54 protein-coding genes and 4 tRNA genes (1 of these 58 cut by a window edge) are annotated in these 56860 nt (G+C 61.9%); 39 read left to right on the top strand and 19 right to left on the bottom strand.

Annotation, left to right across the window (positions count from 1 at the left end; all coding sequences use genetic code 11):
- Positions 1 to 863 carry the 3' portion of an indolepyruvate ferredoxin oxidoreductase family protein gene (locus PO883_RS01645; RefSeq protein ID WP_289308212.1) on the top strand. 2710 nt of this gene lie to the left of the window's left edge, so only the last 863 of its 3573 coding nucleotides appear in the window; its start codon lies off the left edge, out of view; its stop codon occupies positions 861 to 863.
- A gap of 124 nt (positions 864 to 987) precedes the next feature.
- Positions 988 to 1389, top strand: a complete 402-nt coding sequence (locus PO883_RS01640; protein ID WP_289308211.1) for a DUF3224 domain-containing protein — start codon at positions 988 to 990, stop codon at positions 1387 to 1389.
- Positions 1390 to 1683: 294 nt separating this feature from the next.
- Here the strand turns inward: PO883_RS01640 and PO883_RS01635 are convergent, their stop codons facing one another.
- The 5 genes from PO883_RS01635 to PO883_RS01615 form a co-directional block, all read right to left on the bottom strand.
- Positions 1684 to 1923, bottom strand: coding sequence for a hypothetical protein (locus PO883_RS01635; RefSeq protein ID WP_289308210.1), 240 nt, complete (start codon positions 1921 to 1923; stop codon positions 1684 to 1686).
- Positions 1920 to 3101, bottom strand: a complete 1182-nt coding sequence (locus tag PO883_RS01630) for an IS91 family transposase (protein WP_289308209.1) — start codon at positions 3099 to 3101, stop codon at positions 1920 to 1922. The genes PO883_RS01635 and PO883_RS01630 overlap by 4 nt, the downstream gene beginning before the upstream one ends.
- An 8-nt stretch (positions 3102 to 3109) precedes the next feature.
- Positions 3110 to 3976 (bottom strand): site-specific integrase, encoded by an 867-nt coding sequence (locus PO883_RS01625; RefSeq protein ID WP_289308208.1) that lies wholly within the window; start codon positions 3974 to 3976, stop codon positions 3110 to 3112.
- Positions 3977 to 4146: 170 nt separating this feature from the next.
- Entirely contained in the window at positions 4147 to 4563 is a 417-nt protein-coding gene (locus tag PO883_RS01620; RefSeq protein ID WP_289308207.1) for a hypothetical protein, read from the bottom strand.
- 374 nt (positions 4564 to 4937) lie between these two features.
- A complete protein-coding gene (locus PO883_RS01615) occupies positions 4938 to 5333 on the bottom strand; it encodes an MAPEG family protein (RefSeq protein ID WP_289308206.1) in 396 nt (131 codons plus the stop codon).
- A 161-nt stretch (positions 5334 to 5494) separates the two neighbouring features.
- On the opposite strand from PO883_RS01615, the gene PO883_RS01610 reads away from it, so the two are divergent.
- The gene (locus tag PO883_RS01610; RefSeq protein ID WP_289308205.1) at positions 5495 to 9346 is read left to right on the top strand and encodes a M48 family metallopeptidase; all 3852 of its coding nucleotides are present in this window, start codon (positions 5495 to 5497) and stop codon (positions 9344 to 9346) included.
- Between the two features lie 105 nt (positions 9347 to 9451).
- Positions 9452 to 11212, top strand: a complete 1761-nt coding sequence (locus PO883_RS01605; RefSeq protein ID WP_289308204.1) for a M14 family zinc carboxypeptidase — start codon at positions 9452 to 9454, stop codon at positions 11210 to 11212.
- Positions 11213 to 11257: 45 nt separating this feature from the next.
- Here PO883_RS01605 and PO883_RS01600 read toward each other — a convergent pair whose 3' ends face one another.
- From PO883_RS01600 to PO883_RS01555, 10 genes are all read right to left on the bottom strand, one after another.
- Entirely contained in the window at positions 11258 to 11515 is a 258-nt protein-coding gene (locus PO883_RS01600; RefSeq protein WP_289308203.1) for a Txe/YoeB family addiction module toxin, read from the bottom strand.
- Positions 11490 to 11789 carry a type II toxin-antitoxin system Phd/YefM family antitoxin gene (locus tag PO883_RS01595; RefSeq protein WP_289308202.1) on the bottom strand — a complete coding sequence of 100 codons (300 nt, stop codon included), beginning with the start codon at positions 11787 to 11789 and terminating at the stop codon, positions 11490 to 11492. Before PO883_RS01595 ends, PO883_RS01600 begins: the two co-directional genes overlap by 26 nt.
- 384 nt (positions 11790 to 12173) lie before the next feature.
- Positions 12174 to 13076: a tRNA 2-thiocytidine(32) synthetase TtcA gene (gene ttcA / locus PO883_RS01590; protein WP_289308201.1), complete on the bottom strand. Its 903-nt coding sequence runs from the start codon at positions 13074 to 13076 to the stop codon at positions 12174 to 12176.
- Positions 13073 to 13471, bottom strand: a complete 399-nt coding sequence (locus PO883_RS01585) for a dihydroneopterin aldolase (RefSeq protein ID WP_167084120.1) — start codon at positions 13469 to 13471, stop codon at positions 13073 to 13075. The genes ttcA and PO883_RS01585 overlap by 4 nt, the downstream gene beginning before the upstream one ends.
- 20 nt (positions 13472 to 13491) lie before the next feature.
- Positions 13492 to 14271 (bottom strand): SDR family oxidoreductase, encoded by a 780-nt coding sequence (locus PO883_RS01580; protein ID WP_289308200.1) that lies wholly within the window; start codon positions 14269 to 14271, stop codon positions 13492 to 13494.
- 115 nt (positions 14272 to 14386) lie between these two features.
- On the bottom strand, positions 14387 to 15517 hold the full coding sequence (locus tag PO883_RS01575; protein ID WP_167084115.1) for an ABC transporter ATP-binding protein: 1131 nt from the start codon (positions 15515 to 15517) through the stop codon (positions 14387 to 14389).
- A gap of 33 nt (positions 15518 to 15550) precedes the next feature.
- On the bottom strand, positions 15551 to 16417 hold the full coding sequence (locus PO883_RS01570; RefSeq protein ID WP_289308199.1) for a carbohydrate ABC transporter permease: 867 nt from the start codon (positions 16415 to 16417) through the stop codon (positions 15551 to 15553).
- Positions 16407 to 17261, bottom strand: a complete 855-nt coding sequence (locus PO883_RS01565; protein WP_289308387.1) for a carbohydrate ABC transporter permease — start codon at positions 17259 to 17261, stop codon at positions 16407 to 16409. Before PO883_RS01565 ends, PO883_RS01570 begins: the two co-directional genes overlap by 11 nt.
- A gap of 197 nt (positions 17262 to 17458) precedes the next feature.
- Positions 17459 to 18712: an ABC transporter substrate-binding protein gene (locus PO883_RS01560; RefSeq protein WP_289308198.1), complete on the bottom strand. Its 1254-nt coding sequence runs from the start codon at positions 18710 to 18712 to the stop codon at positions 17459 to 17461.
- A 111-nt stretch (positions 18713 to 18823) separates the two neighbouring features.
- Positions 18824 to 20107, bottom strand: a complete 1284-nt coding sequence (locus PO883_RS01555; protein ID WP_289308197.1) for a carbohydrate porin — start codon at positions 20105 to 20107, stop codon at positions 18824 to 18826.
- Between the two features lie 435 nt (positions 20108 to 20542).
- Here PO883_RS01555 and PO883_RS01550 point away from each other — a divergent pair, with 435 nt between their 5' ends.
- The 6 genes from PO883_RS01550 (at position 20543) to PO883_RS01525 (ending at position 26893) form a co-directional block, all read left to right on the top strand.
- Positions 20543 to 21898, top strand: coding sequence for an ABC transporter substrate-binding protein (locus PO883_RS01550; RefSeq protein ID WP_289308196.1), 1356 nt, complete (start codon positions 20543 to 20545; stop codon positions 21896 to 21898).
- A 12-nt stretch (positions 21899 to 21910) separates the two neighbouring features.
- Entirely contained in the window at positions 21911 to 22621 is a 711-nt protein-coding gene (locus PO883_RS01545) for a response regulator (RefSeq protein WP_167084105.1), read from the top strand.
- The gene (locus PO883_RS01540; RefSeq protein WP_289308195.1) at positions 22614 to 24086 is read left to right on the top strand and encodes an ATP-binding protein; all 1473 of its coding nucleotides are present in this window, start codon (positions 22614 to 22616) and stop codon (positions 24084 to 24086) included. Before PO883_RS01545 ends, PO883_RS01540 begins: the two co-directional genes overlap by 8 nt.
- 40 nt (positions 24087 to 24126) lie before the next feature.
- Positions 24127 to 25275, top strand: coding sequence for a class I SAM-dependent methyltransferase (locus tag PO883_RS01535; protein WP_289308194.1), 1149 nt, complete (start codon positions 24127 to 24129; stop codon positions 25273 to 25275).
- A 119-nt stretch (positions 25276 to 25394) separates the two neighbouring features.
- The gene (locus PO883_RS01530) at positions 25395 to 26369 is read left to right on the top strand and encodes a J domain-containing protein (protein WP_289308193.1); all 975 of its coding nucleotides are present in this window, start codon (positions 25395 to 25397) and stop codon (positions 26367 to 26369) included.
- A gap of 50 nt (positions 26370 to 26419) precedes the next feature.
- On the top strand, positions 26420 to 26893 hold the full coding sequence (locus PO883_RS01525) for a lysozyme inhibitor LprI family protein (RefSeq protein ID WP_289308192.1): 474 nt from the start codon (positions 26420 to 26422) through the stop codon (positions 26891 to 26893).
- Positions 26894 to 26903: 10 nt separating this feature from the next.
- Here PO883_RS01525 and PO883_RS01520 read toward each other — a convergent pair whose 3' ends face one another.
- Positions 26904 to 27089 (bottom strand): hypothetical protein, encoded by a 186-nt coding sequence (locus tag PO883_RS01520; protein ID WP_289308191.1) that lies wholly within the window; start codon positions 27087 to 27089, stop codon positions 26904 to 26906.
- A 122-nt stretch (positions 27090 to 27211) separates the two neighbouring features.
- Between PO883_RS01520 and PO883_RS01515 the strand changes: the two genes are divergently transcribed.
- The gene (locus tag PO883_RS01515) at positions 27212 to 27580 is read left to right on the top strand and encodes a hypothetical protein (RefSeq protein WP_289308190.1); all 369 of its coding nucleotides are present in this window, start codon (positions 27212 to 27214) and stop codon (positions 27578 to 27580) included.
- A gap of 72 nt (positions 27581 to 27652) precedes the next feature.
- Entirely contained in the window at positions 27653 to 28306 is a 654-nt protein-coding gene (locus PO883_RS01510; RefSeq protein ID WP_289308189.1) for a hypothetical protein, read from the top strand.
- A gap of 12 nt (positions 28307 to 28318) precedes the next feature.
- Here the strand turns inward: PO883_RS01510 and PO883_RS01505 are convergent, their stop codons facing one another.
- Positions 28319 to 28825, bottom strand: coding sequence for a chemotaxis protein CheW (locus PO883_RS01505; RefSeq protein WP_099873737.1), 507 nt, complete (start codon positions 28823 to 28825; stop codon positions 28319 to 28321).
- Positions 28826 to 29105: 280 nt separating this feature from the next.
- On the opposite strand from PO883_RS01505, the gene PO883_RS01500 reads away from it, so the two are divergent.
- The 19 genes from PO883_RS01500 (at position 29106) to PO883_RS01410 (ending at position 49917) form a co-directional block, all read left to right on the top strand.
- Positions 29106 to 30698 (top strand): DUF3369 domain-containing protein, encoded by a 1593-nt coding sequence (locus PO883_RS01500; protein ID WP_289308188.1) that lies wholly within the window; start codon positions 29106 to 29108, stop codon positions 30696 to 30698.
- Between the two features lie 164 nt (positions 30699 to 30862).
- Positions 30863 to 32503 (top strand): tetratricopeptide repeat-containing response regulator, encoded by a 1641-nt coding sequence (locus PO883_RS01495; protein ID WP_289308187.1) that lies wholly within the window; start codon positions 30863 to 30865, stop codon positions 32501 to 32503.
- A gap of 9 nt (positions 32504 to 32512) precedes the next feature.
- Positions 32513 to 34069 (top strand): HDOD domain-containing protein, encoded by a 1557-nt coding sequence (locus PO883_RS01490; RefSeq protein ID WP_289308186.1) that lies wholly within the window; start codon positions 32513 to 32515, stop codon positions 34067 to 34069.
- Between the two features lie 293 nt (positions 34070 to 34362).
- Positions 34363 to 34447, top strand: a tRNA-Tyr gene (locus PO883_RS01485).
- A gap of 41 nt (positions 34448 to 34488) precedes the next feature.
- Positions 34489 to 34562 (top strand) — tRNA-Gly (locus tag PO883_RS01480).
- 58 nt (positions 34563 to 34620) lie between these two features.
- Positions 34621 to 34695 (top strand) — tRNA-Thr (locus tag PO883_RS01475).
- Positions 34696 to 34789: 94 nt separating this feature from the next.
- Positions 34790 to 35995, top strand: a complete 1206-nt coding sequence (gene tuf / locus PO883_RS01470; protein WP_054265742.1) for an elongation factor Tu — start codon at positions 34790 to 34792, stop codon at positions 35993 to 35995.
- Between the two features lie 108 nt (positions 35996 to 36103).
- Positions 36104 to 36179: transfer RNA gene (locus PO883_RS01465), tRNA-Trp, on the top strand.
- Between the two features lie 34 nt (positions 36180 to 36213).
- A complete protein-coding gene (gene secE / locus PO883_RS01460) occupies positions 36214 to 36600 on the top strand; it encodes a preprotein translocase subunit SecE (RefSeq protein ID WP_289308185.1) in 387 nt (128 codons plus the stop codon).
- A 1-nt stretch (position 36601) separates the two neighbouring features.
- The gene (gene nusG / locus PO883_RS01455; protein ID WP_289308184.1) at positions 36602 to 37261 is read left to right on the top strand and encodes a transcription termination/antitermination protein NusG; all 660 of its coding nucleotides are present in this window, start codon (positions 36602 to 36604) and stop codon (positions 37259 to 37261) included.
- Between the two features lie 136 nt (positions 37262 to 37397).
- Positions 37398 to 37829 (top strand): 50S ribosomal protein L11, encoded by a 432-nt coding sequence (rplK, locus tag PO883_RS01450; protein WP_054265745.1) that lies wholly within the window; start codon positions 37398 to 37400, stop codon positions 37827 to 37829.
- Positions 37829 to 38524: a 50S ribosomal protein L1 gene (gene rplA, locus PO883_RS01445; protein WP_054265746.1), complete on the top strand. Its 696-nt coding sequence runs from the start codon at positions 37829 to 37831 to the stop codon at positions 38522 to 38524. The genes rplK and rplA overlap by 1 nt, the downstream gene beginning before the upstream one ends.
- A 277-nt stretch (positions 38525 to 38801) precedes the next feature.
- Positions 38802 to 39344: a 50S ribosomal protein L10 gene (rplJ, locus tag PO883_RS01440; protein WP_166880643.1), complete on the top strand. Its 543-nt coding sequence runs from the start codon at positions 38802 to 38804 to the stop codon at positions 39342 to 39344.
- A gap of 108 nt (positions 39345 to 39452) precedes the next feature.
- Complete coding sequence (rplL, locus tag PO883_RS01435; protein WP_289308183.1) at positions 39453 to 39824, top strand: 50S ribosomal protein L7/L12; 372 nt, start codon at positions 39453 to 39455, stop codon at positions 39822 to 39824.
- Between the two features lie 254 nt (positions 39825 to 40078).
- On the top strand, positions 40079 to 44185 hold the full coding sequence (gene rpoB / locus PO883_RS01430) for a DNA-directed RNA polymerase subunit beta (RefSeq protein WP_289308182.1): 4107 nt from the start codon (positions 40079 to 40081) through the stop codon (positions 44183 to 44185).
- A 106-nt stretch (positions 44186 to 44291) separates the two neighbouring features.
- Positions 44292 to 48527 carry a DNA-directed RNA polymerase subunit beta' gene (rpoC, locus tag PO883_RS01425; RefSeq protein WP_289308181.1) on the top strand — a complete coding sequence of 1412 codons (4236 nt, stop codon included), beginning with the start codon at positions 44292 to 44294 and terminating at the stop codon, positions 48525 to 48527.
- A 200-nt stretch (positions 48528 to 48727) separates the two neighbouring features.
- Positions 48728 to 49279, top strand: a complete 552-nt coding sequence (locus PO883_RS01420; RefSeq protein WP_289308180.1) for a hypothetical protein — start codon at positions 48728 to 48730, stop codon at positions 49277 to 49279.
- Positions 49248 to 49667 (top strand): hypothetical protein, encoded by a 420-nt coding sequence (locus PO883_RS01415; RefSeq protein ID WP_289308179.1) that lies wholly within the window; start codon positions 49248 to 49250, stop codon positions 49665 to 49667. The genes PO883_RS01420 and PO883_RS01415 overlap by 32 nt, the downstream gene beginning before the upstream one ends.
- Positions 49645 to 49917 carry a type II toxin-antitoxin system RelE/ParE family toxin gene (locus PO883_RS01410; RefSeq protein WP_289308178.1) on the top strand — a complete coding sequence of 91 codons (273 nt, stop codon included), beginning with the start codon at positions 49645 to 49647 and terminating at the stop codon, positions 49915 to 49917. The genes PO883_RS01415 and PO883_RS01410 overlap by 23 nt, the downstream gene beginning before the upstream one ends.
- Positions 49918 to 49950: 33 nt before the next feature.
- Here the strand turns inward: PO883_RS01410 and PO883_RS01405 are convergent, their stop codons facing one another.
- On the bottom strand, positions 49951 to 50772 hold the full coding sequence (locus tag PO883_RS01405) for a hypothetical protein (protein WP_289308177.1): 822 nt from the start codon (positions 50770 to 50772) through the stop codon (positions 49951 to 49953).
- A 295-nt stretch (positions 50773 to 51067) separates the two neighbouring features.
- On the opposite strand from PO883_RS01405, the gene PO883_RS01400 reads away from it, so the two are divergent.
- The 7 genes from PO883_RS01400 to PO883_RS01370 all read left to right on the top strand — a co-directional run bounded on the left by PO883_RS01400 (position 51068) and on the right by PO883_RS01370 (position 54986).
- The gene (locus PO883_RS01400) at positions 51068 to 52093 is read left to right on the top strand and encodes a DUF1176 domain-containing protein (protein WP_289308176.1); all 1026 of its coding nucleotides are present in this window, start codon (positions 51068 to 51070) and stop codon (positions 52091 to 52093) included.
- A gap of 155 nt (positions 52094 to 52248) precedes the next feature.
- Positions 52249 to 52635, top strand: a complete 387-nt coding sequence (locus PO883_RS01395; protein ID WP_289308175.1) for a DUF3592 domain-containing protein — start codon at positions 52249 to 52251, stop codon at positions 52633 to 52635.
- A 125-nt stretch (positions 52636 to 52760) separates the two neighbouring features.
- Entirely contained in the window at positions 52761 to 53147 is a 387-nt protein-coding gene (locus PO883_RS01390) for a VOC family protein (RefSeq protein WP_289308174.1), read from the top strand.
- On the top strand, positions 53137 to 53313 hold the full coding sequence (locus tag PO883_RS01385; protein ID WP_289308173.1) for a hypothetical protein: 177 nt from the start codon (positions 53137 to 53139) through the stop codon (positions 53311 to 53313). The genes PO883_RS01390 and PO883_RS01385 overlap by 11 nt, the downstream gene beginning before the upstream one ends.
- Positions 53314 to 53322: 9 nt before the next feature.
- Positions 53323 to 53718 (top strand): hypothetical protein, encoded by a 396-nt coding sequence (locus tag PO883_RS01380; RefSeq protein ID WP_167084065.1) that lies wholly within the window; start codon positions 53323 to 53325, stop codon positions 53716 to 53718.
- Between the two features lie 16 nt (positions 53719 to 53734).
- Complete coding sequence (locus PO883_RS01375; protein ID WP_289308386.1) at positions 53735 to 54349, top strand: alpha/beta fold hydrolase; 615 nt, start codon at positions 53735 to 53737, stop codon at positions 54347 to 54349.
- A gap of 85 nt (positions 54350 to 54434) precedes the next feature.
- Positions 54435 to 54986: a murein L,D-transpeptidase family protein gene (locus PO883_RS01370; protein WP_289308172.1), complete on the top strand. Its 552-nt coding sequence runs from the start codon at positions 54435 to 54437 to the stop codon at positions 54984 to 54986.
- Here PO883_RS01370 and PO883_RS01365 read toward each other — a convergent pair.
- The gene (locus PO883_RS01365; protein ID WP_289308171.1) at positions 54983 to 55873 is read right to left on the bottom strand and encodes a LysR family transcriptional regulator; all 891 of its coding nucleotides are present in this window, start codon (positions 55871 to 55873) and stop codon (positions 54983 to 54985) included. The two genes, PO883_RS01370 and PO883_RS01365, sit on opposite strands and share 4 nt — an antisense overlap.
- Before the next feature lie 109 nt (positions 55874 to 55982).
- On the opposite strand from PO883_RS01365, the gene PO883_RS01360 reads away from it, so the two are divergent.
- On the top strand, positions 55983 to 56831 hold the full coding sequence (locus PO883_RS01360) for a pirin family protein (RefSeq protein ID WP_289308170.1): 849 nt from the start codon (positions 55983 to 55985) through the stop codon (positions 56829 to 56831).
- Positions 56832 to 56860: the final 29 nt, after the last annotated feature.

The following is a 56860-nucleotide window of genomic DNA, read 5'->3' as shown; positions in this document are numbered from 1 at the left end:
TGCTCGGCTACGCGTGGCAAAAAGGCCAGGTGCCTTTGAGCGAAGCGTCGATCATGAAGGCGATTGAACTGAACAACGTATCGGTGGGCTTTAACAAGAGCGCCTTTACCTGGGGCCGCACGGCGGCGCACGATTTGCCGTCGCTGGTGAAAATGACCACCCCGGCCAAGGTGATCGAATTCAAGCGCACGCAAAGCCTGGACGAGATCATCAACAAGCGCATCGAACTGCTGACCGCTTACCAGGATGTCGCCTACGCCAACCAGTACAAGGCCTTCGTCGACCAGGTACGCGCCGAGGAAGCGAAGCTGGGCAAGGGCACGCGCCTGAGCGAAGCGGTCGCGCGCTACTTCTACAAGCTGATGGCGTACAAGGACGAGTATGAAGTCGCGCGCCTGTACACCAATGGCGCCTTCCAGGAAAAGATCGCGGGCATGTTCGAGGGCGACATCAAGCTCAAGTTCCACCTGGCGCCGCCGCTGTTCGCCAAGCACGACTCCAAGGGCCAGCTGATCAAGCAGGAATTCGGCCCGTGGATGATGAAGGCGTTCGGCCTGATGGCCAAGATGAAGGGCTTGCGTGGCGGCGCGCTCGACATCTTCGGCTACACGGCGGAGCGCAAGATGGAACGCGCGCTCATTACCGAGTACCGCAACACGGTCGGCGGCCTGCTGCCGAAGCTGAACGCGGAGACCTTGTCGCAAGCGGTGGCCATTGCCAGCATCCCTGAAGATATTCGCGGGTACGGACATGTGAAGGAGCGTCACCTGAAGGCGGCCAAGGAGAAGGAAGCCGCGCTGCTGGCGGCCTTCGGCAAGCCGGCCTCGCCGGACGGCGTGATCCAGATCCATCGGGTCGCGTAAGACCGGGTCGCGTAGACCGGTGGCGTAACACCTGTTAGTGTCAGATGAATGGCCCGCCTCCAAGCGGGCCATTTTTTTATCCGGGGTATCATGGGGGCTTCGCAATTGACGAGGCCAGACGACCATGTTCATCACCGCCAAGGGTACCTTCGAGATCACCATGCAGGCGCCGCCATCCGGGGAGGGAGCGGGCCGCGTGTCGCTCGGCCGCATGCTGATCGATAAATACTACAGCGGCGATTTGATCGGCATCGGCCAGGGCGAGATGCTCTCGGCCGGCAATCCGGCCGCCGGTTCGGCGGGGTATGTGGCGATCGAACACGTGACCGGGACCCTGGACGGCATGAGCGGCAGCTTCGCGTTGCAGCACGCCGGCACCATGCATGCCGGCGCCAGCCATCTATCGATCAGCATCGTGCCCGGGTCGGGAACGGACGGACTGTCCGGCATCCAGGGCAAGTTCAAGCTCGACATCGTCGACAGCAAGCATTACTACGAGCTTGAGTACACGATGGATGTGGTGTGACTCGCTACGTGTAGAGGCTGGCGTTTGACACCAACCATGCCCGCATTCGACGCTGTCGCAATTACCATGTCGAAAACGGGAAAAAAACAACCCTGTTGAGACGAAAGCATCGTCTCGCTCAAGTGATCCGTTTAGGTGTACCTGTACGGTACAATCGTCGACAGTCAACTTCCGCTATCGTTAAGGGTTGTCCGATGCCGGCCGCCGTCACAGACCCAAACTGATGCACGCAAGCGTCTCCGGCCGGCGTTGGGCAAGCCGCGAAGGAGGAAACCGCGGGATGTGTCGTTGTCGTCAAGCTGTGCCACCGGCTATGGCGATTTGAATGGTGCCGGTGATCGGATGGCTGTCGATTGAGGCGGCCGATCGGGTGTCGATGGCGTCGGCGAGGCGTTTAGCGATCGTGATATGAACGCCGGAACCAGGTTCGGTCTCTTGGATGTTAGCTGTTATGGTGCCGAAGGCAAAGCAAACCCACGTCGGCCATGACCGACGACCTGGGCGCTGGCAAATTGGGGGCGCGACGTGGTTCATGGCGGAGCGCCTTGATGTCGTGGTGGTGCTGGAATCGGATGGATCGGCAAGAAGATAGCTGTGATCGCCATCGGCGCGCCACAATGCCGACAGATGAACGTTGGCGCAATTGGCTCGGCAATCTGCGCTGCTGCCACCGGCGTCGGCACATGCAGTAGTGCGCGCGCAAGCGCCAGGTTGGCCTTGCGTCCGGCGTTTGCAAAGATCCCGTAGTGGCGGATCCGGTGGAAACCTGTGGGCAAGACATGCAGCAGGAAGCGGCGCATGAACTCGCCAGCGTCGAGCGTCATCGTCTTGTGCATCGCGTCCTTGGCACGGTAGTCCTTCCAGCGAAACGTCACGCCACGCTCATCCATTGCCACCAGGCGCCGGTTTGAGATGGCGACCCGGTGCGTGTAGCGCGACAGGTAGGCCAGCACTGCCTCGGGCCCGGCGAACGGGCGCTTGGCGTAGACCACCCACTCGCAATGTCGCAGCGGCGCCATCGAGCGCGCGAAGGCATTTGGTTCCGCCAGCGTCGCATACTCCCCGAACAAGCGTATTTGGCCAGCGCGATGGGCTGCGGCCAGCGCATCCAGGAAGCGCCGCCGGAACAAGCGCGAGAGCACCCGCACCGGCAGGAAGAAACCTCGCCTGCAGGCGATCCAGCGTGTGCCGTCCGGCGCCAGGCCGCCGCCGGGGACGATTCCGTGCACATGCGGATGGTGGGTCAGTGCCGAGCCCCATGTGTGCAGCACCAGCGTGGCACCGATGCGGGCACCGAGGTGCTTGGGATCGGCAGCGATGGTGCACAGCGTCTGCGCCGCCGTCTCGAACAACAGGCGGTACATCAATGCCTTGTTGTACCACGCGAGCGCGGCGACCGGTGCCGGGAGGGTGAAGACGACATGGTAGTACTCGACCGGCAGCAACTCGTTCCGGCGCGCTTCGAGCCAGCGGCGCGCGGCATTGGCCTGGCACTTTGGGCAGTGCCGGTTGCGGCAAGAGTTGTAGGCAATGTCGACGTGTTCGCAGGCGTCGCAGCGCAGCGCGTGCCCTCCCAGCGCCGCGCTGCGGCACTGCTCGATGGCCGACATGACCTTCAGCTGGCCCAGGCTCAGGTGGCCGCGTTGCGCTTGCCGCCAAGCCGGGCCGTGGGCGCGGAAGATGTCCGCGACCTCCAGGTCGGGGCGCTCCATGGCACCCCCTATGCCGGCTGCAAGGTGTCGAGCGGACTGATCACTTCGCGCAGCAGATCGGTGGCCACCTGGGCGTATAGCGCGGTGGTATCGAGCCGCTTGTGGCCAAGCAGGGTCTGGATCACTCTGATATCGACCTTCTGTTCGAGCAGATGGGTGGCGAAGCTGTGGCGCAGGATGTGCATGGACACGCGCTTGTCGATCCGTGCCAGGTCGGCGGCCGCGTGGATGGCGCGGTTCAGCTGTCGCGTGCTGAGCGGGTCGATGGGGTTCTGTCCCGGAAACAGCCATCCTCCATGCAGGATCTTGCCTTCGGCGCGTGCCGTCCTCCACCAGGCGCGCAGGCAGTCGAGCAGTACCGGCGACAGCATGGCATAGCGGTCCTTGTGTCCTTTGCCTTGTTCCACGCGCAAGACCATGCGCCCGCTGTCGACGTCGGTTACCTTGAGCCCGATCACTTCACTCGCACGCAGGCCCGCGCCGTAGGCAACCGACAGTGCCGCCCGGTATTTGGGACTGCATGCCGAGGCGATCAGGCGCGCGGCTTCGTCGCGGCTGAGCACCTGGGGGAGCTTGCGGGGAACCGGCACGGGATGCATCCTGGCCATCAGTTCGGGATGGTGAACTGTGACCTCGAAGAAAAATTTCAAACCGGTGATCGTCACATTCAGGGTGGTTGACGTGAAGCCTTGCTCAACCATATGCAACTGAAATCGCCGCAGATCCTCACTTGTAGCGGTGTCGGGTGGGCGGTGCAGGAAGGCGGCCAGGCGCCGGACGTGCATCAGGTATGCAGACTGGGTCTTGGGTGCGAGCTTGCGCATGCGCATGTCGTCGATCATGCGCTGGCGCAACGGGGTAATGGCTTGGGTCATGATACTGCTCCTGTTGGAATGAGGCCGATTGCCTCACTAACCAACATAGGAAACAGCTACAATCTTGCAGCAGAAACCGGGCTGCGGCGGGACCACAGGCTGCATCGAAGTCCGACTACCGCGCGAGCGGTTTAGTCCATCGGCCAGGAGCGGTCATTGGATTCGGCTTGCTACAGCTTGGCACTTTGGTAGGCAATGAAGTGTTTTGCGGCCTCGCGCGCTGCCTCACTGGCATTTTCAGATGCCGCTACTGTATGCAAAAGTTCGATTAACGATTCATGTCCCACATTGGTGATGCCACCGTTCAACATGCGATTTATCATCGTTAGATTGAAGTCACAGGGAGTTCGGCGGACCGATTCCAGCAAAGCTGGTTCGTAACCTTGAGAGTTTTCAATGCAGTGGACGATGGCCCAGAAGACGCCGAATCCGTCGTGGCAAGGAAAACGTTCAAAAACCGATAACAGTTCTTTAAAGTCTGGTTGGGTTGGCCTCAAAAAAGAAAGGCCTTCAACGAGCTCGTCTAGCCGCCGTAGCTGTGCCTCGTCTTCCGGAGAGTCAAACCAGCTCAAATCTAACCTGGCCATAAAATTTTCGATGGGTGGAAAATCCTATTGTAGACGAATGATTGAACGGATCGTCATGCGAGCGGAATGCCAGCAATAGCAATGTCCGGTAAGGGGCGACGGAAGCCGCCTGTCAACGTAGGCGTGATTCATTTGCAGTTAGCGCGAGCACGCCGTCGCCGTCGTCGAATGCGAGCTGACGCCGTGGATTGCGAGCACGTTTGCAGATTGCGTGAGCATGGCACTTCCGTCATTTACACTTAATTTGAGCCTGAAAGGCGTTCAATGAGCATGGCCGTGTTCAAACGCGAGCCGCTACAGCTACGGCGCGTAAGCGCTGAACCATCACCGGCGCCAATGAGGTTCTTGCATATCGTGGCCGTCACGACGGCTTCCTACGGCATCAAGATCGCCACCAAAACCATCCCCAGCCCCACCATCGACACCGTCCACACGATCGAGCGCAGCACCGGGATGCCGGCCGCGTACAGCGGCACGTACACCACGCGCGCGACCAGGTAAGCCCAGGCACCCCACAAGGTTAGGGCGCCCTCGCGCCCGCCCACATGCGCAATCAGCACGGCCGCCGCAAACAGCGGCAGCGTCTCGAACAGATTGGCCTGCGCCCGCTGAAGGCGCGCCGTCACCGGCCGCAGCGGCGGCGCCCCGCCATCGCGCGGCCCCATGTTGTACTCCATCCCGGTTTCCTTGTTCCGGAACGCGCTGGTCAGCATGATCTGCACCACCGCCAGCACCAGGGTCCATCCCAGGATCATCAGTTCGGTCGTCATCGTGTATTTCCCTCTGTACGCCAACGGTTGCCGGCAATGTAGTCAGATTAACAAAGTAAACCGCAAGGCCGTGCACGCTTGGCGTTGCATTTTGTGCATAAATATTGCAATTGGGTAAAATCCTCCAGTCTTTGTCCTCTAAAATTGAACGTTTTGCATCTTTGCACCTTCCTCAACGCCAGGAGACTGCCATCAACGCCCCGATCAACGCCCCGTCCCCGGAACTGGCGGCCCGCCTGACCGCCCCGAGCCGCGCCTACAAGAACAGCGCGCGCCTCGCGGTGGCCGGCTTGCTGCTGTTCGTCGCGATGTACTGCGGCCTGGCCGGCTGGTTCATGTACACCCCGTGGCAAGTCTTCGTCGACGGCGCCGGCAGCGACCTGGGCATTTTCGCCTACATCATGGCTGCCTGTTCGCTGTTCATCGGCGTGCTGATGCTCAAGGCGATCTTCTCGGTGCGTAACGCCAAGTTCGAGGGCTTGCATGAAGTCACGGCGCAAGACCAGCCGCGCCTGTTCGCCTATCTGTTCGAGCTGGCCGACGCCGCCGGCGCGCCGCGTCCGCACAAGGTGTTCCTGTCGGCGCAGGTGAACGCCGCGGTGTTCTACGACCTGTCGCTGTTCAACCTGATTTTCCCGTCCAAGAAGAATCTGGAAATCGGCCTGCCGCTGGTGAACACGCTCTCGCGCGGCGAACTGCGCGCCGTGCTGGCGCACGAATTCGGCCATTTCGCGCAGCGTTCGATGGCGGTCGGGCCCTGGGTCTACGTGGCCCAGCAGATCGCCGGCCACATGGTCACGCGGCGCGACAAGTTCGATGAGTTCCTGGCCGGCGTGGGCAGGATCGACTTCCGCCTGGCCATGGCGGTCGGCGTGCTGCAGGTGATCATCTGGTCGATCCGTTCGCTGGTCGACTCCGTGTTCCGGGTGGTGGTGGTGCAGCGCGCCCTGTCGCGCGAGATGGAAATGCAGGCTGACCTGGTGGCTGTGTCGCTCACCGGCAGCGACGCCCTGATCCACGCGCTGCACCGCACCCGTGGCGCGGACGACGTCTGGGCGCGCGCGCTGTCGTTCATCCACCGTGAACACGCCACCGGGCGCACCACGCGCGACGCGTTCACGGTCCAGACTCACCTGCTGCAGCGCATGAGCAGCATCCTCAACGACCGCACTTACGCCGAGGTGCCGCCGCTGCCCGAGCAAGGCCGCGAAGCGCACCGCGTGTTCAAGGCCGAACTGGCGCAGCCGTCCAAAATGTGGCGGACCCACCCGCTCAATCACGAACGCGAAGCGAACGCCAAGCGCATTTACGTGGCGGCCCCAATCGACCCGGCCAGTGCCTGGACGATCTTCGAGCAGCCATCCGCACTGCGCGAACAGATGACGCGTAGCTTGCTCGGCGACAGCCGGTCCACGCCGGTCGACCTGGAAGAGTCGCTCAAGACGCTGGCGCTTCCGTTCCAGCGCGAACAGTACAACCGCCGCTACTGCGGCGTCTATTTCGGCCGCCCGCTGACCCGCCATGCGTCGGCTTTGTCGCAACTGCGCGACGGGAATTACGCCGCCGCGCCGGACACGCTGGCGAGCCTGTACCCAGCCACGTTGACGGACGACGTGCAGCTGCTGCGCACCCTGCAGGACGAGCGCGGACAGCTCGACGCCCTCATCGCCGGCCACCTGACCGCGCCCGGGGGTGTGGTGCGCCTGCGCGGTGAAGAATTCAGCAAGAAGCAGCTGCCCGCCGCGCTGGAGCGGGTGCGCGCGGAAATCGAGGAAGTCAACGCGCGCCTGCACCGGCACGACTGGCTGTGCCGCAGCTGGCACCAGAACATGGCACGCCAGTTGGGTGGTGGCTGGGAAGCCTATCTCGACGGCCTGTTAGCGCTGGTGCACTACGCCGAACACCGTCTGGCCGACATGCACGATGCGCAAGGTATGCTCAATAACGCAGCGGCGGTCGTCACGGCGGTGCGCCGTGTGACCGCCGACGGCGTCGCACGCGTGGTCAGGCAGGGTGCCGAGTTGTATAACGTGATGGACCAGATCCACCGCGAATCAGCGTTTGTGCACATCGACCCGCGCTTCGGCCAGCGCCTCGGCCTGAAGACCGACTGGCGCAGGGCCCTGGGCGGCTACTCGATGGCGCCGCCCCACGCGGAGAACATCAACGAATTCATGCGCGACTCCGAAGCCTGGAGTAACGCCCTGTCTGGCTGGCTCGACATGCTGCATGCAGATGCCCTCGAAGAATTGCTGGTCACCGAAACCATGGTCGTGCGCTGTTCGCGCGGCGACGAAGCGATGGTGGCTGCGCCGCTGCCATCGCAGGTGCCGCCCTCGTACCCCTTGCTGCTGGTGGGAGCCGAACGTAAGCGCCAACAGGAACTCGACTGGTGGGCGCGCTTCCAACGGGCCGACGGCGCCGTGCCGGGTGGCGCGCGCCTGCTGGTCGCCGCGTCGATCGTGATCGCGGTCCTGAGCGCCGGCTCGTTCACCAAAGGCGGCGTGTCGGCCTTCGGCAGCGATCCGGTGATCACGGTGTACAACGGCCTCGGTGCGCCGGTCAACGTGAATATCGACGGCAAGCTGATGGGCGTGCCGGCGCATGCGCACCGGGAGCTGAGCGTGCCGATGCTGGGCAAGCACCATGTCGAGACGCGTAGCGCCGACGGGCGCCCGATCGAAATCTTCGATGCCGTTTCACAGCGTGGCGGGCATCCGGTCTACAACGTGGCCTCGGCCGCGCCGCTGGTGCGCTGGGTAGCCACTTACGGCCACGCCAAACCGGTTCCAGAGACCGTACTCGGTGCGCCGCGCTGGATCGACACCGACGTCGACTTCCTGTTCGCCAAGCCACCGCAATCCATCTCCGGCAAGGGCGGCAGGAGTGCGCGCAGCGTGTTGGACGGCATGGCCGACGCGGCCCCGCAAGCGCAGCTTGCGCTGCTCACCGACGAGGCCCAGGCCAAGCACCTCGGCATGATGCACGCGCGCTGGGACGACCTGGCTACGGTGGACGCCGAAACCTGGCTGGCGTATGCGCGCAGGTTCCCGGAGTTTGGCTCCGTTTTGGAGGAACGCCTGAAAAACGCTCCACGCGACGTGCTCCTGCGCCGCATCGACATGGACGAAGCCAGCGCCGCGCGCAAGCCTGCCCTGTGTGCTGAACTGGCTGCGCAATCGGCTGCGCAGCTTGATGATGGCGATCTCAGATACCTCGCGCTGCGCTGCCGCGACAAAGGCGCCAACGTAAAACGCGAGATGGCGCAGGCGCGCGAGCGCTGGCCCGGGAGCGCGTGGCTGGCGCGCTGGAGCGCGTTTGACAAGATGCAGGCCAAGGACTTCGCCGGCGCGGTGCCCGCGCTGGAACAACTGGTGCGCACCGTTCCTGCCATGGCCGACGACGCGGCCATCAACCTGGCGCGCGTGCGGCGCATGCTGGACCCGGGTGCCGATCTGGCCGAACTGGAAAACAAGTCGCGCCGTCTGCAGTACCTGCTGGAGGTCGAGAAGGGAGCGCAGGCGCAAGATTCGCCGTTGCGGGCATACCGGGTGTTGTCAACCGGGCGCCTCAACGAGGCAAGCGATATGCCCGCGCTCGATCCGGCGCGCGCGATGCACATCCTGCGCCTGGCGGCAGCCTCGGACGGCGCCGATGCCGGCTTGATCAAACGCGCCATGGCACTGCCGTTTGGGCAAGGCATGGACGCGGGCACCATCTGGGTCGGACTGGCGCTGGCGACCAGGCATGGCTACGACGCAGGGCCTTACCGTGAAGCGACGCGCACTGTCGCAGGGCCCTACCAGGAGAAAATGCTGGCCTTCTTCGACAGCATCGCCGCCGGCCAGGACCCGCGTGTGGCCGAACGCCGGCTCGAGACCGGCGATCCGGAGGCGCTCGCCCAAGTCTACAGCGCCGGACTGGTGCTGTTGGGCGAGAAGGCGCCAGCCGCATGGCGCGTGGCGGTCAAGCGCCTGCTGTTCATATCGGAGCGGCCGTACTTCAAGGCATAAGCACTGCGGCGGCAGTGCCAATACCGGGGCGCGCAAAGCCGACTATAATTTCCGGTTCGCGCGCACCGTGCGCCCCGTATTGACAACTTTGCCGGAGCTTTACCGATGATTCGTTCTGCGCTGCTGCTTGCCCTGCTGTCCGCCATACCCCTGTCCCACGCCGCCCCCGACCTGAGCACCGTCGCGGAGCGCTCGCAGTTCCAGAAAACCGGCCGCTACGACGAAGTCATCGCGCTGTGCTCCGCGTTCCAGAAAGCCTATCCCAAGCAGGTGCGCTGCATCGAGTTCGGACGCACGCCGGAAGGGCGGCCGATGCAGGCACTGGTGGTCACGCGCACCGGCGCCATGACGGCGCAGGCCGCGGCGGCGCGCGCCATCCCAGTGGTGCTGGTCCAGGGCGGCATCCACGCGGGCGAGATCGATGGCAAGGACGCCGGCTTCCTGGCGCTGCGCGAGGTGCTGGAAAACCGCGCCGCGCCTGGTGCGCTGGACAAGCAGGTGCTGCTGTTCGTCCCGGTCTTTAATGTCGACGGCCACGAGCGCTTCAAGCAGTGGAACCGCCCGAACCAGCGCGGCCCGGTCGAAATGGGCTGGCGCACCACCGGCCAGAACTTCAACCTGAACCGCGATTACGCCAAGGCCGACTCCATCGAAATGCAGGCCATGCTGGCGCTGGTGAACGCCTGGGACCCGCTGGTCTATGTCGACCTGCACGTGACCGACGGCGCCAAGTTCGAGCACGATATTTCGATCCAGGTGGAACCGGTGCATTCGGCCGATGCCGAGTTCCGCAAGGCCGGGCTGGCGCTGCGTAGCGGCGTGCTGGCCGATATTGCCAAGCTGGGCTCCCTGCCGCAGCCGTTCTACATGTCGTTTGCCGAGGATGACAATCCGGCCTCGGGCTTTGCCGACGGCGTCTCGGACCCGCGCTTTTCAACCGGCTATTTTGCCTTGCGCAACCGGATCTGCATGCTGGTCGAGACCCATTCGTGGAAGGACTACCCGACCCGCGTGCGCATCACGCGCAACTCGGTGGTGTCGGTGCTGGACCAGGTGGCGCAGCATGGCAAGGCGTGGCAAACGGTGGCGCGCGAAGCCGATGCGCGCGCGGCGCGGCTGGGCGGCACCGAGCTGCCGCTCACCTACAAGGCCACCGACAAGGTGCGCATGATCGACTTCCGTGGCTACGCGTACACGCGCACGCCGTCGGACGTGTCGGGTGCGCTGATGACGCGCTACGACGAAACCAAACCGCAAATCTGGACCGTGCCGCTGCGCGACGAGATTCTGCCCGACGTGATGGCGACCGCGCCCAAGGCCGGCTACATCGTGCCGGCCGCGCATGCGGCGATGGTGGCGCGTAAGCTGGGCCAGCACGGCATCAGCTACCGTACCTTGGGTGCGGCGCAGCCGACGGCGGATGTGGAGACCTTCCGCGCCGAGAAGGTGACGTACGCACCGGCCTCGCTCGAATCGCACCAGCGCGTGACCTTGCAGGGCGCGTGGAAAACGGAGCCGCGCGCGCTTGAAAAGGGCGCGCTGTTCGTGCCAGTGGCGCAAGCCAAGGCGCGCCTGGTGATCGCCCTGTTCGAGCCGGCCGGCCCGGATTCGCTGGTGCAGTGGGGGATGTTCAACACCGCGTTCGAGCGCAAGGAATACATGGAAGACTATGTGGCCGAGGATGTCGCGCGCGAGATGATGGCGGCCGACCCCGCGCTGGCCGCCGCGTTCAAGGCCAAGGTCGACAGCGATCCGGCATTCGCCAAGAACCCGCATGCGCGCCTGGAGTTTTTCGCCAGGCGCCACGCCTCGTATGACGAGCGCCTGAACCTGTATCCGGTGCTGCGCACGGCGGTGGCGCCGTAAGCAATTCCGAACGAAAAACAGGGCCTTGCGACTGGCCCTGTTTGTTCAGTAGTGATAGCGGCAAGAAATGAAGGTAACAAGTTCATTGTTAGCTTCGTACACCAGACGATTTGTATCGTCAATTCGTCGGGACCAATATCCCGACAAATTCCCTTTGAGGGGTTCTGGTTTGCCAATTCCTTCAAATGGACTCCGCTGAGTTTCCAAGATTAACAAATTGATGCGCTTCAACGTTTTTTTGTCCTGAGTTTGCCAATAGACGTAGTCGTTCCAGCATTCATCCGTGAATTGTAGGTTCCGCATGCGAAATTTCCTCAGCGTCGGGCACGTCAATCAGCTTCCGCTGCGTCGCTTTACCAGCACGTGCTTGCTCGATGGATTTCGCCAGGTGCGCAGCATTGGCAGGCGAACTAAGTAAATGAACGGTTTCCATTAAGCTACTGTAATGGTCGAATGACATAACCACGGCGTCAGGCGCATCTCTGCGGGAAATTACCGTGACATCGGCATCCTCTACAACCTGATCAATCACCGTCCTCAGGCTGTTGCGTGCATCGGAAAAATTAATGATTCTCATTTTTTATTCCTCGTCCGGTATAGCGATAGTGAACCTTTGGATGATCTGATTGTTACATCAATGGTATGACTTGGAGGATACTTGTGTACAGCTGACATGTACAATAAATCGTACAAGTTCTATTGTAGTGCAATTGGGGCGGGAAGCAAGAAGTCCGCGCAAGGTATGCATCACATTATTGCGTCAGTGTGCCACCTTGCTGTCTGCTCTGGAATCCAGTTGACGCGGCGCTGGAGTGAATAGATTCGTTTGCCCCTCTGTCATAGGGAAGACTGACCAAAATGCATAGATTTGTGCATAGATTCGTGAATAGAATCATACGCCGGAGCGCCGCCGGCGTAAAAAAGCCCGCATCAGCGGGCTTTTCAGTTCAAACCGCGAGCCTCACATCGGCTGCAGCGGAATCGTCCCCATGGTCGGCGTCGAACATGGTTCTTCGTCAAAAGCGATATCGCCCAGCGGGCTGGCCACGCCATCGGCCTTGATGTCCTTGAACCCGAACAGCTCCTGGTCCATCAGATGCGACGGCACCACGGTGGACAGCGACGAGAAGATGCTTTCGACCCGGCCCGGATATTTTTTCTCCCACTCGCGCATCAGGTTCTTGATCTGCTTGCGCTGCAAGTTCTCCTGCGAGCCGCACAGGTCGCACGGGATGATCGGGAACTGCTTGACCTCGGCGTAGCGCTCCGAATCGGCTTCCTTCACATACGCCATCGGGCGGATCACCATGTGCTTGCCGTCATCGGACACCAGCTTGGCCGGCATGGCCTTGAGCTTCCCGCCGAAGAACATATTCAGGAAGAAGGTCTCGAGGATGTCGTCGCGGTGGTGGCCCAGAGCGATCTTGTTGCAGCCCAGTTCATCGGCCACGCGGTACAAAATCCCGCGCCGCAGGCGCGAACACAGCGAACAGGTGGTTTTCCCTTCGGGGATCAGGCGCTTGACGATGCTGTACGTGTCCTGGTTCTCGATATGGAACGGCACGCCCAGTTTGGTCAGATAGGCCGGCAAGATATCGGCCGGGAAGTTCGGCTGCTTCTGGTCCAGGTTGACGGCGATGATCTCGAAGTGGATCGGCGCGCGTTCGCGCAAGGTCAACAGGATATCGAGCAGCGCGTAGCTGTCCTTGCCGCCCGACAGGCACACCATCACCTTGTCGCCATCTTCGATCATGTTGAAGTCGCCGATGGCCTGGCCGACCTGGCGGCACAGGCGCTTGTGCAGCTTCTGGTTTTCGTGGGCGACCTTGTCGGCGCTGCGCTCGATCACGTCCGCTTCGCTCATGCTGCTTCCTTGATCTGGAATACTTCCACGCCGACGCCTTCGCAGTCCGGATACACATCCGGCTTCATGGTCGACACGCACACCGCGTGCACGTTCGGGTGCGCCAGCATCGCGCGCACCACGTCGTCGCACAGGGTCTCCTGCAAATGCACGTGGCCCTGCGCCATGCGGCGCGCGATGGTTTCGCGCATGAAGTCGTAGTCGACCACTTCGCCCAGATGGTCGTCCTTGGGGGTGGACAGCGCCAGCGGGATGTACAGGTCGACGTTGATCAGGACGCGCTGCTCGCCCTTTTTCTCGAAGTCGTGCACGCCGATGTTGATCATCACTTCGTAATTTCGCAGGAACAGGCGGCGGCAGGCGCTCAGCTTGGGGTGGGACAGGGCGGACAGCATAGGGAGTCTTTCAGGTTGTTTTATTTGGTAAGGAACATCACGTCGCGCGCCAGCGGCATCAGGTGCTGGCCGCCGTCGACCACCAGGGTGGTGCCGGTGACGGCGCGCGCGCCCGCCAGGTAGCACACCGCGGCCACGATGTCGTCGGGCGTGCTCGATTGCCCCAGCGGCGTGGCCTGGTGGGCCTGGGCGAAGCCGGCCTCGGTCTGTTCGCCCGACTGCATGGTGATCCCGGGCGCCACGCCGACCACGCGCACCGTCGGCGCGAGCGCTTGCGCGAGCATGCTGGTGGCGGTGTGCAGGGCGGCCTTGGACAGGGTGTACGACAGAAAATCGGGATTGAGGTTGTACAGCTTCTGGTCGAGCAGGTTGATGACCACCGCCTGCTCGCCGGCCGGCGTGGCCGCGTGCAGGGCCTGGGCCAGCAGGATGGGCGCGGCCACGTTGGCCTGCATGTGCCGCGCCAGCAGCGCCGGCGAAAAGTCGGCCGCGCTGTCGTAGTCGAACTGGGAAGCGTTGTTGACGACGCAGCCGACCGGCCCCAGTTCGGCCGCCGCGCGCGCCAGCAGCGCGCGCACGCCGGCTTCGTCGGCCAGGTCGCATTGCAGCAGGGCGGCCCGGCGTCCCAGCGCGCCGATGGCGGCGGCCACCGCGCGCGCGTCCGCTTCCGAGCTGCGGTAGTGCAGCGCCACGTCCCAGCCGGCGCGCGCCAGGCCGAGCGCGATGGCGCGGCCGATGCGGCGTCCGGCGCCGGTCACGAGGGCGACCGGCTGGCGTACAGTGGATGCGGGTTGTTGCATAAATGAGCAGACTAATAAGCAGAAAAACAGGCGGATCGGGCGCCGCGCCGGCGCGAGCCGCTATTATCGCCTAAAGTTTGCTCAAGCTACCCAAACCGCTCCGGTTTCGGCTGCCTTATGCTCCCAACCGTTGTTCCGTGGCCGGGTCGAACAGGATCGCATGCGACAGGTCGAAGGCGAGGTTGATGCGCTCACCCGGCATGGCGTGCGCGCGCGGGTGGGTGCGGCAGGTGGCGCGTACGCCGCCCACCCACGTGAACACCAGCGTATCGGGGCCGGTCGGCTCGGTCATCTCGACCAGGCAGGTGACTTCGGTCGGCGCGTAGCCTTCGTGGGCACCCGACTGGCGCGCGCTCAAGGCATCGGTCACGTGTTCGGGACGGATGCCGAGAATGACTTCGCGCTCGTGCCAGGCGCCGTATTGGCTGCCGCCATCCGGCAGCGGCAGCAGGGCGATCTCGCCATCCACGTCGAGCGTGAAGGCGGTGCCGCCGTTGTGCTGTACCAGTTTGCCCTTCAAGAAATTCATCGACGGCGAGCCGATGAAACCGGCCACGTACAGGTTGTCCGGGCGGTCGTAGATTTCTTGCGGGCTGCCGTACTGCTGCACCACGCCGTCGCGCATGACGGCGATCTTGTCGCCCAGGGTCATCGCCTCGATCTGGTCGTGGGTGACGTAGACGATGGTGGTGCCCAGGCGCTGGTGCATCAGTTTGATCTCGGCGCGCATTTCCACGCGCAGCTTGGCGTCCAGGTTCGACAGCGGTTCGTCGAACAGGAACAGCGACGGGTCGCGCGCAATGGCACGCCCCATGGCCACGCGCTGGCGCTGGCCGCCGGACAGCAAGGCGGGTTTGCGGTCGAGCAGGTGGGTCATCTGCAGCGTTTCCGCCACGCGCGCCACGATCTTTTCCTGTTCCGCCTTGGGCACCTTGCGGATGCCCAGGCCGAACGAGATATTCTCGCGCACCGTCATGGTCGGATACAGCGCGTACGACTGGAACACCATGGCGATGTCGCGCGACTTGGGCGGCACGTCGTTGACGACGCGCTCGCCAATCAGGATTTCGCCTTCGGACACCGTTTCCAGGCCGGCGATCATGTTCAGCAGGGTCGACTTGCCGCAGCCGGAGCCGCCGACCAGGATCAGGAACTGCCCATCCTCGATTTCGAGGTTAATGCCTTTTAAGATTTCAGCGCCGTTCGGGTACACCTTGCGCACATTGCGGATCGATAAACTGGCCATCGTTGTGGTTCTCCTGCCTTGAATAAGTTGAAATCAGCCCTTGACCGCGCCGGCGGTCAGCCCGCGCACGAAGTATTTGCCAGCCACCAGGTACAGCCCCAGGGTCGGCAACGCGGCGATGATGGCGGCGGCCATGTTGACGTTGTATTCGGTGACGCCGGTCGATGTGTTGACCAGGTTATTCAGTGCCACCGTGACCGGTTGCGCATCGGCGCCGCCGAACACCACGCCGAACAGGAAGTCGTTCCAGATCTGGGTGAACTGCCAGATGAAGCACACCATGAAGATCGGCAGCGACAGCGGGAAGATCACGCGGCGGTAGATGGTGAAAAAGCCGGCGCCGTCGATGCGCGCCGCGTTCACCAGTTCTTCCGGCACGGTGACGTAGTAGTTACGGAAGAACAGCGTGGTAAACGCCACCCCGTAGATGATGTGCACGATGACCAGGCCGGTGGTGGTGTTGGCCAGTCCGGCCATGCCGAGCAGGCGCGCCATCGGCAAGATCACCACCTGGAACGGAATGAAGCAGCCGACCATCAGGGCCGTGAACACCACGTTCGAGCCGCGAAAGCGCCAGTGCGCCAGCACGTAGCCGTTCAGGGAGCCGATCAGGCTCGAAACGAGCACCGCCGGTATCGTCATGCTGACCGAGTTCCAGAAGTAGGGGGCCAGGCCTTCGCAGCGCACGCCGGTGCAGGCGCCGCTCCAGGCGCGCGTCCAGGCTTCGGTGGTCGGGGCCAGCGGCAGGTCGAGGATGGTGCCGGTGCGGATCTGCTCGAGCGACTTGAACGAGGTGGTGAGCATCACGTACAGCGGCGCCAGGTAGTACAGCGCCACCAGGGTCAGCAGCACGTAGATGAAAATACGTCCCGCGGTGAGCTGCTTCTGATCAGCGTCCATGGCGCGCTCCTTTGGTTTCGAGGTACATGAGTGGCACCAGCACCGCCAGCACGGTGGCCAGCATCATCATGGCCGACGCCGCGCCCAGGCCAAGCTGGCCGCGCGTGAACGAGAACTGGTACATGAAAATGGCTGGAACGTCGGACGAGGTGCCCGGTCCGCCGGCGGTCAGCGCCATCACCAAATCGAAACTCTTGATGGCGATGTGCGAGAGCACCAGCAGCACGCTGAAGAACACCGGCCGCAGCGCCGGAATGACGATGCGCAGGTAGATCGTGGGCAGGCTGGCGCCATCGACCATGGCGGCCTTGATGATGGCGTCATCCACGCCGCGCAAACCGGCCAGGAACAGCGCCATCACAAACCCCGACGACTGCCACACCCCGGCGATGACCACCGTGTAGATCGCCATGTCGGAGTCGACCAGCCAGTCCAGGCGGGCATTGACGAAACCCCAGTCGTGCAGCATTTTTTCCAGCCCGAGGCCGGGATTGAGAATCCACTTCCACGCCGCGCCGGTGACGATGAAGGACAGCGCCATCGGGTACAGGTAGATCGCGCGCAGGGCGCCCTCGGCGCGGATGCGCTGGTCGAGCAGGATCGCGATCGACAGGCCGATGACGAGGCACAGCAAGATGAACAGGCCGCCGAAGATGCCCAGGTTGGCGGCCGCGGTCCACCAGCGGTCCAGGCCGAACAGGGTGGTGTACTGGCCGAAGCCGGCATACTCGAAGCGCGGCATCATGCGCGATTCGGTCAGCGACAGGAAGGCGGTCAGCACGATGAAGCCGTACACGAACACCAGCGACATCAGGATGGTGGGCGCCAGTACCAGGCGCGCCATCCAGGCATCGATGCGGGCGGCCCAGCGGCTCGGAACCGCGGGGGCGCGCGTGCGCGCCTGCGGCCCCGGACTGGAAGTCAGGGAGGAAGCGGACATGAATAGATCTCCAAAAGACGGATGCGGGCGGGCGCCATCGAGCGCGCCCGCCTGGCAGGTACGCGCGCGGCCGTGGGCCGCGCGGAGGTGCTAGGGGAAGCTTATTGCGTTTTTGCCGCTTTGGCCAGTGCTTGTACCGCTGCCTGCGCTGTCATGGTGGAGTTCATGAACTTGGCAACAACGTCCTGGATCGCGCCGGCCTTGGCCGAATCGAGCGCCATGCCGTGGGCCAGGCTTGGCAGCAGGGCGTTGCCCTTGTTGCTGGTAGCCATGTCATCCATCGACTTGGTGGCGCAGCTGTCGAACTTGGTGCGGGCGATGTTGGCGCGCGCCGGGATCGAACCCTTGTTCAGGTTGAACACTTCCTGGAATTCCGGGCTCATCACGGCCGACGCCAGGGTCAGCTGGGCTTTCTGCTCTTCCGGATTCTTGACCGTGAACATGGCCAGCGAATCGATGTTGAAGGTGAACGATTTCTCGGTGCCCGGAGCGGCCACGCACAGGAAGTCCTTGCCCGCTACCTTGCCGGCGGCGGTGAACTCGCCCTTGGCCCAGTCGCCCATGAACTGCATGCCGGCCTTGCCGTTGATGACCATGGCGGTAGCCAGGTTCCAGTCGCGGCCGGCGGCATCCTTGTCGATGTAGGTCTTGATTTTGGCCAGCGTCTCGAACGACTTGATCATGGTCGGGCTGGTCAGGCTGGCCTGGTCGAGCTTGACCAGCGACTTGTTGTAGAAGTCGGCGCCGCCGACGCCCAGTACCACCGTTTCAAAGATGGTGGTGTCCTGCCATGGCTGGCCGCCGTGGGCGATCGCCACTAGGCCGGCTTTCTTGATCTTGTCGGCCGCGGCGAAGAATTCGTCGAAGCTGGTCGGGGTCTTGGCGCCGGCCTTGGCCAGTACCGCAGGGTTGATCCACAGCCAGTTGACGCGGTGCACGTTGACCGGCGCGGCCACGTAGTGGCCCTTGTATTTCATCACGTTGGAGATGACTGGCGGCAGCAGGCTATCCCATTTGCCGGCGCTGGCGGCGCTATCGATATTGGCCAGCACGCCTTCATTGCCCCATTCCTGGATCGCCGGGCCCTTGATCTGGGCCGCGGTCGGCGGGCTGTTGGCGATCACGCGCGCTTTGAGGGCGGTGGTGGCGTTTTCGCCGGCGCCGCCAGCGACCGCGAAGTCTTTCCAGACCACGCCCTTCGCTTCCATCATTTTCTTCAGTTCGGCGATCGATTTGGCTTCGCCGCCGGAGGTCCAGTAGTGCAGCACTTCGACTTGCGGTGCGGCTTGCGCCACGCCGGCCAGGGTGACCAGGCCGGCCGCGGCCAGGAGCGATTTGAGGTGTTTGATTTTCATGGGATTTGTCTCCAACGATTTTTGGTTTGACTGCGGGTGTGCGTGCGTCGATGCGGGTGCGCGGCGTTCACCGCGCACCGTTGCTGCGTGAGTCGTTCTACCGCCTTGCTGTTACCACCAGGCTTCCAGGTGTACGCCGTACGAGGTGCCGCTGGTCTTGTCGCCATACACCGGGCCGCCATTGTTGAAGGCGTTCACGGCGCCCTTGGCGGCGTCGTTCCACTTGCCGTAGCTGACAAAGGCGCGCAGTTCCGGACGGGCGAAGTAATCGCGCCCCAGGGTGATGGTCGGCGCCAGGGTCAGCTTGGTCAGGCGCTGGGCCGTCGGGTTCATCTTGTCTTTCAGGCGGCTCACGCCCAGTTCAGCCTGCATCTTGAAGTTTTCGGCCAGGGCGTACACAGGGCGCGCGCCGACGGTGGTCCAGGTGCTGCTGCCGCCCAGGTCCGATTTGTCGCGCTGGTACAGGGCCACGAATTCCATGCTGAAGTCGCGCGTCGGCTGGATCACGATATCGTTGAAGACGCGCACGCGCGTCACGTCCGAACCGAGCAGGGTGCTGCCGGACGGGCCGATACGCGCGCAGCACGGGCCATTGATGCCGGTGCCCGGGCCGACGCCATACTGCACGCCGAAGGTGTTGCCGCCGCCGAGCAGCTTGGCCTGGCGGTGGAACATCGAGACCTGGTAGCCGTCATGGGTGTTGATGCTTTTGTTGTCGTTCTGGGCATGGATCAGGCTGACGGCGAAATCGAGGGTGCCGTTCGGGTTGACCGGCAAGCCTTCGTAGACGATGTTCTGGCGCAGCGCGGCATTGGTGCTGCGCAGGGTGCGCACGCCCGTGACCGCATCGGTGGAGTAGATGTTCTCGTCGTTATCCTTGAATACGGCGTAGCTGATCTTGCCAGGGCCGACAGGGTAGCCGTCGACACCGCCGCCGGTACCGTTCATGTTGATGAACTGCATGTCCAGCATGTGGATGTCGGGACGGTAGTAGTGACGCTTACCGGCCCAGATGACGCCGCCGTTCATGAATGGCAGGTTTTTCGCTTCGACATAGGCTTTCGAGACGGCCAGTTTGGCGTCGCCGAAGTCCGAGCTGTTCTTGTAAGCGTCGGCCCAGATGGTGCCGACAAACGTGGCGCCATTGCTGGCTTTGGCCAGGGTGTGGGTGTAGCCGAATTCGGTGAAGCTGTCGCACTCGTTGCCGAGGCGGTAGGACATGGTGATGCCGCCCAGGCCGTAGCAGCTTTGCGAGCCGCCGGCGCTCGACGAGCCAACGCCGGCGCGCAGGTAACCGTGGAAGCCCTCGGTATCATGGTCCCCGGCGACGGCGGCGCTGCTGGCGAAAGCGAGCAGCAATGCAGTTGCTAATGTACTCAAAGTAATGCGTTTCATTTAGTCTCCTTATTAGTATGTAAAGTAGCGGGGCGAGTGGCGCTACCTTGGTCAGCACGCTTGCGGCACTGTTGCGTCGACATCCCGGCCACCTTAAAGCGTGTTCAAGCGACAACGTGGGCGACAGTAGCATCGGCGTGCAAAAAAGTGCCATTGCCAGGAAATCGGCCCTTGTAACATTCCAAGTGCCTGATTTATAAGGAAAACGCCGTTTTGTGGCCGATGAGCTTGCAACATATCTTTACATTCGCGCCCGGCGCAAAAAGTGCCGCGTTCACTATGAGGCGGCGCTGGAAACGCGGCTGAAACAGGATGGCGCGGCCTGCAACAAAACGAAACAATTCGCAAAATAACTTTGCAAATCGCTGTAGTAAAATTACATTTTTTGCGCAGTTTTTTCGTTATACACTGTCCCGCAAACAGGAGGGCGTGATCGTGGCGAAAGCGACAACGGGCAACGTGCCCCGGGAGACAAGCGCGCGCGGCGGGCGCTTGCTGGCCGCGCTGGCGCTCGCCGTGCTGGCGCTGCCGGTTGCGGCATCGGGGCCTGATGCCAAGGCCAAGGCCGAGGCCGAGGCCAAGGCCAAGGCCGAGGCCAAACCCGTGACCGAGTCGCTGCAAGTGCTGCACTGGTGGCAGTCGGCCAGCGAGCGGCGCGCGGTCGACCTGCTGGCCGAGCGCCTGGGCCAGCAGCACGTGCAGTGGCGCGACGCCATGGTGCCGGGCGGCTCGGGCATCGGCGCCGGCATCGTCCTGCGCAGCCGGGTGCTGGCCAAGGATGCGCCGGAAGTCGCCCAGCTCAACGGAATCGTGATCCGCGACTGGGCCAACCTCGGCCTGCTGGCCGATCTGGACCAGGTGGCGGCGCGCGGCGACTGGGAGCGCCAGTTGTTGCCCGGTATTGCGGCCCTGATCCGCCCGGGCCAGCATGTGGTGGCGGCCCCGCTCGGCATTCACCGCATCAATATCCTGTTTCACAATCGCGCCCTGTTCGCCCGTCATGGCTTGAGCGCGCCGGTTACCTGGCCCGATTTCGAGCGCGCCGCTGCCGTGCTTGCGCGCGCCGGCGTCACGCCGCTGGCGCAAAGCAGCGAACCGTGGCAGGTCGCCACCCTGTTCGAGACCCTGGTGCTGGCCGAGGGCGGGGCGGCGTATTTCCGCCAGCTGTTCCAGCAGCGCGAGCCGGCCGCCTTCGCCGATCCGCGCCTGGGCCGCGCGCTGACGCATTTGCGCGGCCTGAAGAAGTGGATGGGTGCGCCCGTGCGCGAGCTGAGCTGGGCGGAGGAAGTGCGCCAGCTGGCCGACGGCAGCGCCGGCATGCTGGTCATGGGCGACTGGGCCAAGGGCGAGCTCAACGCCATGGGATTGCACAGCGACCGCGATATCGGCTGCGGTGCCGTGCCCGGCACGGCCGCCTTCCACCTGTATAACGTCGACATGCTCAGCATGCTGGCCGAGCGCCCGACCCAGCGCGCCTCCCAGGAAACGCTGGCGGCCATGGTCATGCAGCCGGCCCTGCAGCGCGACTACAGCCGCGTCAAGGGCTCGGTGCCGGTGCTGCGCGCGCCCGACCTGGCCTCCATGGATGCCTGCGCGCGCGCCTCCTGGACCCTGTTCGCCACCTCCCCGGCCGGGCAGGTGCCCAGCATGGTGCACCGCATGGCCACCGATGAAACCGCACGCGACGCCATGGTGGCCGAGCTGCACCGCTTTTTTCTTAACGAAAGGGTAAGCGTTGCCGATACCCAACGCCGTTTGGGCGTGATCGGCCGCCGCCCGCAAGACAGGTAACAGACTGACACAATGCGAAATATCCTTATCGTCGACGATGACCAGAAGATCAGGACCCTGCTCAAGACTTACCTGGAAAAGAACCAGTATTCGGTCACCCTGGCCCACAACGGCGCGTCCTTTTTTACTGAGTTCAACCGCAGCGTCGATACCCTGTCGCTGGTGATCCTCGACGTCATGCTGCCCGACACCGACGGCTTTGCCCTGTGCCAGGCGGTGCGGCGCCGCTCGAACGTGCCGATCATCATGCTCACCGCCAGTTCCGACGAAGCCGACCGCGTGGTCGGGCTGGAACTCGGGGCCGACGACTATATTTCCAAGCCGCACAGCCCGCGCGAATTGCTGGCCCGTATCAAGGCGATCCACCGCCGCACTGGCATGGAAGCGGCGACGCCGCCGCGCTATCACCGTTTCGGCGGCTTTACCATCGACACCGTCGAGCGCAGCGTGGTCGACCATCTCGGCACGCCGGTGCCGCTGTCGGGGCTCGATTTCCAGTTGCTCAAGTATTTCATCGACCACGCCGGCGAAATCCTCGACCGCAGCGTGCTGTGCGAAGCCACGCGCGGGCGCGACGCCGGGCCGTTCGACCGCTTCCTCGATGTCCAGATCAGCCGCCTGCGGCTGCGTTTCAACGATTGCGGCAAGCAGCCGTGGCTGATCAAGACCGTGCGCGGCGCCGGCTATGTCTTTGCCGCCAGCGTCATCAGCAGCCATGAGTAAGCGTCCGCGCGGCTGGGAGCGCTGCCTGCCGCAGTCGCTGCTGGGACGATTGACCCTGCTGATGGTGGCCGGCGTGATGCTGACCCAGCTGGCCGGCAATTACATCTGGGCCAGCCAGCGCCGCGCCGAATCCGAGGTCGAGGTCGCCAACGCGGCCCAGCAGCTCGGCCACAGTGCCGCCAGCGCCGTGCGCTTCTTTTTGAGCCTGCCGCCGAATTACCGGCCCCTGATCATCCAGCAATTCGGCGAAATGGGCGGCACCCGCTTTTTCGTCAGCCTGAACCGCGCGCCGGTGGCGGCCGAGAGCATCGGGCCGCAGCCGCTGGCCGATATCGCGCTCGGCACCGTCCAGTCCACCCTGCACGCCGATTTGCCGAATAACCGCAATGTGCGCGTCGCTTTTGTCTGGCCCGAGCAGCTGGTGGTGGCCGACGACGGCACCCGCCTGTCGGCCCTGCCCGAGAGCCGGGTGCGCCAGATCGTGCTGGCCAAGCCGGCCCCGGTGCTGCTGATGCAGGTGGAAATGGAGCCGGGCCACTGGCTATACCTGGCCACCCTGATGCCGAGCCCGTATTTTCTCGACAGCGGCAAGCTGTTTACGCGCGACCACCTGCTGCTGCATGCGCTGTCGCTGCTGGCGGTGGTGATGCTGTCGATTCCCGTGGTGCGCTGGACCACGCGTCCGCTGGCGGCGCTGTCGGAAGCGGCCACCGCCTTCGGCAACGGCGAGCGCATGCCGGCCCTGCCGGAAACCGGCAGCCGCGAATTCGTCAACACCGCGCGCGCCTTCGGCGCCATGCGCGAGCGCATCGGGCGCTACATCGATGACCGCGAGCGCCTGTTCGTGTCCATCTCGCACGACTTGCGCACGCCCATCATGCGCCTCAAGCTGCGTGCCGAACTGCTCGACGACGACACCTTGCGCGCCGAATTTCACGAAGATATCGACGAGCTGGAAATGATGGTCAAGGGCGCGCTCCAGTGCGTGAAAGACAGCGACATCCACGAAACCCCGACCGAAATCCGGCTCGACGCCTTTTTGGCGCGCATGGTGCGCGGCGCCCAACTGGCCGGGCACGAAGTGTCGTTCAGCCCGACCGGCCTGTCGGTGACGGCCAAGCCGCTCGCGCTCAAGCGCGCCATCGGCAACCTGCTGGAAAATGCGCTGCATTACGGCGAACGGGCCCAGATCGCCGTGCGCGCGGTCGGGACCAGCATCCGCATCGCCGTGCGCGACCATGGTCCCGGCGTGCCGGAAGACGCCCTGGCCCAGTTGTTCGAGCCGTATGTCCGCCTCGAACACGGGCGCAAGCAAAACAGCAGCGGCATGGGGCTGGGACTGGGTATCGCGCGCGGCATCGCCCAGGCCCACGGCGGCCAGCTGCTGCTGCAAAACGCCGAGGGCGGCGGCTTTTGCGCCACCCTGGTGCTGCCCAATGCGTCCGCGGTCGGGGGCGCCGGCTGAACGGATTGTTGACGGCGGCCGTTGTCGCTACAATGCCCGGATGTCCCTTCCTGTCCCCGATAGCGACGCGCTGGCCGCGTCCCACGCCCTGCAAAACCTGATTGCCGCCGAGATCGCGCGGCATGACGGCGCGATTTCCTTTGCCCGCTTCATGGAACTGGCGCTGTATGCGCCGGACCTGGGCTACTACACCGGCGGCGCCGCCAAGCTGGGCGCGGCCGGCGACTTTGTCACCGCGCCCGAAATCAGTTCCCTGTTCGGGGCCGCGCTGGCGCGGGTGGCCGCGCCGCTGATGGCGCAGAGCGCGCCGGCGATCCTGGAATTCGGGGCCGGTACCGGCAAGCTGGCGCGCGACGTGCTCAGCGCGCTGGCGGCCGACGGCGTGCCGGTCGCGAGCTACGCAATCATGGAACTGTCGGGCGAACTGCGCGCGCGCCAGCAGGAAGCGCTGAAAGACTTCCCCCAGGTACGCTGGCTGGACGACTTCCCGGCCGCGTTCGACGGCGTGGTGCTGGCCAACGAAGTGCTCGACGCCATGCCGGTGGCGCTGGTGCGCAAGGATGCGGGGCTGTGGCGCGAGCTGGCGGTCACGGTGGAGGAGGGCGAGTTCGCCTATGTGCCGCGCCTGCCCGACGCCGCGCTGGCGGCCCAGATCGCGCGCCAGATTCCCGATGCCGACCAGCTGCCGGACGGCTACCTGACCGAGATCCATCCCGTGGCCTGCGGCTTCATGGGGTCGCTGGCGCGCATGTTCGGCGCCGGCAAGGGCGCCGCCATCCTGCTCGATTATGGTTTTCCGGCGCACGAGTTCTATCTCGACCAGCGCATGGGTGGCACGTTGATGTGCCACTACCGCCACCATGCCCATCCGGAACCGTTCTACCTGCCCGGTTTGCAGGACATCACCGCCCACGTCGACTTCACCGCCATGGCGCTGGCCGCCCAGGATGCCGGGCTCGACGTGCTGGCCTATATGAACCAGGCCTCGTTCCTGCTGGGCGCCGGTATCGGCGAACTGCTGCTGCGGCACGACCCGGCCGATCCGCTGCGCTACCTGCCGCTGTCCAAGGCCGTGCAAAAACTCGTTTCCCCCGCCGAAATGGGGGAACTGTTCAAGGTGCTGGTGGTCGGCAGCGGCGTGGCCCTGCCCGACGCGCTGGCGCGGGCCGACCGCAGCCACCGCCTGTAGCGCATCTGGCAACTTGCCTTGCCGCTACAATGACGATGACAGTGTGACGCCGGGCGGGCATGCCGGCGTGACGACATCGGCTATCATGGACGACTGCCCGCTTCTCCTACCCGACGACAATGGCCAAGATCCACACACATTATGACAACCTGAAGGTGGCGCGCCTGGCGCCGCAGGAAGTCATTCGTGCCGCCTACAAGGCCTTGAGCCAGAAATACCATCCCGACAAGAATCCTGGCGACGAAAAGGCCGCGCGCATCATGGCGATCCTCAACAGCGCTTACGGCACCTTGTCCGACCCGGTGCGGCGCAAGGAGCACGACGAGTGGATCGCGGCCGAGGAATGGGAAATCGAATGGCTGGAAAGCACCCGTACCGACGAGGGGCGCGACAAGCCGCGCCATGACGCGGCGCCGGCATGGGATGCGGCGCCGGTCGCGCTGGCGCCGCCGTACCGGGCCGTGCGCGACCCGCGCTGGTGGTTCGGGCTGATGCTGTGTTTCGGCCTGGGGTGCGCGGCTGGCGCCTTTTTCCTGGGGCAGGAGCGGGCGCTGCCAGTGCCGGTGGTGTTGGCGTCGGCGCTGGAAACGCCGCGCACGGAGCCGTCCGCGCCGGCCGGCAAGGCGGCCGAGGCGCGCGCCGACAGCTGGGCGGTGGCCAAGCCGCACGTGGCCGACACCGGCTCCCGCCCGCCCGATATCCGCACGCTGGGCGTGACCGAACTGGTGGTGCCGGCGCGGGTGGCCGACTGCGAAAGCGAACTGCATTCCTTGATCGCGCCCAACGGCGAGCCGTGGCCGGCGCAGTCCGGCTATGTGGACGGTTTCCCGATCGGCAACCAGGGGCCGGAGACGCAGATCAGCATCGACAACACGCGCAACGGTTCGCCGGTGCTGGTCAAGATTTTCGACCTCGACCGGCGCTCGAACGTGCGCCATGTGTACGTGCAGGCGCGCGACACCTTCGTGGCCGACCGCCTGGCGGCCGGCAAGTACGAGGTGCGCTACCAGAATGTGGATGTGGGCGGCAGCCAGGCCGAATGCGTGGGGCGGCGCAAGCAGGCTGCCGCGGCGCGTTCTCTCGATCCGGGTTGAGCCGGATTTTTTTCATCCCGGGTGCGCCCGGACTTGCCTGGATTTTACCCATGACCGTATGCCGAACGATGTTGTTGCTGGCGCTGGCCGCCGGCGCTGTAGCCACCGCCAGCGCCGCCGCGCCGGATGTCGCGCCGGCTACCGCGCCGGCTACCGCGCCGGCTACCGCGCCGGCTACCGCGCCGGCTACCGCGTCGGCTACCGCGCGCGGCAAGCAGTACCAGCGCTGCATGGAAAAAGCGGTCAGTAATGTTGATATGCAGGAGTGCATGTCGGCGCAGTACGTGCTGGAGGACAAGCGCCTGAATATCGCGTACCGGGCGCTGTTGGCGCGTCAGCAAGGCGCACGCAAGAACCAGCTCCAGGAAGCCCAGCGGTTGTGGCTGAAATACACCGAGGCGAACTGCGGGTTTTATAACGATCCCGATGGCGGCACGTCAGCGCGCCTGGCCGCCAGTGAATGCGCGATCAGCGCGCGCGCGGCACGGGCGGCCGAGCTGGAGGAACTGGCGCGCGTTCGGTGAGCGATGCTGGTCAATCTTCCGGTTGGTACGCAAGCGCAAGCGCGGCGCGAATCTGGCGCATTGCCTCGTCGTGCGGAACGCCCTGGCTGGGATCGTCAATCGACGCCTGCACCTCGGCCGTGAGCCACGCGCTATAAGCGTCAGCGGCATGCACATCTTTACTCGCAGCGGCGCGGTTGGTTGTATTGCCCTCCATGATAGGCTCCTTGCTTTGCGTGCGTTCACTCTTGAGAATTATCCTGACATGACAGGCGATTGCAAGCGCCACGCGGGACGTCCAATTTTTAAACGCAGTAGCGCTTCTTGTATCGCCTGACCATGAATGAGATCACCGAAGCGCGGAAGTTGGTCGATCAGGCTTGGCAGCGCCTGGAGCACTGGGACAGCAACATTGCCGCAGCCCAGGCGCTGCTCGAGCAAGCCCGTGCCGACCATCCGCATGATCCGCAAGTGCTGACCTGCCTCGGCGCACTGCTGTGCGACCGCGCGCTGTACCGCGAGGCCGAAACAGTGCTGCGCGAAGCGCTGGCGCGGGGATCGCTTGATCGCCACACCACCTTCAATCTGGCGGTGGCGGTGTTCAATACCGGCACGCGCAGGCAGGCGCTGGCGTTGTTCGGGGCTGCGGCCAAACTGCAACCGTCGGCTATCACTTGGGCCGCCTACTTCGACCTGCATGGAACCTGAAGCCGGCGACGGTGGGAACTGCGCCCCATTCTCCTATTTTCAACCCAACTAGAACGTCTGGAACTGCAACGCATGCTCATAACGAAATGGAAAATTGGCAAGTATCACGATGGGTGGAGTGACGGGTTTCACCGAATCGTCTTGCACGTACGTGAGGTCCAGACAAATTTTCATTTCGCCAGGGCGACAGTAGAGCGACGCGATTCAGGAGAGCAAATCGGCGGTGTCCAAAAATCCGGCGCCACTCCAGAACAGGCCTGCCGTTCTCTCGCAGCGACCTTGGACGAGTATGTTGCCAGTTTTCCACGGCCCCCTGCCGAATGGGGGCGGTTGGAATTGCGGAGCCTGCTAGTTGACTACAGGAAGTTCAATGATGAGCTAACGAGCATCCTCGTGAAGTTGCAAAAGCTGCGAGCGAACGGTCACTTGTCTGAGTCGAATTTGCGTGAGCTATATTGGAAAAACAGGAATTTCTCTGTCAAAAACATTGCCACCCTTACGCATCGGTTGGCAGCGATATCCGAGCAAGATCGCATTGATTTGATGACATCGCCAGACGATGTGTACAGGAATCTTACTAATCCCTGGAATCTGGATGACTATGATAATAGGGATTCGCTGTTCGAGTTCATCGTTAACCCCTCTGATCAAGTTTTAGCAGCGCATGAAATTCACGAAGCCAGGGCAATGAGGTCGCTCCCACCAGACGTACACGGACCAATCTAGATTTCCCCGCGCTCAGCTGGCCAAGGACTCGATCAGCCCCATGTCGCTCGACGACATCAGCTTGTCGATATCGACCAAAATCAGCATGCGCTCGTCGATCGTGCCCAGCCCGATCAGGTAGTCGCTGCCGAACGCGGTGCCCATCTCCGGCGCCGGCTTGACTTGCTCGGGTGTCAATGTGGTCACATCGCTCACGCTGTCGACCACCATCCCCATCACCCGTCCGGAAATATTAAGGATGATGACCACCGTGAACTGGTCGTACACCGGCGTGCCCAGATTGAACTTGATGCGCATGTCGACCACCGGAATGATGATGCCGCGCAGGTTGATCACGCCCTTGATGAATTCGGGTGCGTTGGCAATCCGCGTTACCGCCTCATAGCCGCGGATTTCCTGTACCTTGAGGATGTCGATCCCGTACTCTTCCGAGCCAAGCGTGAACGCCAGGAACTCGTGGCCCGCGATATCCTTGCCGGATGGCCCGCCACCAGCTACAGTCGAAGAAGGAACTTGCATGGTGTCTCCTTGTCAAAGCGGCGCCGCGGCGGACGCCTGTGCTCTCAAAGAGTAGCAGATGACGCGCCAAATGACGAGCGGTGCTGTTGCCGGTTCGCAAAATATGAATGCAGCGGTGCTCGCCTGGGACAAAACATTGTTTATAATTTGATTGGTAAAAAGCGGACACTGCCATGTCACAGTTGCACTGTTTGCTTATAGTTACGGTCGGGCTGGAACGCGCTGTTTTGATTTGCATCATGTATGACCCCCGTTTGACAGGGGCCCTTATGGAGCCTGTATGACCGACCCCACCGATGCATCGGACGATAACTGGCTGCTCGACGAAGATGACGAGAGCGGCGGGGGCGCCAGTGCCGCCGCGCTCGACCAGCGCCTGTGGCGCGTGCTGATCGTCGACGACGATGTCGACGTGCACGCGGTCACCCGGCTGGCGCTGCGCAACGTGGCCTTCAAGGGCCGCGAGCTGGAACTGTTTTCCGCCTACAGCGGGGCCGAGGGTTACCGCATCCTGCGCGACACGCCCGACATCGCCCTGGTGCTGCTCGACGTGGTCATGGAAACCGATGATGCCGGCCTGATCCTGGCGCGCCGCATCCGCGAGGAACTCAACAACCAGATCGTGCGCGTGGTGCTGCGCACCGGCCAGCCGGGCCAGGCGCCCGAGCAGCGCGTGATCATCGAATACGACATCAACGATTACAAGGCCAAGACCGAGCTGACCACGCAAAAGCTGTTTACCACCGTCATCTCGGCGCTGCGCGCCTACGAGAGCCTGATGATGCTCGAACGCAGCCGCATCGGCCTGGGCAAGATCCTGGCCGGCGCCACCAATCTGTACCAGATCCATTCGCTGCGCGAGTTCGCCTCGGGCGTGCTGAACCAGGTCAGCGCCATCCTCGACGTCGGTGCCGACGGCGTGCTGTGCGTGATGTCGGCCGTCACCGGCGGGCCGACCGTGGTGGCCGCCACCGGCAGCTATACCTCGCTGGCCGACAGCGAAGCGCTGCCGCCCGACCATCCGCTGATGCCGGCCATCGCCAAGGCCTTCCGCGAAAGGCAGAGCCAGTTCGAGCATCCGGTCAATGTGTTGTACATCCACACCCAGGAAGAGCGCCAGCTGTGCATTTCGGTCACGCCGCCGTGGCCGCTGGCCCCGATCCAGCGCGACCTGCTCGAAGTGTTTTGCCAGCGCATCGCGGCCGCCTTCGACAATCTGTACATGTTCGGCCAGCTGCGCAAGGCGCAGGAAGCGACCGTGGTGGCGCTGGCCGACCTGGCCGAGTTCCGCGACCACGGCACCGGCGGCCATGTGCGGCGCGTGCAGGACATGTCGACCCGCATCGCGCAGCGCATGAAGCAGGGCGGGGTGGACGATCCGGCCCTGACCCCGCAATTGCTGGAAATGATCGGCCTGGCCAGCATCCTGCACGACGTGGGCAAGGTGTCCACGCCCGACCAGGTCTTGCTCAAGCCGGCCGCGCACACGCCCGAGGAGCGGCGCGTGATGCAGACCCATGCCGAAATCGGGCGCTCGATCCTGGAGCGCGCCGCCAGCATGGTCGACGGGGTCAGCTACCTGACCTACGGCGCCCAGATCGCCGGCGCCCACCATGAGCATTTCGATGGCGGCGGCTATCCCGAGGGCTTGAACGGACGCGCCATTCCGCTGGCGGCGCGCATCGTGGCGGTGGTCGACGTGTTCGATGCGCTGCTGCACCGGCGCCCGTACAAGGAACCGTGGCCGTATCCGGACGTGGTGGCCTACATCGCCGAGCGCAGCGGGAGCCAGTTCGATCCCGAGGTGGTGACGGCGCTGCTCGACATCATCCGCACCAGTCCGCCCGAACCGATCGGTGACGACGACGATTGAGGCGATCCGCAGCGCCGGGCGGCTGTGGCATTCCTGCATCGGCTTCGCCGTTCCTTACGGCGGAATTCAACTATTTCGTTCCTCTGCCGTAATATACTCAGACCCAGCGTGCCGACGTACGTCGCGGAACTCTGCCCGCCACAGGCTGATCGGAAAAACAAGAGATGAACGAACTCGAGGGACTGACCGCGTTGATTGTCGAGCCGCATGCGGGCATGCGCGCGAGCATCCACAACATGCTGACCCTGTGCGGGCTGACCAGGATCGACCACGCCGGCAGTTCCAACGCCGCCATCAAGCACCTGGGTCTGAAAACCTTCGACGTGGTGCTCTGCGAGTACGACCTCGACGGCGGCCAGGATGGCCAGCAATTGCTGGAAGACTTGCGCCACCATAAGCTGATGACCATGTCGACCATGTTCATCATGGTCACCGCCGAAGGCAATTACAGCAAGGTGGTCAGCGCGGCCGAACTGGCGCCCACCGATTACATCCTCAAGCCGTTTACCGCCGACCTGCTGCTCGAACGCATCGGGCGCGCGCTCGAGAAACGCAATGTGTTCATGCCGGTCTATCAACTGATGGATTCGGGCCATCAGCGCGACGCCATCGAGGCTTGCGCCGAGGGCATGCGCCTGCACCCGCGCTATGCGGTCGATTTCCTGCGCCTGCGCGCCGAGCTGCACATGTTCCTGGGCGAGCCGGAGCTGGCCGAGCCGATCTACCAGCAATTGTTCGATGCCAAGGCGATCGCCTGGGCCCGGCTGGGACTGGCCAAGACCCTGTTCATGCGCGAGCGCTTCGAGGAAGCCAGGGACATCCTGACCTCGCTGGTCGATAGCAACAAGAAATTTGTCGACGCCTACGACTGGCTGGCGCGCACCCATGCCGCCGTGGGCGAGCTGGACCAGTCGCAAGCGGTCCTGAGCGACGCGGTGGCGGTCTCGCCGCATGCGGTGCGGCGCCTGCGCAAGCTGGGCGAGGTGGCGCTGGAAGCGGGCGACACCGACACGGCCGAAAAAGTGCTCAAGCAAGTGGTGAGCAAGGCCAAGTATTCGACCTTCCGCGATCCGGAAGACCACCTCAAGCTGGTCCAGACCCTGGTCAAGAAGGGCGACCCGGTGCAGGCGGCGGCCGTGATCCGCGACCTCGACAAGTCGCTGGGCGGGCAGAAGAACACGGCCGTCTGCAGCGCCATTTCCTCGGCCATGGTGCATGAGTACACCGGTAACGATGCGCGCCTGGAAGAGTCGCTCACGGCCGCGCTGGAAGCTTGCCGCATCACCAGCGGGCTGTCGCCCGAAGTCAAGATGGAGCTCGCCCGCAACTGTTTGCACAACAATATGGAGCAGGGCGCGGCCGAAGTCATGAGCGACGTGATGCGCAACGCCGCCAACGGCGCCGTCATGGCCAAGGCGATGGCGGTGTTCGAGCAGGCCGGGCGCACCGACCTGGCCCTGACGGTGGCGCACGAGAGCCGCCAGGCCGTGGTCGACCTGGTGGCGGCCGGCGCGGCCAAGGCCAACCAGGGCGACTACCGCGGTTCGGTCGAGCTGATGCTGGAAGCGGTCGGCAAGCTGCCGGACAATCCGCAAGTGGTGTTCAATGCCGCCGTCGCCGTGCTCAAGTGCCTGGAAAACGTCGGCTGGGACGAGCCGCTGGCCCGGGACGCGCTGGCGCTGATCGACAATGTGCGCCGGCTCGACCCCGTCAATCCCAAATTGCCGGCCTTGGCCGGCCTGCATCAGCAGATCCTGACCAAATACGACAAGGGCGCGCGCAGGAAAGCCGGCGCGCCCGCTTAAGCCTACCTCATGTCCAGCGCTTCTCCTCCTTCCGCTTCTCCTTCCCACGCCGATGGCGATACCCGGCGCGTGCGCGCCTCCCTGATCCACAAGGTGTGCGGCGACGAAGACATGTTCGCGCTGGGCGCCTCGGTGGCGCGCGTGGTCGAGATGGCGTCGTCCGACGACGAGGGCACGCACGACCTGGCCTATTACGTGCTGTCGGACGTGGCCCTGACCCAGCGCATCCTGCGCCTGTCGAACACGCCGACCTACCGCACCAAGTCGGGCACCACGGTGACCACCATCTCGCGCGCCATCTCGCTGCTCGGCTTCGACAATGTGCGCACCACGGCGCTGGCGATGCTGCTGGTCGATGCCCTGTCCAACAGCGCCCACGCCACCAGCGTGCGGATCGAGCTCGAAGCGGCCCTGTGCGCCAGCCTGGTGGGGCGCGAAATGGCGCGCCACAGCTTTTACCAGGGCGCCGAGGAAGCCTCGATCGGGGCGCTGTTCAAGAACCTGGGGCCGCTGCTGGTGGCCTCGCACGAGCACGACCGCTACCGCGAGATCAACGCGCTGGTCAAGGGCGGCACCCACAGCGTGGGCCAGGCCTCGCAAATGATCCTGGGAGCGAGCTACGACGCGCTGTCGCAGGCGGTGATGGCGGAGTGGAAGATTCCGGACGTGATCGTCCGCTCGCTCAGCCCGCTGCAGGCGGGGGCGCAGAAGGTGGCCATCAACCGTGGCGAGTGGATGCGCCAGGTGGCCTCGTTCTCGATGGAGGTCTCGCTCCTGCTGGGGCGCTCCGCCAGTCCGGCCGAGAGCAAGGAATTCCAGGCACTGCAGCTGCGCTACGGCGTGGCGCTGAACCTGACCGCCGACCAGATGAAGGCCTTGTTCGAGACGGTCCAGAATGAAATGACGACGCTGATGCGCAGCATGAACATGGAGCCGCAGCCGCGCGACGAGGAAACGGCGGACGGTGGCGGGCTGCCGAATGTGCTGCTGCTGGCCACCATGGACGCCGGCGGGGACGCGGCGGGCGGGTCCCATCCGAGCGGCAAGCCGCACAATGCGCGCGCGCTGCTGCTGGCCGGGGTGCAGGATGTGACGCAGATGCGCGCCGCGGGCGACGCCAAGGTCAACGATGTCATCCTGGCGGTGCTGGAAACCTTGTACAAGAGCATGGGATTCCGTTTCGCCACGGTCTGCCTGAAGGATGCGCGTAGCGGCCAGTACCGGGCGCGCCTGGCGTTTGGCGAAGACCATGCGCGGCGCCAGGCCGGCTTTGCCTTTCCCATGGGCGCGGCGCGCGACCTGTTTCACCTGGCCATGGAAAACGATGCCGACCTGATGATCGCGGACGCCACCAGCCAGAAGATCCGCGACCTGCTGCCGGGCTGGCACCGGGCCCTGCTGCCGGACGCCAAGAGCTTCATCGTGCTGCCGCTGGTGGTGAGCAAGGTGCAGGTGGGCCTGTTCTATGCCGACCGCGCCGAGCTCGCGCCGGAGGGCGTGCCGCCCGACGAAACGGCCCTGATCAAGGCCTTGAAAGGGCAGGTGCTGCTGGCGCTGGCGCCGTAGTAATCAAGCGTCAATACGCAAGCCTGGGTGCCGCTACGGTCGGAGGCTCCCCCCCCTCAAACCGCAAGACCGTCATTTCTGCCAATGGCAGGAATGACGGATCACAAGTTATCGGGGTCACTCCACAGGCATCCAAAAAAAGATTTCACATTTTTTCGTCCAGCCCTTGCACATCCCGACTTCTTCCCGTTACAATCACGCCCCGAAGCAAGACGTCAGTGAGATAGCAGAAAGCACCCTGCAAATATAATTGACAGCATGTTGATCTTGCTTCATACTCTGCGGTTCCTCGCGGAGGGGTGGCCGAGTGGTTAAAGGCGACAGACTGTAAATCTGTTCTCTATGAGTACGCTGGTTCGAATCCAGCCCCCTCCACCAAGTTGTTGCAGAAGATGTTGTAGTCGGTGAAGTAGTAACTCGCGGGTGTAGCTCAATGGTAGAGCAGAAGCCTTCCAAGCTTACGACGAGGGTTCGATTCCCTTCACCCGCTCCAGTGCTTCATGCAATGCGCGATCGGTGGCAGCAAGATCGCAAAATCGTAATACATAATCGCCCTTTTAGCTCAGTGGTAGAGCACTCCCTTGGTAAGGGAGAGGCCACGTGTTCAATCCACGTAAAGGGCACCAGAATTCAATGCTTCACGGCATACGCAACAGTCGCAGTATTCAATAGTTAGTCAGGCGCGTGCCTGGTCACACTCAAAATCGTTAGGAGTCTAAAATGGCAAAAGGTAAATTCGAACGGACCAAGCCGCACGTCAACGTCGGTACCATCGGACACGTTGATCACGGCAAGACCACCCTGACGGCAGCTATCGCAACCGTTCTGTCGAAGAAATTCGGCGGCGAAGCAAAAGCATACGACCAGATCGATGCAGCACCAGAAGAAAAAGCGCGCGGCATCACCATCAACACCGCTCACGTCGAGTACGAAACGGCTAACCGCCACTACGCTCACGTTGACTGCCCAGGCCACGCCGATTACATCAAGAACATGATCACCGGCGCAGCACAGATGGACGGCGCGATCCTGGTTTGCTCCGCAGCTGACGGCCCAATGCCACAGACCCGCGAGCACATCCTGCTGGCACGCCAGGTTGGCGTTCCTTACATCATCGTGTTCCTGAACAAGTGCGACCTGGTCGACGACGCAGAACTGCTGGAACTGGTTGAAATGGAAGTCCGTGAGCTCTTGTCGAAATACGAGTTCCCAGGCGACGACCTGCCAATCATCAAGGGTTCGGCACGTATGGCCCTCGAAGGCAATACCGGCGAAATGGGCGAAGTGGCGATCATGGCTTTGGCCGACGCACTCGACACCTACATCCCAACGCCAGAGCGCGCAATCGACGGCGCCTTCCTGATGCCTGTGGAAGACGTGTTCTCGATCTCGGGTCGCGGCACCGTTGTGACCGGCCGTATCGAGCGCGGTGTTGTTAAAGTTGGCGAAGAAATCGAAATCGTCGGCATCTCCGACACCGTCAAGACCACTTGCACCGGCGTGGAAATGTTCCGCAAGCTGCTGGACCAGGGTCAAGCTGGCGATAACGTCGGTCTGCTGCTGCGCGGCACCAAGCGTGAAGACGTACAGCGTGGTCAGGTTCTGGCCAAGCCGAACTCGATCAAGCCGCACAATCACTTCACCGGCGAGATCTATGTCCTGTCGAAAGACGAAGGCGGCCGTCACACCCCGTTCTTCAACAACTATCGTCCACAGTTCTACTTCCGTACGACGGACGTGACTGGTTCGATCGAGTTGCCAGCGGACAAAGAAATGGTTATGCCAGGCGATAACGTGTCGATCACCGTCAAGCTGATCAACCCGATCGCGATGGAAGAAGGCCTGCGTTTCGCCATCCGCGAAGGTGGCCGTACCGTTGGCGCAGGTGTTGTTGCAAAGATTCTCAGCGAAGTCGCTGGTAAGTAATTAGTTAGGGCGAGCCCGGACTCTCCGTCCGGCGCTCCGCCGAAATCAGCAGCTTGCCATCAGCGGCCGGACGATGGTATAATTGCTGATTCCACTGAAGTTTTACGTAGGGACGTAGCTCAATTGGCAGAGCGTCGGTCTCCAAAACCGAAGGTTGGGGGTTCGATGCCCTCCGTCCCTGCCACCGTTCTGGTGCAGGGCACCGAAAGTAAAAACGTATGTCTAATCAATCCGTGCAAACCGTCAGCACGTCGAACGACAAGTTGAAAGTCGCGCTGGCAGTGGTTGCCGCGATTGCAGGGGTGATCGGGTTCTTTTACCTGAAGGGCCAAAGTAAACCAGCTTGGATGTGCGGTGCCGCACTCGCGGCTGGTTTAGTTTTTGCCGTCCTGCTTTTGTGGACCTCTTCCAGTGGTCGTGATTTCTTGAATTTCGCCAAAGAGTCTGTGCGCGAGAGCAAGAAAGTCGTTTGGCCCGCTCCCAAAGAAGCTATGCAGATCACGGGTATCGTGTTTGCGTTTGTTACCGTCATGGCGCTGTTCCTGTGGGGCACGGACAAGATGCTTGAATTTTTGTTGTACGACGTGATCCTGGGTTGGAAATAACATGAGCGAAAATGTGCAAGATGATGCGGCCGGCGAACCAGCGGTTGACGCTCCGGCGGCCGACGCTTTGGTGCCGGGCGTAGACGCTCCGGCACAAGACGCTGGCGCAGCACTGAGCGTGCCAGTTAGCAATAAGCGCTGGTACGTTGTGCATGCTTATTCCGGCATGGAAAAAAGTGTCATGCGTGCACTGACCGAGCGCGTCGAGCGCGCTGGTATGCAAGATCAGTTCGGCCGCATCCTGGTGCCGGTCGAAGAAGTAGTTGAAGTCAAGAATGGCCAGAAGTCGGTCACCGAACGTCGTTTCTTCCCAGGCTATGTGCTGGTTGAAATGGAAATGACGGACGAAACCTGGCACTTGGTCAAGAACACCAGCAAGGTCACCGGCTTTATTGGCGGTAAGTCGAACAAGCCGACGCCGATTCCCGCGCGCGAAATCGACAAGATCATGCAGCAGATGCAAGAAGGCATCGAGAAGCCACGCCCGAAAGTGCTGTACGAAGTGGGCGAGCAAGTGCGTATCAAGGATGGTCCGTTCACCGACTTCAACGGCAACGTCGAAGAAGTCAATTACGAGAAATCCAAAGTGCGCGTCTCGGTTACCATCTTCGGTCGTGCAACGCCAGTCGAACTCGAGTTCGGCCAGGTCGAAAAAGTCTAATCCGTCGCTCCCGCCTTCGCGGGGGCGACGAGCGCCTAATCGGAGCGCCGCGGTCGTTTAGCGAAATCCGGTAAGAGGAGCCCTGCCATGATTGTACCGGCGGGGCGCTACTACTCAATCCAAGATAGGAGCCATCATGGCAAAGAAAATCATTGGTTTTATCAAGCTGCAAGTGCCAGCTGGTAAAGCAAACCCATCCCCACCGATCGGCCCAGCACTGGGTCAGCGCGGCCTGAACATCATGGAATTCTGCAAGGCGTTCAACGCCCAGACCCAGGGTCAAGAGCCAGGTATGCCAATTCCCGTCGTGATCACGGCGTTCGCGGACAAGTCCTTCACTTTCGTGATGAAGACCCCTCCAGCGACTTACCTGATCAAGAAATTCGCCGGCATCACCAAAGGTTCGCCAACGCCACATACCACCAAGGTAGGCAAGCTGACCCGCGCTCAAGCTGAAGAAATCGCTAAAATCAAACAGCCGGATCTGACCGCTGCCGACATGGATGCCGCAGTGCGCATCATCGCCGGTTCCGCTCGTTCGATCGGCATCACGGTGGAGGGTCTGTAATGGCTAAGCTGTCCAAACGCGTTAAAGCAATCAAAGCCAAAGTCGACCGTAACAAGTCCTACGGCTTCGACAATGCAGTCGCTCTGGTGAAAGAATTCGCCACCGCCAAGTTCAACGAATCGATCGACGTATCGGTTCAGCTGGGCGTGGATCCCAAGAAGTCGGATCAAGTCGTGCGCGGCTCCGTCGTTCTGCCAGCAGGCACCGGCAAGACCGTTCGCGTTGCAGTATTTGCAACCGGCGAAAAAGCCGAGCAGGCAAAAGCTGCCGGCGCCGACATCGTTGGTATGGAAGACCTGGCTGAGATGGTTAAAGCCGGCAACATGCCTTTCGATATCGTCATCGCTTCGCCAGATACCATGCGTATCGTTGGTACCCTGGGCCAGATCCTGGGACCACGCGGCCTGATGCCTAACCCGAAAGTCGGCACTGTTACTCCTGACGTCGCTACCGCCGTGAAAAACGCGAAAGCCGGCCAGGTTCAGTACCGTACCGACAAGGCAGGTATCATCCACGCAACGATCGGCCGTAAATCGTTCGCTGACGCTGACCTGAAAGCCAACCTGGTTGCGCTGATCGATGCACTGAACAAGGCTAAGCCAGCCTCGTCGAAAGGTGTTTACCTGCGCAAGGTAGCCCTGTCGTCGACCATGGGCGCCGGCGTTCGCGTCGACCAGGGTTCCCTGGCTGCTTAAGTTTCGGCTTCAAGTACAAAATTAAGTCCACGGTGCAAACCGTGGCGACTCTTTGGGATGTCCGGGCGCAAGCCCGGGCAGACAATCAAAGACCGTTGGGCTGAAGGCAGCAGGCAGGCTGGAGGTTAATAGATCACCCAACGCAGATGGTGCACCCGAGCAAGTTTTGTTAGTCCCGCTGCGTGAATTCATCCGCTCAGTTGTACTTCTAAACGTCGGACGCCGTTGTTCGAACCGATGCAAGGCATTTGCCGCGCATCATTTTAGGAGGTTGACCGTGGGTCTCAATCTGAATGACAAAAAGGCCGTCGTCGCCGAAGTTTCCGCAAAAGTAGCAACTGCGCAAACCATCGTCGTGGCCGAATATCGTGGCATCCAGGTTGGTCACTTGACGCAACTTCGTGCCAAAGCGCGTACCCAGGGTGTGTACCTGCGTGTTCTGAAGAACACGCTGGCTCGCAAATCCGTTGAAGGTACGCAGTTTGCTAACCTGGCCGACTCGATGGTCGGTCCGCTGATCTACTCGATCTCGGATGATGCCGTTGCTGCAGCTAAAGTCATCGCTGACTTTGCTAAAACCAACGACAAACTGGTTATTACCGCAGGTAACTACGCAGGCAAGCAGCTGGATAAAGCAGCTGTTGTCGCGTTGGCAAGCATTCCTAGCCGTGAAGTCCTCATCTCCCAGATCCTGGGTCTGATGCTGACGCCGGTGTCGAGCTTTGCACGTGGTCTGGCTGCCCTGGCAGCGAAAAAAGGCGAAGGCGCCGCTCCTGCAGAAGAAACTGCAGCAGCAGAAGAAGCCCCAGCAGCAGCGTAATCGTCCGCGATTACTTGCGCTTTTTTTAGTCAATACCAATCTATACAACGTATTAGAGGACATCGCTGCAAAGCGGCTCTGTCCTCCACAAAATAAATGGAGTTTCAAATGGCAATCAGCAAAGACGACATCCTGGCAGCAGTTGGCGAAATGTCCGTAATGGACCTGAACGACCTGGTCAAGGCATTCGAAGAAAAATTCGGCGTATCGGCAGCTGCTGTTGCTAGCGGCCCGGCAGTTGGCGGTCCAGCAGTTGCTGTTGAAGAGCAGACCGAATTCAACCTGATCCTGGCTGATTTCGGCGCGAACAAAGTTGGCGTTATTAAAGCAGTTCGCGAAATCACCGGCCTGGGCTTGAAAGAAGCTAAAGACCTGGTCGATGGCGCACCAAAAACGGTTAAAGAAGCGATCTCGAAAGCTGACGCTGAAGCCGGCAAGAAAAAGCTGGAAGAAGCTGGCGCGAAAGCCGAAATCAAGTAATAGCAACAAAGCCTTATTTGGCGTTCAGTTCTGCGCCGGAGTCAAAGCTTGCGGTCCTCTCCCGAAAGGGGGAGGATGCGGCTTTGGCTCTTTTGTCGTCCCTGTCGTATAAGTAATGCTTAAGCAGTACCCGGTAGCATTCGTATTATCTTCTTATCACCTGGCAAAAAGTTCGAGACTTGAGGCCTTTCTAGTGCGCGCCCGGCCCTGGAAATTCCTGAATTCTCATCCTTTCTGTCACTCACGGAGTGTCCATGCACTACTCATTTACTGAGAAGAAACGCATTCGCAAGTCATTCGCGAAGCGCGCCAACGTTCACAACGTTCCCTTCCTTCTGGCTACACAGCTTGAATCCTACGAGAATTTCTTGCAAGCGGATACCATCCCGTCGACCCGCAAGAACGACGGCCTGCAGTCGGCTTTCACCTCGATTTTCCCTATCGTGTCGCACAATGGTTTTGCGCGTCTCGAATTCCTGTCGTATGTCCTGGGTGACCCGGCCTTCGACGTCAAGGAATGCCAACAGCGTGGCCTGACGTTCGCGTCGCCGCTGCGCGCCAAGGTGCGTCTGGTGATTCTGGATAAAGAATCGCCGACCAAGCCTGTGGTTAAGGAAATGAAAGAGCAAGAAGTTTACATGGGCGAATTGCCGCTCATGACGACCACCGGCTCGTTCGTCATCAACGGTACCGAGCGCGTGATCGTCTCGCAGCTGCACCGTTCGCCTGGCGTGTTCTTCGAACACGACCGCGGCAAGACCCACTCGTCGGGCAAGCTGTTGTTCTCGGCACGGATCATTCCTTACCGCGGCTCGTGGCTGGACTTCGAGTTCGATCCGAAGGACATCCTGTTCTTCCGCGTCGACCGCCGCCGCAAGATGCCTGTGACGATCCTGCTGAAGGCCATCGGGATGTCGCACGAACAGATCCTGGCGAACTTCTTCGTATTCGATAATTTCAACCTGCGCTCCGAAGGCGCCGAGATGGAATTCGTCGCCGAACGCCTGCGTGGCGAAGTCGCGCGTTTCGATATCGTGGACAAATCCGGTAAAGCACTGGTGCTGAAAGACAAGCGTATCAACGCCAAGCACGTGCGCGATATCGAAGCAGCCGGCATCAAGCACATTTCCGTGCCTGAAGACTACCTGCTCGGCCGTGTGCTGGCCAAGAACATCGTCGACGCCGACACCGGCGAAGTGGTCGCCTCGGCCAACGACGAGTTGACCGAAGACGTGCTCGGCCGCCTGCGCGAAGCCCACATCAGCGAAATCCAGACCCTGTACACGAATGACCTCGACCAGGGTGGCTACATCTCGCAAACCCTGCGTATCGACGACACCGCCGACCAGATGGCTGCGAAAGTGGCGATCTACCGCATGATGCGTCCAGGCGAGCCGCCAACCGAAGATTCGGTCGAAGCGCTGTTCAACGGCCTGTTCTACAGCCCTGAGCGCTACGACCTGTCGGCCGTCGGCCGCATGAAGTTCAACCGCCGCATCGGCCGCGATGAACTGACCGGCATGATGACCCTGTCGAACGACGACGTGCTGGCTGTGATCAAGATCCTGGTGGAACTGCGCAATGGCCGCGGCGAAGTCGACGATATCGATCACCTGGGTAACCGTCGCGTACGTTGCGTCGGCGAACTGGCGGAGAATCAATTCCGTGCCGGCCTGGTGCGCGTCGAGCGCGCCGTCAAGGAACGCCTCGGCCAGGCCGAAGCGGACAACCTGATGCCGCACGACCTGATCAACTCGAAGCCGATTTCGGCCGCGATTCGCGAGTTCTTCGGTTCGTCCCAGCTGTCGCAGTTCATGGACCAGACCAACCCGCTGTCGGAAATCACCCACAAGCGCCGCGTTTCCGCGCTCGGACCTGGTGGTCTGACCCGCGAACGCGCCGGCTTCGAAGTGCGCGACGTGCACCCGACCCACTATGGCCGCGTGTGCCCGATCGAAACGCCAGAGGGCCCGAACATTGGTCTGATCAACTCGCTGGCGCTGTTTGCCCGCCTGAACGAATACGGCTTCCTCGAGACGCCGTACCGCAAGGTCGAAAACAGCATGGTCACCGACAAGATCGACTATCTGTCCGCGATCGAAGAAGGCCGCTACATCATCGCCCAGGCGAATGCGACCATCTCGTCCGAAGGCACCTTGTCGGATGAACTGGTGTCCGCACGTGAAGCCGGCGAAACGATCCTGGTCTCGCCAGAGCGCATCCAGTACATGGACGTGGCTCCTGGCCAGATCGTCTCGGTCGCCGCCTCGCTGATTCCGTTCCTCGAACACGATGATGCGAACCGCGCATTGATGGGTGCCAACATGCAGCGCCAGGCCGTTCCTTGCCTGCGCCCTGAAAAAGCCTTCGTCGGTACCGGTATCGAACGCACCGTGGCAGTCGACTCCGGCACCACCGTGCAAGCGCTGCGTGGCGGCGTGGTCGATTACATCGATGCAGGCCGTGTGGTGATTCGCGTCAACGACGACGAAGCACTGGCGGGCGAAGTCGGTGTGGACATCTACAACCTGATCAAGTACACCCGTTCCAACCAGAACACCAACATCAACCAGCGTCCGATCGTGCAAGTCGGCGACCGTGTCGCCAAGCGCGACGTGATCGCCGATGGCGCCTCGACCGACCTGGGCGAACTGGCTCTGGGTCAGAATATGCTGGTGGCATTTATGCCATGGAACGGTCTGAACTTCGAGGATTCGATCCTGATCTCGGAAAACGTCGTGAAAGACGACCGCTACACCTCGATTCACATCGAAGAGTTGTCGGTAGTTGCACGCGATACCAAGCTGGGCGCTGAAGAAATTACGCGCGACATCTCGAACCTGGCGGAAAACCAGCTGGCTCGTCTGGATGAGTCCGGCATCGTCTACATCGGTGCTGAAGTGCAAGCGGGCGACACCCTGGTCGGTAAAGTGACGCCAAAAGGCGAAACCCAGCTGACCCCGGAAGAGAAGCTGCTGCGCGCGATTTTCGGCGAAAAGGCGTCGGACGTCAAAGACACCTCGCTGCGCGTGCCTTCGGGCATGGTCGGTACCGTGATCGACGTCCAAGTGTTTACCCGTGAAGGTATCGTCCGCGACAAGCGCGCCCAGCAGATCATCGATGATGAGCTGAAGCGTTTCCGCCTCGACCTGAACGACCAGATGCGTATTGTGGAAGGCGATGCCTTCCAGCGTCTGGAAAAAATGCTGATTGGCAAAGTAGTCAATGGCGGCCCTAAAAAGCTGGCCAAGGGCGTGAAGATCACCAAAGAGTACCTCGACGACCTCGACAAGTACCACTGGTTCGATATCCGTCCAGCTGACGACGATGCCGCCACCGCCCTCGAAGCGATCAAGGAATCGATCGCCGAGAAGCGTCACCAGTTCGACCTGGCCTTCGAAGAGAAGCGCAAGAAGTTGACCCAGGGTGATGAGCTGCAACCTGGCGTGCAAAAGATGGTCAAGGTCTACCTGGCCGTCAAGCGCCGCCTGCAGTCGGGCGACAAGATGGCCGGCCGTCACGGTAACAAGGGTGTGGTTTCCCGTATCGTGCCAGTCGAAGACATGCCGTACATGGCGGACGGTACCCCGGCCGACATCGTGCTGAACCCGCTGGGCGTGCCGTCACGGATGAACGTCGGTCAGATTCTGGAAACCCACTTGGGTTGGGCAGCCAAGGGCCTGGGCCTGCGCATCGGCGAAATGCTGAAAGCGCAAGCCAAGGTCCAGGACATGCGCAAGTTCCTGAACCTGATCTACAACGAAACCGGCAAGACGGAAGACCTGGACAACTTCAGCGACGACGAGATCATGACCTTGTCGCAAAACCTGAAGAACGGCGTGCCATTCGCGACGCCCGTGTTCGACGGTGCGCACGAGACGGAAATCCATCGCATGCTGGACCTGGCGTATCCTGACCATATCGCGACCAAACTCGGCATGACACCGTCGAAGAACCAGGTCACGATGTACGACGGCCGCACCGGCGAAGCGTTCGAGCGCAAGGTAACTGTTGGCTACATGCACGTACTGAAGCTGCACCACTTGGTCGACGACAAGATGCACGCGCGTTCGACCGGTCCTTACTCGCTGGTGACGCAGCAGCCACTGGGCGGTAAAGCCCAGTTCGGTGGCCAGCGTTTCGGTGAGATGGAAGTCTGGGCACTGGAAGCATACGGCGCATCGTATGTGCTGCAAGAAATGCTGACCGTCAAGTCGGATGACGTGAACGGCCGTACCAAAGTGTACGAAAACCTGGTCAAAGGCGACCATGTGATCGACGCGGGTATGCCGGAATCGTTCAACGTGCTGGTGAAAGAGATTCGTTCGCTGGGTATCGATATCGACCTGGAACGTAACTAAGACCGCCGGCGCCCGTCGTCCCCGCCAGCGCCCGTCATCCCCGGCCCTTGGTCCGGGGGCGACGGCAGAAGTTGCAACATAGAAATTCAATCACCTGGAGTGATACATGAAAGCACTGCTCGATCTATTCAAGCAAGTTCAGCAAAACGAAACGTTCGACGCGATCAAGATTGGTCTGGCGTCGCCTGAAAAAATCCGTTCGTGGTCCTACGGCGAAGTAAAAAAGCCGGAAACCATCAACTACCGTACCTTCAAGCCAGAACGCGACGGTCTGTTCTGCGCCAAAATTTTTGGTCCTATCAAGGACTACGAGTGCCTGTGCGGTAAGTACAAGCGCTTGAAACACCGCGGTGTGATCTGCGAAAAGTGCGGCGTCGAAGTCACGCTGGCCAAGGTGCGCCGTGAGCGCATGGGCCACATCGAGCTCGCTTCGCCAACCGCGCACATCTGGTTCCTGAAGTCCTTGCCGTCGCGTCTGGGCATGGTCCTGGACATGACCTTGCGCGATATCGAACGCGTTCTGTACTTCGAAGCATATGTGGTCACCGATCCCGGCATGACCCCGCTGAAGAAGTGCCAGATCATGTCGGAAGACGACTACGCCGCCAAGTACGAAGAGTACGGCGACGACTTCACCGCCTTCATGGGCGCCGAAGGTATCCGTGAACTGCTGCGCTCGATCGACATCCACCGCGATGCCGAAGCCCTGCGCGTGGAACTGAAGGAATCGAAGTCCGAAGCGAAGATCAAGAAATACGCCAAGCGCCTCAAGGTGCTCGAGGCATTCCAGCGTTCGGGCATCAAGCCGGACTGGATGATCATGGAAGTGCTGCCAGTGCTGCCGCCGGAACTGCGTCCGCTGGTACCGCTGGACGGCGGCCGCTTTGCGACCTCCGACCTGAACGACCTGTATCGCCGCGTCATCAACCGTAATAACCGCCTGAAGCGCCTGATGGAATTGCGCGCTCCGGAAATCATTACGCGTAACGAAAAGCGCATGCTGCAAGAAGCGGTCGATTCGCTGCTGGATAACGGCCGTCGCGGCAAAGCGATGACCGGCGCCAACAAGCGTCCGCTGAAGTCGCTGGCTGAAATGATCAAGGGTAAAGGCGGCCGTTTCCGTCAGAACTTGCTGGGCAAGCGCGTCGACTATTCGGGCCGTTCGGTCATCGTGGTCGGTCCCCAGCTCAAACTGCACCAGTGCGGCTTGCCGAAACTGATGGCCCTGGAACTGTTCAAGCCATTCATTTTCAACAAGCTCGAACTGATGGGTCTGGCAACGACGATCAAGGCCGCCAAAAAGCTGGTCGAGATTCAAGAGCCGGTGGTGTGGGACATCCTGGAAGACGTGATCCGCGAACATCCGGTCATGCTCAACCGCGCACCGACGCTGCACCGCCTGGGTATCCAGGCGTTCGAGCCAGTCCTGATTGAAGGCAAGGCCATCCAGCTGCACCCACTCGTCTGCGCCGCGTTCAACGCCGACTTCGACGGTGACCAGATGGCGGTCCACGTCCCACTGTCGATCGAAGCGCAGATGGAAGCGCGTACGCTGATGCTGGCGTCGAACAACATCCTGTTCCCGTCGAACGGCGAACCGTCGATCGTGCCGTCCCAGGATATCGTGCTCGGTCTGTACTACGCGACGCGTGAAGCGATCAACGCCAAGAACGAAGGTATGCTGTTTACCGACGTCTCGGAAGTGATCCGCGCCTACGACAACAAGGAAGTCGAACTGACGACCCGCATTACCGTGCGTATCGTCGAGAACCCGAAGGATGTCGAGACCGACGAATTCGTGCGCACCGTCACGCGCTACGAAACCACGGTCGGCCGCGCGATCCTGTCCGAAATCCTGCCGAAGGGCTTGCCGTTCTCCGTACTGAACCGCGCCCTGAAGAAGAAAGAGATTTCGAAGCTGATCAACACGTCGTTCCGCAAGTGCGGCCTGCGTGCCACGGTCGTGTTCGCCGACAAGCTGATGCAGTCCGGTTTCCGTCTCGCGACGCGCGCCGGTATTTCGATCTGCGTCGACGACATGCTGGTACCACCACAAAAAGTCACCCTGATTTCCGCTGCAGAGCAGGAAGTCAAACAGATCGAGCAGCAGTACGCTTCCGGTCTGGTCACCGCGGGCGAGCGTTACAACAAGGTGGTCGACATCTGGGGCAAGACCTCGGACGAAGTCGGCAAGGCCATGATGGACCAGCTCAAAGTAGAAGATGTCATCAAGCGCGACGGAACGAAATCAACGCAGGAATCGTTCAACGCGATTTACATGATGGCCGACTCCGGCGCGCGCGGTTCGGCAGCCCAGATTCGCCAGTTGGCTGGTATGCGAGGCCTGATGGCCAAGCCGGATGGTTCGATTATCGAAACGCCGATTACCGCGAACTTCCGCGAAGGCCTGAACGTGTTGCAGTACTTCATTTCGACCCACGGCGCTCGTAAAGGTCTGGCCGATACGGCACTGAAAACGGCGAACTCGGGTTACCTGACCCGCCGTCTGGTCGACGTGACCCAGGATCTGGTTGTGATCGAGGACGATTGCGGCACCACCAACGGCGCGCTGATGAAGGCGATGGTCGAAGGCGGTGAAGTCATCGAGCCGCTGCGCGACCGTATCCTCGGCCGTGTCAACGTGCATGACGTCGTCAATCCTGAAACCCAGGAAACCTTGTACGAAGCCGGTTCCCTGCTCGACGAAGACATGGTCGAAGAAATCGAACGCCTGTCGATCGACGAAGTCAAGGTGCGCACGCCGCTCACTTGCGAAACGCGCTTCGGCCTGTGCGCCAAGTGCTATGGCCGCGACCTGGGCCGCGGCATGATGGTCAACGCCGGCGAAGCGGTCGGTGTTGTCGCTGCGCAGTCGATTGGTGAGCCGGGTACCCAGCTGACCATGCGTACCTTCCACATTGGTGGTGCGGCATCGCGTGCGGCAGTGGCCTCGTCGGTGGAAGCGAAGTCGAACGGTACCATCCGTTTCACCGCGACCATGCGTTACGTTACCAATGGCAAGGGCGCCCAGATCGTCATTTCCCGTTCCGGCGAAGTGCTGATCACGGACGACCACGGCCGTGAGCGCGAGCGTCATAAAGTGCCGTACGGCGCGACCCTGATCGTCAAGGATGGCATGGTCATCAAGGCCGGTACGGCCCTGGCAACCTGGGATCCGCTGACCCGTCCGATCATTACCGAGTACGCCGGTACCGTCCGCTTCGAGAACGTCGAAGAAGGCGTCACCGTTGCACGTCAGGTTGATGATGTGACCGGTCTGGCAACCCTGGTGGCGATCGATGCGAAACGTCGCGGTTCGCTGACCAAAACGCTGCGTCCGCAAGTGAAACTGCTCAACGACGTCAACGAAGAAGTCAAGATTGCCGGTACCGAACACTCGGTGGCGATCGGCTTCCAGGTCGGCGCGCTGATCATGGTCAAGGACGGTCAATCGGTATCGGTCGGCGAAGTGCTGGCACGTATCCCGACCGAATCGCAAAAAACGCGCGACATTACCGGTGGTCTGCCACGGGTTGCCGAGCTGTTCGAAGCGCGTTCGCCGAAAGACGCCGGCATGCTGGCGGAAGTCACGGGTACGGTTGCGTTTGGTAAAGAAACCAAGGGCAAGCAGCGTCTGGAAATCACGGACATGGACTGCAACAAGCACGAGTTCCTGATCACCAAGGACAAGCAAGTGCTGGTACACGACGGCCAGGTAGTGAACAAGGGCGAGATGATCGTGGACGGCCCGGCCGATCCGCAAGACATCCTGCGTCTGCTGGGTATCGAAGCGCTGGCGCGTTACATCGTTGACGAAGTGCAGGACGTGTACCGTCTGCAAGGCGTGAAGATTAACGACAAGCACATCGAAGTGATCGTGCGCCAGATGCTGCGCCGCGTGCAGATCGTGGAAGCGGGCGATGCGAACTACATCGTTGGCGAACAGGTCGAGCGTTCGGAGCTGCTGGACGAAAACGATCGCGTGATCGCCGCTGGCAAGATCCCTGCGACCTACGAAAACGTGTTGCTGGGTATTACCAAGGCATCGCTGTCGACCGATTCGTTCATCTCGGCCGCATCGTTCCAGGAAACCACCCGCGTGCTGACCGAAGCGGCGATCATGGGCAAGCGCGATTCGCTGCGCGGCCTGAAAGAGAACGTCATCGTCGGCCGCCTGATTCCTGGCGGTACCGGTCTGGCCTTCCACCGCGCCAAGAAAGAGAAAGAGGCGTGGGAAGTGGAAGAGCGCAAGGCGCTGTTGGATGCTGAAAAAGCCAACATGGCGACCGAGCTGCAAGCCATGGAAGACAACACGGCGGCACAGCACAGCGACGAAGCGTAATCTAGCTTAGACGCACATGAAAACGGCACCGAGGAGCGATCCCGGTGCCGTTTTTTTTATGATCCTCATCTCGTGGTTACACAGAACGCGGCGTAAAAAATTGGCAGGCATAATCGACCTATCAGCGCGGCACAGTTGCTACAATGACACTTGAAGCCCGTCGTGTTTTTCGATCATGGCTGCATTCAAAGGATCCTCTCGTGTATGAACTCGCACAGCATCAACAGCAACGCAAGCTCGTCTCAATTTATCGCAGCGGCATCGATGCGCTTTCCATAGAGGCATTTGTCCTCGGGGTTTCGGACGAACTTGTGCTGCTCCAGTTCGTCTACGACTTCCATCTTGATGGATTGATGATCCTGAGAATCGCCGACTTGACCGCCGTCGAATGTTCCGAGACATGCAAGTTCCAACGTGAATTGCTTGTGCAAGAAGGGTTGATGAAACAAGTGCCGTTCGATACCGTCTTTGACCTGCACAACTGGCATACCCTTCTCCCGCAGTTGGCGGCCACCTATCCGCTGATGATTCTTGAATGCGAAAAACTGGAGGAGCCGGACTTCGTTATTGGCCGGGTGGACCAGGTCACGCCCGAAGAAGTTGATTTTGATTACTTTTCCGGAAGCGGCCGTTGGGGCGAATCCCTGACAACGCTGGCGTTGGCGGACATTACCTCATGCCAGGTCGAGACGAACTACATCAAGGCATATCAACGATATTTTGAGCGCACTGCGAGCTTGCCAGAAGCTTAACGGAGACGAAAACGGCACCGAGGAGAAATCCCGATGCCGTTTTTTTTATGCCAATAGCACCTTTCTCTGGACGACTCCATTGCGCCATATCAAACCCGATGCGCATTTCAGTTGGCCTGCACGCGCGCCATTTGACCCGGTTCTTGCACGCGCTCATACTGGTTCGATCGTTTTTCGTCAACGTCAAAGCGAGGTGCGAGCGCATGCACCTGAACAGCTCGACCGCTTCGACCTTATCAGGAGAAATACCTTGAGAGAATCAAATTTCACCACATTGAACACGGCGGATGCGCCGACGCGCCAGGAAGGTTTTGCCGAGCTGGAAAAGGTGGAGGGTCTCCTGCACAGACTTAGGAATAACGCCCATGAAAACGTTAAGACTAAGTAGGAGTGCAGCGAAATTTTGGGAAAGCCTGGATGCAAAACAGTACAGGCAAGTCGGCAAGGCCATGACAACGCTTATGGAAAATTCTCGTCCTCAAGACAGTCTGTTGCTCAAGGCATCAAACCATACCGAACGACGCGTCGATGCAGGCGAGTACCGGATCAACTACACAGACAGCAATGACGAGGTAGCGGTACTCGTCATAGGCAAGCGTAATGGGAGTGAGGTCTACAAGCGGGTGCGGCAAAAGTAGCGGAAATGTCCAGCATGATGGAACGTGCCAGCGTCATTCGCTAACCATCGCGCAGCTTCCGGCTCTTGCATTCGGCACCATTGACCTTTCCTCGCGCTCGCGCTCGCGCTCGCGGACATCGGCGTTGGCGCCGGCATCCGGCCGCCCCAGCGCATCTTCGACAGCTTGCAGCCCCAGGTCTTCCGCGAGCCGGCAGGCGTGCATGCCTGCGGCCAGGCGCTCATCCTTGCGTGCGAAATCGTTGAAGCGCAGACGGTCGTGCTTGCCGAAATAAGCAAACCGGATCACCGGACGCCTGGCCATCCAGGCAATCAGCGGCCAGTCGAAGCCGGCGAAGGCTTTCTCCACGCCGGGTACGACGATATGTTCCTGTTCCCAATCGATAAGGGCGTCGAACAGCGCTTCGCGCTTGTGGCGGGGATACTCGGTACCGGCCTCGCAGGAAGCATGGCATTCGACCATCAGGTCGGTGAAACGGTCCCCGATCACGGAGCGGATGAAGGCGCTGCCGCCATGCCGTCGGGTGTAGTAGAAAATGGCATACGATTCGGCGCAGACCTGGCGGTTGATGCTGCGAAATTGGTCCAGAAACCCGGTAAACGCGGCAAGCTTTTGCGCGCGCATGCCGGGAATGCACAGCCACGGCAGCGAGGCGATGCGCGCCCCCAGCGTTCCCAGTTTGAAATAGCCCGACGCCCACAAGGTGCCGTGCGCGGCGATCAAGGCGAACGTCAGGCGCTTGCCGGAGTCCCGATACACACGCTGATACAGCCTGACGCGCCGCTGCAAATCGTGCGCCTGGCCCGCCAGCGCATAGCCTTCGCTCCTGAAATTCTCGTATGCCGCTGCTGTCATCGTATCCTCGCCTGCTGAAAAGTCTGCCGTACTCATCTATATGCAAGCGCCGTGCCACTTCCGCCAATTTCCCAAGTGACTGATTTTTAAAGGATTAGCGGCTGCGGCCGCGCCACCCCTGTCAACCTTGTGTACAGCAAATGCCCTGTGGCTATCAACGACGCTTACATCTGATGGGTTGATGATTTCCGCCTTGACGCTTCGCAAGGTTTAGTTGACACTTTAAAAATATTTTCAGAATAAAAACGAGCTGTCTTGATCTGCCAGACCGGCTCAACTTCGACATGGAACGCGCATGAAAGCACTACACCGTATCGGCCTGCTGCTCGCCCTCGCTGGCGGCAGCGCCAACGCGACCGACTTCACCTACGGCGACTGGGCCGTCGCTTGCGACAACACGCGCCGCTGCGAAGCCGTCGGCTACCAGCGCGATGGCGAGGAACCCGCCGCCCTCTACCTGCGGCGTGAGGCCGGTCCCGGCCAACCCGTACAACTCACGCTGATGCTCGACACCGGACGCGGCAACGTGCCCGACCAGGTTACGCTCACGGTCGGCCAGGTGGCCGTGCGCGATGTCGTTCCCGAGCAGGACATCGACGAGGAACAGGCCGCCGGCCTGATCGCCGCGCTGCTCAAGGGCGAACGCGCCGAGATCGAAGCCGGTAGCCGGCGCTGGAGCGTGTCGCTCAACGGCGCCAGCGCCGCCTTGCTCAAGATGGATGACCTGCAGGGGCGGGTGGGCACGCCCGGCGCCCTGGTGCGCAAAGGAACGAAAAAGGAAGCCTCCGTCTTGCCGGCGCTGCCAGTGCCGCTCCTGCGCGCCATGCCGCCGGCCCGCGCGCGCCCGGGCGACACGCGCCTGCTCGCGGCGATCAGCAAGTCCATCGCCAAGCGCGAATGCGGTGGATTGTCCGGGGACGAAGACGAAGACGAAGACGAAGACGAGCGCGAGAAGGAGCGTAGCCTGAGTCGTTTGTCCGGCAACAAGGTGCTGCTGCTCATCGAGTGCGGGCATGGCAGCTATCAATCCTCGTCCGAGGCCTGGATCGCCAACGACAAGCCGCCTTTTGCCGCAGAGCCCGCCATCTTGCCCCTAGCTGGCAAGCCCAACGACAATTCCGTGGTCAACGCCTATTTCGACAAGGGCGAGTTGAGCAGCTACGACAAGTGGCGGGCGACCAACGAATGCGGCTCGTCCATGAAATGGCTGTGGACCGGCAAGGGCTTTGCCTTGCTGTCCTGGGAAACAGCCGCCCAGTGCCGTGGCTTCCCCGAGGGAATTGCCTTGCGCAAATGGATTGCCGAGCGCGCAAGCAAGTAAGCGCTTCCTTGAATAGTTGTTAATTTTCTACAGCGGGATGTAAAGCCTTTACAGGCCCGCTTCAACACGTCGAAAATGGCTTTCCAAAAAGCACAATGAATCGCAGTGTGCTTGGCCAGTATATTCGGGAGACATTGTCAGTGGCAGCAAAGCGCATGATTTACAAGGTCCTGGGCGTGGTGGTCGGGGTGGTGTTCGTCGGTGCCGGCATCAAGGACAGGACCCATATGTCGCACTTGCAGTCGGTCGGAAAAATTGCCGTGGTTGATCCCATTGAAGGCTACAGCGTACGCAAGTCGCGCGGTTACAGCACCTACACGGCGGAGTTTCGCTTCACTGCGCAAAACGGTGTCAAGATCGTGAAAAAACAGCGTTTTCCGGAGGCGCTGGCCGCCGACTTCGACGCCAGGCAGCCCGTCAATGTGCTCTATGATCCGAACAATCCGCACGACTTCATTTTCGAGCGCGAGCGTGAGCGTACGTCATGGATGATGGTACTGGGCGGGCTGGGCCTGGCGGTGGCCGTGTTTCTGCTGGCCTGATTGTCGCCGCGTGTCCGCATCGCGGGGCCATCCTGCCTGCTGCTGTCTTCCGATCTGTTTCCGCCGTTAACGCGGCACCGTGTGTCGCCACCCTGGCGCGACACGCACTGACCCAGGAGCCCGATATGAAACGTGTCACCGGTATTGGCGGTGTGTTCTTCAAATCCCCCGACCCGCAGCGGCTGGCCGAATGGTATCGGGTGCATCTTGGCTTCGCGGTCGAGGAATGGGGCGGCGTCGCCTTCCAGTGGGCTGGCCCGGACAACCCGGCCGGCACGGGCACCACGGTGTGGAGCCTGTTCCAGCACGACACGAAGCACTTTGCGCCGAGTTCCGCGTCCTTCATGATCAATTATCGGGTCGACGACCTGCACGCCTTGCTGGCCGTACTGCGCGCCGAAGGCTGCACGGTGGAAGACAAGGTCGACGAATCGGAGTACGGCAAGTTCGGATGGGTGATTGACCCGGACGGCAACAAGATCGAATTATGGCAAGCGCCGGATGGCCGATGAATTCCAGTCCGACAGCCTGATGGCCAGCGCGGCATCGCGCGCACGGCGCGGCGCCCAAGGCGGCGTCCGATGGCGCGCCGGTCAGCCGGGCCTGCACCAATCCGCCGCCAAGGCCCTGAACCAGCCCGCCGGGCTTATCTTCATTTTTACCGCAGCACTTTACTGAATCGTTACCATGCCTCGTTATGCCCGCTTCGCGCACTATCTCCTGATCGCCGTCTTTGCGTACGCGGCCGTGCGCTCGGTACAGCGCTACCTTGGTGACCCATCGAGTTTCTACGTGGAACTGATGCTCTTGCTATGGCTCTGCGCCGGCATGGTCGGGATGTACCGGCGCGTCGCCTGGGGACGCTTTTTCGCCTCCTGTTTCAGCGTGGCGATTGCTTTCGTCAGCCCGCTCACGCTCATCGCCTTCGATGGCCCGCTGCCGCAGGGATCGGTCCTGTCCGCGATGCTCAACGTCTCGACCGTGCTGACCTGGTTTTATATCGTGATCACGGCGACGCTGGTTCTCATGCCCGCCGTGCTGATCGGCATACGGCGCGACTGGTTCCGCTACGCATGGTGGTAGGCCTAGAGGAATCATGATGTCCACACCAGAAAAATTGATTTTCCTTCCCGGCGCCGGCGGCAACCCGGCGTTCTGGCAGCCGGCCTCCGCCGCGCTGGCGCATCCGGCATCGCGCTGCCTGCTCGGCTGGCCCGGCTTTGGCGTGGTGCCCGCCGATCCCGGCATCGTCGGCATGGACGGCCTGGTGGCCATGGTGCTCGGCCAGATCGACCGCCCGTGCGCGCTGATCGCCCAGTCGATGGGGGGCGTGGTAGCCATCCAGGCTGCGCTCAAGCGCCCGGACCTGGTCACCCATCTGGTGCTGGCCGTGACCTCGGGCGGCGTCGACATGGCCGACCTGCACGCCGAGGATTGGCGCGCCGCCTTCCTTGCAGCCAACCCAGCCGTGCCGCGCTGGCTGAGCGATTACCGGGGCGACCTGAGCACCGCCATCAAGACGCTGCGCATGCCCAGCTTGCTGCTGTGGGGCGACGCCGATCCGATCAGTCCGGTGGCGGTCGGCGCCCGCCTGCAGGGCTTGCTTCCGGACAGCCGTCTGCACGTCATCGCCGGCGGCGGCCACGATCTGGCCAACCGATTCGCCGGCACCATCGCGCCCCTGATCGATGCCCATCTGGCATCGGCGGCCTGAGCGCAGTCCCGCGTCGATTGGTACGGCAGTATTTTTGCCACGCAATGCTTGAATCAGTGCGAAATAGCCAATTCGACAACGACCGATGAATGCGCCGCAGTGCGGCCAGTTCACCTCCATGCGCCATTTCTTTTTTCTCGCCAGCTTCCTTTTCCTCCTGCTCGGCAGTGTGCCGGCATGGGCCGCGCACATCACCGTGTTCAAGGCGAAACGCATTCTGGAATACAAGGCCGACGGCGTGACTCGCACCTTCAAGATCGGCCTGGGCGCCTCGCCAACCGGACGCAAGCTGCGCCAGGGCGACCGCAAGACGCCCGAAGGAAGCTACCTGATCACGCACAAGAATCCGCAGAGCCAGTTTTACCTGTCGCTCGGCATCAGCTACCCCAATCTCGACGACGCCGCCCTGGCCGTCAAGTCGGGCATCATCACGCCCGGCCAGCACGCAGCCATGGCGGAGGCCATCAAGCAAGGACGCGTGCCATCCCAGCACACGCCCATGGGCGGCGAAATTTTCATCCACGGCAAAGGCGCCGGCAGCGACTGGACCTGGGGCTGCATCGCCCTCGACGACAAGCAGATGCGCGTGCTGTACGACCTCGTGCGCCCAGGCGACAAGGTCAGCATTCTCCCTTAGCCCTGTTTCAGCTGATCGATGAACCAGCGGCCGGCGCGGCCCGGCGGATTGTCCGCCAGGTGGATCGCATGCATGGAAAACCCGGGCCCGGCCGTCGCGAAGATGTCAAGCTGAATCGGCACCAGCGCGCCGCTGCGGATATCGGCCTCGACCATGTGCAGCGGCATGTGCCCCCATCCCAGTCCGGCGCGCAGGAACGCATGCTTCGCGCCCAGGTCCGCCAGGCGCCACACGCGCGTCGACACCACCCCGAAATTGCGCCCCGCGGTCAGCGATGAGCGGTCCGTCAACACCAGCTGGATATGTTCGGCTGCGGCAGAACGCGGCACCATGCCTTGCAGCGCCGCCAGCGGATGGGTTGGCGCGACGACCGTCACCGCCGCCACGCTCAGCAAGAACTCGGACGCGCAGCCGGCCGGAATCTCCGGCAGCGAGCCGATCACCGCGACCCGGCAATTCCCGTCCAGCAAAGGCTGCAACACCGCGCCCAGCGCTTCCACGTACAGCCGCAAGGGCGTCGAGGGAAATGCATGGTGAAAGGCTTGCACGGCCGCAGTCAGGTTGGCAATCGGATACATCACATCGACCGCCACGGCCAGCTCCGGTTCCAGTCCCTCCGCCAGGCTGCGCGCCTTGGCCTTGAACTCATCCATGCTCTGCGCGGCCGCGCGCGCCAGCTCCAGCATCGCCCGGCCAGCCTCGGTCAGCTGGGGATAGCGGCCGGTGCGCTCGAACAGCGCAAACCCCACCTGTAACTCCAGGTTCGCCAGCGTGGTGCTTACCACCGACTGCGCACGGCGCAGCTTGCGGCCAGCCGCCGAAAAACTCCCCTCGTCCGCAGCGGCAATAAAAGTGCGCAGCTGGTCGATCGACATCCCGTCAAGCATATATCTACTCCTTGGATACTATCAATCTAATTATATAGGCTTCTCCGATGCATCGAGGCGGCCTAAGATTCTACTCATGCATTAACAACCCGGAAGAATGGAGTACCTCATGAACATGAATCAAGCGCAACTCAAGCAAACCGCAGCAGCCGGGCGTCAACTGGCGCTGCGTTCCGCAGGCCACACCCGGGGCGGCATCAACCGTCTGGTCAGCCCCGGCGACATCGGCCAACTGATCAAACCGTTCGTCTTCCTCGACCTGTTCCAGCTCGGCGCCAACGGCAGCAACATGGGCATGCACCCGCATTCGGGCATCGCCACCGTCACCGTGGTACTCGATGGCGCCGTCGCATACAAGGAAACGACCGGCCATCAAGGCATCTTGCCGGCCGGTGGCGTGGAGTGGATGAGCGCCGGCGGCGGCGTCTGGCACGATGGTGGTGCGGTCCCCGGCCAGCGGGTCGAAGGCTTCCAGCTTTGGCTGGCACTGCCGGAAGAAGATGAAAACGGCCCTGCGCAAAGCCAGTATCTGGCGCCGGATGAAGTACAGAGCCATGGTCCGGCCCGCGTCATCATCGGCAAGTATGGCAATGCAAGCAGCGCGATTCGTCCGCGCGCGTCGATCAACTATCTGCATGTGACGCTGGCGGACGGCGAAAAATGGACTTACACGCCACCTGCCGGCCATGACGTGGCCTGGGTCTCGGTCGCCAGCGGCGCCCTGCAAACGGCGCGCACGGTGGTCAAGCGCGAAGTGGCGGTCTTTGAAGAAGGCGAGGGCGCCATCGATGTTGTCGCCCAGGGTGCAACGCAGTTCGTGCTCGGCTCCGCCCCCAAGCATCCGCACGAGCTGGTGACTGGTTACTACTCGGTGCACACCAGCGCGGCTGCGCTGGCCAAGGGCGAAAAGGAAATCGAGCGCATCGGCACCCAGCTGCGCGCGGCGAAACTGATGTAAGCGCTGTACCGGACCACCATATTATTTAT

Origin of the sequence: Massilia sp. DJPM01 (assembly GCF_030348125.1) — a bacterium.
In the GTDB taxonomy this organism is placed as follows: Bacteria; Pseudomonadota; Gammaproteobacteria; order Burkholderiales; family Burkholderiaceae_D; genus Telluria_A; species Telluria_A frigida.
Note: the sequence above shows the minus strand (reverse complement) of the source record. Positions and strands in the feature narration are given on the sequence as shown.

Coding starts and splice junctions, on each gene's coding strand:
- PO883_RS01640 (WP_289308211.1), top strand. CDS start 988: ATGTTCATCACCGCCAAGGGTACCTTCGAGATCACCATGCAGGCGCCG.
- PO883_RS01635 (WP_289308210.1), bottom strand. CDS start 1,923: ATGAACCACGTCGCGCCCCCAATTTGCCAGCGCCCAGGTCGTCGGTCA.
- PO883_RS01630 (WP_289308209.1), bottom strand. CDS start 3,101: ATGGAGCGCCCCGACCTGGAGGTCGCGGACATCTTCCGCGCCCACGGC.
- PO883_RS01625 (WP_289308208.1), bottom strand. CDS start 3,976: ATGACCCAAGCCATTACCCCGTTGCGCCAGCGCATGATCGACGACATG.
- PO883_RS01620 (WP_289308207.1), bottom strand. CDS start 4,563: ATGGCCAGGTTAGATTTGAGCTGGTTTGACTCTCCGGAAGACGAGGCA.
- PO883_RS01615 (WP_289308206.1), bottom strand. CDS start 5,333: ATGACGACCGAACTGATGATCCTGGGATGGACCCTGGTGCTGGCGGTG.
- PO883_RS01605 (WP_289308204.1), top strand. CDS start 9,452: ATGATTCGTTCTGCGCTGCTGCTTGCCCTGCTGTCCGCCATACCCCTG.
- PO883_RS01600 (WP_289308203.1), bottom strand. CDS start 11,515: ATGCGGAACCTACAATTCACGGATGAATGCTGGAACGACTACGTCTAT.
- PO883_RS01595 (WP_289308202.1), bottom strand. CDS start 11,789: ATGAGAATCATTAATTTTTCCGATGCACGCAACAGCCTGAGGACGGTG.
- ttcA (WP_289308201.1), bottom strand. CDS start 13,076: ATGAGCGAAGCGGACGTGATCGAGCGCAGCGCCGACAAGGTCGCCCAC.
- PO883_RS01585 (WP_167084120.1), bottom strand. CDS start 13,471: ATGCTGTCCGCCCTGTCCCACCCCAAGCTGAGCGCCTGCCGCCGCCTG.
- PO883_RS01580 (WP_289308200.1), bottom strand. CDS start 14,271: ATGCAACAACCCGCATCCACTGTACGCCAGCCGGTCGCCCTCGTGACC.
- PO883_RS01575 (WP_167084115.1), bottom strand. CDS start 15,517: ATGGCCAGTTTATCGATCCGCAATGTGCGCAAGGTGTACCCGAACGGC.
- PO883_RS01570 (WP_289308199.1), bottom strand. CDS start 16,417: ATGGACGCTGATCAGAAGCAGCTCACCGCGGGACGTATTTTCATCTAC.
- PO883_RS01565 (WP_289308387.1), bottom strand. CDS start 17,261: ATGGCGCGCCTGGTACTGGCGCCCACCATCCTGATGTCGCTGGTGTTC.
- PO883_RS01560 (WP_289308198.1), bottom strand. CDS start 18,712: ATGAAAATCAAACACCTCAAATCGCTCCTGGCCGCGGCCGGCCTGGTC.
- PO883_RS01555 (WP_289308197.1), bottom strand. CDS start 20,107: ATGAAACGCATTACTTTGAGTACATTAGCAACTGCATTGCTGCTCGCT.
- PO883_RS01545 (WP_167084105.1), top strand. CDS start 21,911: ATGCGAAATATCCTTATCGTCGACGATGACCAGAAGATCAGGACCCTG.
- PO883_RS01540 (WP_289308195.1), top strand. CDS start 22,614: ATGAGTAAGCGTCCGCGCGGCTGGGAGCGCTGCCTGCCGCAGTCGCTG.
- PO883_RS01535 (WP_289308194.1), top strand. CDS start 24,127: ATGTCCCTTCCTGTCCCCGATAGCGACGCGCTGGCCGCGTCCCACGCC.
- PO883_RS01530 (WP_289308193.1), top strand. CDS start 25,395: ATGGCCAAGATCCACACACATTATGACAACCTGAAGGTGGCGCGCCTG.
- PO883_RS01525 (WP_289308192.1), top strand. CDS start 26,420: ATGACCGTATGCCGAACGATGTTGTTGCTGGCGCTGGCCGCCGGCGCT.
- PO883_RS01520 (WP_289308191.1), bottom strand. CDS start 27,089: ATGGAGGGCAATACAACCAACCGCGCCGCTGCGAGTAAAGATGTGCAT.
- PO883_RS01515 (WP_289308190.1), top strand. CDS start 27,212: ATGAATGAGATCACCGAAGCGCGGAAGTTGGTCGATCAGGCTTGGCAG.
- PO883_RS01510 (WP_289308189.1), top strand. CDS start 27,653: ATGCTCATAACGAAATGGAAAATTGGCAAGTATCACGATGGGTGGAGT.
- PO883_RS01505 (WP_099873737.1), bottom strand. CDS start 28,825: ATGCAAGTTCCTTCTTCGACTGTAGCTGGTGGCGGGCCATCCGGCAAG.
- PO883_RS01500 (WP_289308188.1), top strand. CDS start 29,106: ATGACCGACCCCACCGATGCATCGGACGATAACTGGCTGCTCGACGAA.
- PO883_RS01495 (WP_289308187.1), top strand. CDS start 30,863: ATGAACGAACTCGAGGGACTGACCGCGTTGATTGTCGAGCCGCATGCG.
- PO883_RS01490 (WP_289308186.1), top strand. CDS start 32,513: ATGTCCAGCGCTTCTCCTCCTTCCGCTTCTCCTTCCCACGCCGATGGC.
- tuf (WP_054265742.1), top strand. CDS start 34,790: ATGGCAAAAGGTAAATTCGAACGGACCAAGCCGCACGTCAACGTCGGT.
- secE (WP_289308185.1), top strand. CDS start 36,214: ATGTCTAATCAATCCGTGCAAACCGTCAGCACGTCGAACGACAAGTTG.
- nusG (WP_289308184.1), top strand. CDS start 36,602: ATGAGCGAAAATGTGCAAGATGATGCGGCCGGCGAACCAGCGGTTGAC.
- rplK (WP_054265745.1), top strand. CDS start 37,398: ATGGCAAAGAAAATCATTGGTTTTATCAAGCTGCAAGTGCCAGCTGGT.
- rplA (WP_054265746.1), top strand. CDS start 37,829: ATGGCTAAGCTGTCCAAACGCGTTAAAGCAATCAAAGCCAAAGTCGAC.
- rplL (WP_289308183.1), top strand. CDS start 39,453: ATGGCAATCAGCAAAGACGACATCCTGGCAGCAGTTGGCGAAATGTCC.
- rpoB (WP_289308182.1), top strand. CDS start 40,079: ATGCACTACTCATTTACTGAGAAGAAACGCATTCGCAAGTCATTCGCG.
- rpoC (WP_289308181.1), top strand. CDS start 44,292: ATGAAAGCACTGCTCGATCTATTCAAGCAAGTTCAGCAAAACGAAACG.
- PO883_RS01410 (WP_289308178.1), top strand. CDS start 49,645: ATGAAAACGTTAAGACTAAGTAGGAGTGCAGCGAAATTTTGGGAAAGC.
- PO883_RS01405 (WP_289308177.1), bottom strand. CDS start 50,772: ATGACAGCAGCGGCATACGAGAATTTCAGGAGCGAAGGCTATGCGCTG.
- PO883_RS01400 (WP_289308176.1), top strand. CDS start 51,068: ATGAAAGCACTACACCGTATCGGCCTGCTGCTCGCCCTCGCTGGCGGC.
- PO883_RS01395 (WP_289308175.1), top strand. CDS start 52,249: ATGATTTACAAGGTCCTGGGCGTGGTGGTCGGGGTGGTGTTCGTCGGT.
- PO883_RS01390 (WP_289308174.1), top strand. CDS start 52,761: ATGAAACGTGTCACCGGTATTGGCGGTGTGTTCTTCAAATCCCCCGAC.
- PO883_RS01385 (WP_289308173.1), top strand. CDS start 53,137: ATGGCCGATGAATTCCAGTCCGACAGCCTGATGGCCAGCGCGGCATCG.
- PO883_RS01380 (WP_167084065.1), top strand. CDS start 53,323: ATGCCTCGTTATGCCCGCTTCGCGCACTATCTCCTGATCGCCGTCTTT.
- PO883_RS01375 (WP_289308386.1), top strand. CDS start 53,735: ATGTCCACACCAGAAAAATTGATTTTCCTTCCCGGCGCCGGCGGCAAC.
- PO883_RS01370 (WP_289308172.1), top strand. CDS start 54,435: ATGAATGCGCCGCAGTGCGGCCAGTTCACCTCCATGCGCCATTTCTTT.
- PO883_RS01365 (WP_289308171.1), bottom strand. CDS start 55,873: ATGCTTGACGGGATGTCGATCGACCAGCTGCGCACTTTTATTGCCGCT.
- PO883_RS01360 (WP_289308170.1), top strand. CDS start 55,983: ATGAACATGAATCAAGCGCAACTCAAGCAAACCGCAGCAGCCGGGCGT.